The sequence below is a fragment of the Verrucomicrobiota bacterium genome (genome assembly GCA_039027815.1).
Classification (GTDB): domain Bacteria; phylum Verrucomicrobiota; class Verrucomicrobiia; order Verrucomicrobiales; family JBCCJK01; genus JBCCJK01.
Genome location: JBCCJK010000002.1, coordinates 1 through 56,599 on the forward strand (window position 1 = coordinate 1; position 56,599 = coordinate 56,599).

53 protein-coding genes and 1 tRNA gene (1 of these 54 cut by a window edge) are annotated in these 56,599 nt (G+C 61.6%); 37 read left to right on the top strand and 17 right to left on the bottom strand.

Going from position 1 to position 56,599, the window contains the following annotated elements:
* Positions 1-247: 247 nt before the first annotated feature.
* Together trxA and AAF555_01205 are read right to left on the bottom strand one after the other, a co-directional pair.
* Complete coding sequence (trxA, locus tag AAF555_01200; GenBank protein ID MEM6910173.1) at positions 248-577, bottom strand: thioredoxin; 330 nt, start codon at positions 575-577, stop codon at positions 248-250.
* A gap of 242 nt (positions 578-819) precedes the next feature.
* Entirely contained in the window at positions 820-1,368 is a 549-nt protein-coding gene (locus tag AAF555_01205) for a hypothetical protein (GenBank protein ID MEM6910174.1), read from the bottom strand.
* A gap of 147 nt (positions 1,369-1,515) precedes the next feature.
* Here AAF555_01205 and AAF555_01210 point away from each other — a divergent pair, with 147 nt between their 5' ends.
* Positions 1,516-2,652, top strand: coding sequence for a M20/M25/M40 family metallo-hydrolase (locus AAF555_01210; protein ID MEM6910175.1), 1,137 nt, complete (start codon positions 1,516-1,518; stop codon positions 2,650-2,652).
* On the top strand, positions 2,652-2,948 hold the full coding sequence (locus AAF555_01215) for a hypothetical protein (GenBank protein MEM6910176.1): 297 nt from the start codon (positions 2,652-2,654) through the stop codon (positions 2,946-2,948). Before AAF555_01210 ends, AAF555_01215 begins: the two co-directional genes overlap by 1 nt.
* Before the next feature lie 10 nt (positions 2,949-2,958).
* Here the strand turns inward: AAF555_01215 and AAF555_01220 are convergent, their stop codons facing one another.
* Complete coding sequence (locus tag AAF555_01220; GenBank protein MEM6910177.1) at positions 2,959-3,951, bottom strand: N-acetylmuramoyl-L-alanine amidase; 993 nt, start codon at positions 3,949-3,951, stop codon at positions 2,959-2,961.
* A gap of 49 nt (positions 3,952-4,000) precedes the next feature.
* Here AAF555_01220 and AAF555_01225 point away from each other — a divergent pair, with 49 nt between their 5' ends.
* Both AAF555_01225 and AAF555_01230 read left to right on the top strand, forming a co-directional pair.
* Positions 4,001-6,769, top strand: a complete 2,769-nt coding sequence (locus AAF555_01225; protein MEM6910178.1) for a valine--tRNA ligase — start codon at positions 4,001-4,003, stop codon at positions 6,767-6,769.
* 22 nt (positions 6,770-6,791) lie between these two features.
* Positions 6,792-7,802 (top strand): hypothetical protein, encoded by a 1,011-nt coding sequence (locus tag AAF555_01230; GenBank protein ID MEM6910179.1) that lies wholly within the window; start codon positions 6,792-6,794, stop codon positions 7,800-7,802.
* A gap of 19 nt (positions 7,803-7,821) precedes the next feature.
* On the opposite strand, the gene dtd is transcribed toward AAF555_01230, so the two are convergent.
* From dtd to AAF555_01245, 3 genes are all read right to left on the bottom strand, one after another.
* The gene (gene dtd, locus AAF555_01235) at positions 7,822-8,274 is read right to left on the bottom strand and encodes a D-aminoacyl-tRNA deacylase (GenBank protein MEM6910180.1); all 453 of its coding nucleotides are present in this window, start codon (positions 8,272-8,274) and stop codon (positions 7,822-7,824) included.
* A gap of 11 nt (positions 8,275-8,285) precedes the next feature.
* A tRNA-Cys gene (locus AAF555_01240) sits at positions 8,286-8,359 on the bottom strand.
* Positions 8,360-8,431: 72 nt separating this feature from the next.
* Positions 8,432-9,157 (bottom strand): hypothetical protein, encoded by a 726-nt coding sequence (locus AAF555_01245; GenBank protein MEM6910181.1) that lies wholly within the window; start codon positions 9,155-9,157, stop codon positions 8,432-8,434.
* Between the two features lie 93 nt (positions 9,158-9,250).
* Between AAF555_01245 and hemL the strand changes: the two genes are divergently transcribed.
* Complete coding sequence (hemL, locus tag AAF555_01250) at positions 9,251-10,549, top strand: glutamate-1-semialdehyde 2,1-aminomutase (protein MEM6910182.1); 1,299 nt, start codon at positions 9,251-9,253, stop codon at positions 10,547-10,549.
* A gap of 105 nt (positions 10,550-10,654) precedes the next feature.
* Here the strand turns inward: hemL and AAF555_01255 are convergent, their stop codons facing one another.
* From AAF555_01255 to nadC, 3 genes are all read right to left on the bottom strand, one after another.
* Positions 10,655-11,392, bottom strand: coding sequence for a HAMP domain-containing sensor histidine kinase (locus AAF555_01255; GenBank protein MEM6910183.1), 738 nt, complete (start codon positions 11,390-11,392; stop codon positions 10,655-10,657).
* 120 nt (positions 11,393-11,512) lie between these two features.
* On the bottom strand, positions 11,513-12,289 hold the full coding sequence (locus tag AAF555_01260) for a biotin--[acetyl-CoA-carboxylase] ligase (GenBank protein MEM6910184.1): 777 nt from the start codon (positions 12,287-12,289) through the stop codon (positions 11,513-11,515).
* Positions 12,286-13,128, bottom strand: a complete 843-nt coding sequence (gene nadC, locus AAF555_01265) for a carboxylating nicotinate-nucleotide diphosphorylase (protein MEM6910185.1) — start codon at positions 13,126-13,128, stop codon at positions 12,286-12,288. The genes AAF555_01260 and nadC overlap by 4 nt, the downstream gene beginning before the upstream one ends.
* A gap of 57 nt (positions 13,129-13,185) precedes the next feature.
* Here nadC and AAF555_01270 point away from each other — a divergent pair, with 57 nt between their 5' ends.
* The 19 genes from AAF555_01270 (at position 13,186) to fabF (ending at position 30,725) form a co-directional block, all read left to right on the top strand.
* A complete protein-coding gene (locus tag AAF555_01270) occupies positions 13,186-15,411 on the top strand; it encodes a transglycosylase domain-containing protein (GenBank protein ID MEM6910186.1) in 2,226 nt (741 codons plus the stop codon).
* Between the two features lie 127 nt (positions 15,412-15,538).
* Complete coding sequence (locus tag AAF555_01275; GenBank protein ID MEM6910187.1) at positions 15,539-15,790, top strand: type II toxin-antitoxin system prevent-host-death family antitoxin; 252 nt, start codon at positions 15,539-15,541, stop codon at positions 15,788-15,790.
* A 5-nt stretch (positions 15,791-15,795) separates the two neighbouring features.
* The gene (locus AAF555_01280; protein ID MEM6910188.1) at positions 15,796-16,173 is read left to right on the top strand and encodes a type II toxin-antitoxin system VapC family toxin; all 378 of its coding nucleotides are present in this window, start codon (positions 15,796-15,798) and stop codon (positions 16,171-16,173) included.
* Positions 16,174-16,326: 153 nt separating this feature from the next.
* On the top strand, positions 16,327-16,947 hold the full coding sequence (locus AAF555_01285) for a redox-sensing transcriptional repressor Rex (protein ID MEM6910189.1): 621 nt from the start codon (positions 16,327-16,329) through the stop codon (positions 16,945-16,947).
* A gap of 14 nt (positions 16,948-16,961) precedes the next feature.
* Positions 16,962-17,822, top strand: coding sequence for a DNA glycosylase (locus AAF555_01290; GenBank protein MEM6910190.1), 861 nt, complete (start codon positions 16,962-16,964; stop codon positions 17,820-17,822).
* A gap of 321 nt (positions 17,823-18,143) precedes the next feature.
* On the top strand, positions 18,144-19,235 hold the full coding sequence (locus AAF555_01295; protein MEM6910191.1) for a hypothetical protein: 1,092 nt from the start codon (positions 18,144-18,146) through the stop codon (positions 19,233-19,235).
* Positions 19,235-19,948: a MotA/TolQ/ExbB proton channel family protein gene (locus AAF555_01300; protein ID MEM6910192.1), complete on the top strand. Its 714-nt coding sequence runs from the start codon at positions 19,235-19,237 to the stop codon at positions 19,946-19,948. The genes AAF555_01295 and AAF555_01300 overlap by 1 nt, the downstream gene beginning before the upstream one ends.
* A complete protein-coding gene (locus AAF555_01305; protein ID MEM6910193.1) occupies positions 19,945-20,367 on the top strand; it encodes a biopolymer transporter ExbD in 423 nt (140 codons plus the stop codon). Before AAF555_01300 ends, AAF555_01305 begins: the two co-directional genes overlap by 4 nt.
* Positions 20,364-20,915 (top strand): peptide deformylase, encoded by a 552-nt coding sequence (gene def / locus AAF555_01310; protein ID MEM6910194.1) that lies wholly within the window; start codon positions 20,364-20,366, stop codon positions 20,913-20,915. The genes AAF555_01305 and def overlap by 4 nt, the downstream gene beginning before the upstream one ends.
* A 115-nt stretch (positions 20,916-21,030) precedes the next feature.
* A complete protein-coding gene (locus AAF555_01315; GenBank protein MEM6910195.1) occupies positions 21,031-22,437 on the top strand; it encodes a Gfo/Idh/MocA family oxidoreductase in 1,407 nt (468 codons plus the stop codon).
* A 115-nt stretch (positions 22,438-22,552) separates the two neighbouring features.
* The gene (locus AAF555_01320; GenBank protein ID MEM6910196.1) at positions 22,553-23,419 is read left to right on the top strand and encodes a TIM barrel protein; all 867 of its coding nucleotides are present in this window, start codon (positions 22,553-22,555) and stop codon (positions 23,417-23,419) included.
* A 653-nt stretch (positions 23,420-24,072) separates the two neighbouring features.
* Positions 24,073-25,953, top strand: coding sequence for a hypothetical protein (locus tag AAF555_01325; protein MEM6910197.1), 1,881 nt, complete (start codon positions 24,073-24,075; stop codon positions 25,951-25,953).
* A gap of 71 nt (positions 25,954-26,024) precedes the next feature.
* Positions 26,025-26,660 carry a GTPase domain-containing protein gene (locus AAF555_01330; protein MEM6910198.1) on the top strand — a complete coding sequence of 212 codons (636 nt, stop codon included), beginning with the start codon at positions 26,025-26,027 and terminating at the stop codon, positions 26,658-26,660.
* 21 nt (positions 26,661-26,681) lie between these two features.
* Entirely contained in the window at positions 26,682-27,173 is a 492-nt protein-coding gene (locus tag AAF555_01335) for a hypothetical protein (GenBank protein ID MEM6910199.1), read from the top strand.
* Between the two features lie 88 nt (positions 27,174-27,261).
* Complete coding sequence (locus AAF555_01340) at positions 27,262-27,951, top strand: MotA/TolQ/ExbB proton channel family protein (GenBank protein ID MEM6910200.1); 690 nt, start codon at positions 27,262-27,264, stop codon at positions 27,949-27,951.
* Positions 27,948-28,382 carry a biopolymer transporter ExbD gene (locus tag AAF555_01345; GenBank protein ID MEM6910201.1) on the top strand — a complete coding sequence of 145 codons (435 nt, stop codon included), beginning with the start codon at positions 27,948-27,950 and terminating at the stop codon, positions 28,380-28,382. The genes AAF555_01340 and AAF555_01345 overlap by 4 nt, the downstream gene beginning before the upstream one ends.
* Positions 28,379-29,110 carry a hypothetical protein gene (locus tag AAF555_01350; protein ID MEM6910202.1) on the top strand — a complete coding sequence of 244 codons (732 nt, stop codon included), beginning with the start codon at positions 28,379-28,381 and terminating at the stop codon, positions 29,108-29,110. The genes AAF555_01345 and AAF555_01350 overlap by 4 nt, the downstream gene beginning before the upstream one ends.
* Positions 29,111-29,116: 6 nt before the next feature.
* Entirely contained in the window at positions 29,117-29,356 is a 240-nt protein-coding gene (locus AAF555_01355) for a hypothetical protein (protein MEM6910203.1), read from the top strand.
* An 85-nt stretch (positions 29,357-29,441) separates the two neighbouring features.
* Positions 29,442-30,725, top strand: a complete 1,284-nt coding sequence (gene fabF, locus AAF555_01360; protein MEM6910204.1) for a beta-ketoacyl-ACP synthase II — start codon at positions 29,442-29,444, stop codon at positions 30,723-30,725.
* 26 nt (positions 30,726-30,751) lie between these two features.
* Here fabF and AAF555_01365 read toward each other — a convergent pair whose 3' ends face one another.
* Positions 30,752-31,180 carry a peptide chain release factor-like protein gene (locus tag AAF555_01365; protein MEM6910205.1) on the bottom strand — a complete coding sequence of 143 codons (429 nt, stop codon included), beginning with the start codon at positions 31,178-31,180 and terminating at the stop codon, positions 30,752-30,754.
* Between the two features lie 50 nt (positions 31,181-31,230).
* Between AAF555_01365 and glmM the strand changes: the two genes are divergently transcribed.
* Positions 31,231-32,589, top strand: coding sequence for a phosphoglucosamine mutase (glmM, locus tag AAF555_01370; protein MEM6910206.1), 1,359 nt, complete (start codon positions 31,231-31,233; stop codon positions 32,587-32,589).
* 54 nt (positions 32,590-32,643) lie between these two features.
* Here glmM and AAF555_01375 read toward each other — a convergent pair whose 3' ends face one another.
* The gene (locus tag AAF555_01375; protein ID MEM6910207.1) at positions 32,644-32,973 is read right to left on the bottom strand and encodes a YegP family protein; all 330 of its coding nucleotides are present in this window, start codon (positions 32,971-32,973) and stop codon (positions 32,644-32,646) included.
* A gap of 67 nt (positions 32,974-33,040) precedes the next feature.
* Positions 33,041-33,433 (bottom strand): DUF2780 domain-containing protein, encoded by a 393-nt coding sequence (locus tag AAF555_01380; protein MEM6910208.1) that lies wholly within the window; start codon positions 33,431-33,433, stop codon positions 33,041-33,043.
* A 157-nt stretch (positions 33,434-33,590) separates the two neighbouring features.
* Between AAF555_01380 and AAF555_01385 the strand changes: the two genes are divergently transcribed.
* Positions 33,591-34,493, top strand: coding sequence for a hypothetical protein (locus AAF555_01385; protein ID MEM6910209.1), 903 nt, complete (start codon positions 33,591-33,593; stop codon positions 34,491-34,493).
* A 53-nt stretch (positions 34,494-34,546) separates the two neighbouring features.
* Here the strand turns inward: AAF555_01385 and AAF555_01390 are convergent, their stop codons facing one another.
* From AAF555_01390 to gpmI, 4 genes are all read right to left on the bottom strand, one after another.
* Positions 34,547-34,978: a YlbF family regulator gene (locus tag AAF555_01390; protein ID MEM6910210.1), complete on the bottom strand. Its 432-nt coding sequence runs from the start codon at positions 34,976-34,978 to the stop codon at positions 34,547-34,549.
* 427 nt (positions 34,979-35,405) lie between these two features.
* Positions 35,406-35,870: an RNA-binding protein gene (locus AAF555_01395; GenBank protein ID MEM6910211.1), complete on the bottom strand. Its 465-nt coding sequence runs from the start codon at positions 35,868-35,870 to the stop codon at positions 35,406-35,408.
* Between the two features lie 223 nt (positions 35,871-36,093).
* Positions 36,094-36,522 (bottom strand): secondary thiamine-phosphate synthase enzyme YjbQ, encoded by a 429-nt coding sequence (locus tag AAF555_01400; GenBank protein ID MEM6910212.1) that lies wholly within the window; start codon positions 36,520-36,522, stop codon positions 36,094-36,096.
* The gene (gene gpmI / locus AAF555_01405) at positions 36,519-38,072 is read right to left on the bottom strand and encodes a 2,3-bisphosphoglycerate-independent phosphoglycerate mutase (protein MEM6910213.1); all 1,554 of its coding nucleotides are present in this window, start codon (positions 38,070-38,072) and stop codon (positions 36,519-36,521) included. Before gpmI ends, AAF555_01400 begins: the two co-directional genes overlap by 4 nt.
* Before the next feature lie 177 nt (positions 38,073-38,249).
* Between gpmI and AAF555_01410 the strand changes: the two genes are divergently transcribed.
* From AAF555_01410 to AAF555_01440, 7 genes are all read left to right on the top strand, one after another.
* Positions 38,250-40,346 carry a M3 family metallopeptidase gene (locus AAF555_01410; protein MEM6910214.1) on the top strand — a complete coding sequence of 699 codons (2,097 nt, stop codon included), beginning with the start codon at positions 38,250-38,252 and terminating at the stop codon, positions 40,344-40,346.
* An 11-nt stretch (positions 40,347-40,357) separates the two neighbouring features.
* Positions 40,358-41,980: a peptide ABC transporter substrate-binding protein gene (locus AAF555_01415; GenBank protein ID MEM6910215.1), complete on the top strand. Its 1,623-nt coding sequence runs from the start codon at positions 40,358-40,360 to the stop codon at positions 41,978-41,980.
* Position 41,981: 1 nt separating this feature from the next.
* On the top strand, positions 41,982-42,905 hold the full coding sequence (locus tag AAF555_01420) for an ABC transporter permease (protein MEM6910216.1): 924 nt from the start codon (positions 41,982-41,984) through the stop codon (positions 42,903-42,905).
* The gene (locus AAF555_01425) at positions 42,905-43,852 is read left to right on the top strand and encodes an ABC transporter permease (GenBank protein MEM6910217.1); all 948 of its coding nucleotides are present in this window, start codon (positions 42,905-42,907) and stop codon (positions 43,850-43,852) included. Before AAF555_01420 ends, AAF555_01425 begins: the two co-directional genes overlap by 1 nt.
* Before the next feature lie 112 nt (positions 43,853-43,964).
* A complete protein-coding gene (locus AAF555_01430) occupies positions 43,965-44,945 on the top strand; it encodes an ABC transporter ATP-binding protein (GenBank protein MEM6910218.1) in 981 nt (326 codons plus the stop codon).
* 8 nt (positions 44,946-44,953) lie between these two features.
* On the top strand, positions 44,954-45,748 hold the full coding sequence (locus tag AAF555_01435; GenBank protein ID MEM6910219.1) for an ATP-binding cassette domain-containing protein: 795 nt from the start codon (positions 44,954-44,956) through the stop codon (positions 45,746-45,748).
* Between the two features lie 94 nt (positions 45,749-45,842).
* Positions 45,843-46,349 carry an FHA domain-containing protein gene (locus tag AAF555_01440; protein MEM6910220.1) on the top strand — a complete coding sequence of 169 codons (507 nt, stop codon included), beginning with the start codon at positions 45,843-45,845 and terminating at the stop codon, positions 46,347-46,349.
* A 43-nt stretch (positions 46,350-46,392) separates the two neighbouring features.
* Here the strand turns inward: AAF555_01440 and AAF555_01445 are convergent, their stop codons facing one another.
* Positions 46,393-48,468, bottom strand: coding sequence for a thioredoxin domain-containing protein (locus tag AAF555_01445; GenBank protein MEM6910221.1), 2,076 nt, complete (start codon positions 48,466-48,468; stop codon positions 46,393-46,395).
* A 125-nt stretch (positions 48,469-48,593) separates the two neighbouring features.
* Between AAF555_01445 and AAF555_01450 the strand changes: the two genes are divergently transcribed.
* The 4 genes in view from AAF555_01450 to AAF555_01465 are tightly spaced (at most 55 nt apart) and all read left to right on the top strand, a layout consistent with a single transcriptional unit that may run on beyond the window.
* Positions 48,594-50,150 (top strand): glucose-6-phosphate isomerase, encoded by a 1,557-nt coding sequence (locus tag AAF555_01450; GenBank protein MEM6910222.1) that lies wholly within the window; start codon positions 48,594-48,596, stop codon positions 50,148-50,150.
* A 13-nt stretch (positions 50,151-50,163) separates the two neighbouring features.
* Complete coding sequence (glnD, locus tag AAF555_01455) at positions 50,164-52,956, top strand: [protein-PII] uridylyltransferase (GenBank protein MEM6910223.1); 2,793 nt, start codon at positions 50,164-50,166, stop codon at positions 52,954-52,956.
* Positions 52,957-53,011: 55 nt separating this feature from the next.
* Positions 53,012-55,570 carry an FtsX-like permease family protein gene (locus tag AAF555_01460; GenBank protein ID MEM6910224.1) on the top strand — a complete coding sequence of 853 codons (2,559 nt, stop codon included), beginning with the start codon at positions 53,012-53,014 and terminating at the stop codon, positions 55,568-55,570.
* Positions 55,567-56,599, top strand: the 5' portion of a protein-coding gene (locus tag AAF555_01465; GenBank protein ID MEM6910225.1) for a lipocalin-like domain-containing protein. It continues 59 nt past the right edge of the window; only the first 1,033 of its 1,092 coding nucleotides appear in the window; its start codon is at positions 55,567-55,569; its stop codon lies beyond the right edge, outside the window. Before AAF555_01460 ends, AAF555_01465 begins: the two co-directional genes overlap by 4 nt.

Sequence of the window (56,599 nt, forward strand, 5' to 3'; positions counted from 1 at the left end):
GGGGAAGGAAGAGCCGGTGTCTTTCGAGCCAGCGCTGCGTTGCTCCTCGGTTACGGTGCCTGCACCGCGCCCTCGTCGCGCCTTGGTCTGGCCCGAAATCCACTCGGCCATTCTACCAGCCAATTCTGCAGCTTGGTATAACCCGCCCGAGAAGCAGAACGGCCCATCTCCCGAAGTGCGGGATGGGCCGGGAGAGGGCTTTCTGAGACGGTTGGGTAGGCCTTGGTCCGAGGCAGCGGCTCGATGCTTAGACCAGCGCGTCGAGTCGCTTGGTGATTTCTTCCTTGGGGACGACACCGGTGATTTGGTCTTTGACCTCACCGCCCTTGAAAAAAAGGAGCATGGGGATGGAGCGCACGCTGTATTCGGCGGCCAGTTCGCGGTTGTCGTCCACGTTCAGTTTCACCACTTTGACGGTGTCTTTTTTTTCTTCGGCGATTTCGTCAAGCACGGGGGAGAGCATGCGGCAGGGTCCGCACCACTCGGCCCAGAAATCGACGACCACTGGAAGCGAAGCTTCTTTCACTTCGCTGGCGAAATTTTCCTGGGTGGCGGTGACGGTGAGTTCGGTAGACATGTGGGTGAGTTACGTTGGGTTGGCAAAAGAAACGCCCGGTGGAACCCGGGCGGTTTCAGATTTGTGGGAGACGGAGAGGTCTGGTCTTATTCCCACCAACGGTTTGGAGCAACTTCTGAGGAACTTACCCGAGGGAAGTCCAGAGCTGGATGGCCAAAACGGCGATGGCGAGGATGAGGAGAATTGCTGGAAGAGCCATGGGGAGGGGGAAGTAAGAAGTAGGAATGAAGAAGGAAGAGGTTTCAACTGCCTGCGGCCAGATAATTGACGACTTCGAGGCCGAGAACGGCGGCCGAGAGGCAAAAGACGATGACCGCCGCCACCAGGTAGGCGGCGCCTTCGGTTTCTTCTTCGTCCTCCTCGTCCGCGAAGCTGGCGGTGGCGGCCGCGGCGGCGGGCGCTTTGCCGAGGGGCTGGGTTTGGTCAAGCCGTTTGGTGGCCTGAGGAAGGGGGGCACCGGGCTGGGCCGGGGCGGCCGCTCCGGTCTTGAGGGCTACGGTGCGGGGGGCGCCGGCTCCCGCGGCCGGCTTGCGCAAGGGGATGGTCGGTGCTCCGCCAACTTTGGGAGGCCCGGCCACCGGCTTCGGCGCGGCGGGTGCGGGGGGAGGGCTCGGGGGGACGACGCCCGTGTCCTTGCTCAGCGGGGTGGGTGCCGGAGGAGGAGTGGGGGCGCTGGGGGGGGCGGGAGCGGAAGGCGTTTGGTTCGCTTTCAGGGTGATGCGAACCGTTTCTTTTTTCAGCGGAACGGAGGAAGTCTGTTCGCTGGGTGGATTTTTGTCCTGATCACTCATGGGGAAGGGGGCTGGGGCGGGGAAGGAATTTCCACGACCTCGGCCGGTAGTGTAGGGCGCTGCTCTTCGTCGTGTCAATGGGAGAATCGAGAGGCGATGGATTCGATTGGCCCTGGCCTCCCGGGCCGTTCGCGATAGGCTCGGTCCATGGAATCCTCCTTCCCCGGCGACTGCGTCCGCCTCCTGCAAGAGTTGGTCCGAATCCCGAGCGTCAATCCCGAGGATCACCCGGGGACGGAGCGGACGGGAGAAGAGGCTCTGGCCCAACAACTTGCGCTTTGGTTGGGCGCTTGGGAGGTGGAGTGGCGGGTGGAAGAGGTGCTGCCAGGGCGCCCCAATTTCTTAGCCCGGTTTCCGACGGCCCGCCCTCCCCGCCAGCGAGTGGCGCTCGCTCCCCATCTGGACACGGTCGGGGTGGGGGGCATGACGGTGCCGCCTTTTGCGGGGGAGCTGCGGGACGGCAAGGTTTGGGGGCGAGGGGCGAGCGATACCAAGGGTTGCCTGGCGGCCATGCTGTGGGCGCTTTTTTTGGAGAAGGAGGGGCTGCGTAAGAAGTCGACGGAGGTTTGGTTGACCGCTTTCATGGGGGAGGAGAGCCGGCAGCCGGGCTCCCGCGATTTCGCCAAGCGCTACCCGGACTTCGATTTTGCGCTGGTGGGTGAGCCGACCGAGTGCCAGGTAGTGCGGCGTCATTTGGGCTGTTTCTGGGGGGCGATTTCCTTTACCGGTCGCGCGGCGCACGCCTCCGAGCCTTCCCGCGGAGTCAATGCCATCCTGAAAGCGGCTGAGGGCGCGCTTCGCTTGGAGAGGGAGTTCGGTCCGAGCCTGGCCCGCTTTGCCGATCCTGTTTTGGGTCGACCTCGCTTGAACGTGGCGCTGATCGAGGGCGGGAAGCGACCCAACATTGTGCCGGATCGCTGCGAGCTGGTCATCGATCTCCGAACCACGCCCGCGCTTCATCGCGAGGGCGCCGAGCGCCTGCTTCGCGAGTGGATGGAGTCGGTGGGAATCGACTTCGAGCGGATCGAGGAGCGCACCTTGGCCCCTCCTTTGGCGGTGGAGGATTCGAATCCCTGGGTGGAAACGCTGGCAGGTTTGGGGGCTGAGCTGACGCACGCTCCTTGGTTCTGCGATGCGGCCCATTTGGCGGAGGCCGGGATTCCCAGCGTGGCGGCTGGGCCGGGCTCGATCGCCCAAGCGCATACCGTGGACGAGTTTTTGGCGGTAGAGGATTTGGAGGCGGGCGTAGTCTTCTATCGACGCTTTCTCCAAGCGCTCGATTGATGAAAGACGAGGAGCTGCCCCAGACCTTTCACTGCCCGGCCTGTGGTCGGGAGGTGCCGATCGGGCCACAAGGTTGCCCACATTGTTCCAGTCCGAGGAAGTCCCGCTCTCGGAAAGGTTGGCAGCAGCCCAGCTCCCTGGATGGCTTGAATCTGCCGCAGGAGGATTTCGATTACGAAGACTTCGTCCGCCGGGAGTTCGGTGAGGGGAAGAAGCCCAGCCTGGGCCTTCATCCGGTTTGGCTTTGGACGGGGCTGATTCTGTTGGGGATTTGGATCTTTTGGAGTCTTCGCTAGGTGCCGGGCTTCAGCGTGAGGTGATGGCGGCGCGAAAGTTGAGGACCCCTTGGGCGATGGCCGCGGCCAGTTGCGCGCGGTAGGCGCTGGTGTGGACTTTTTTGGCTTCGGCTTGGTTGGTCAGAAACCCGGCTTCGAAGAGGATGCCGGGGATTTCGACATTGCGGATGACCGAGAAGCGGGCGCGCTTGATCCCGCGGTCTTCGGCCTGGGTCCGGCGGGTGGCCTGGCTGTGGATGGCGGTGGCGAGGGCGATGTTTTCGGAGTCGCGCTGGTTGCCTTTGTGTTTTTTGAGGTCGAGCCGCCCGGTGTTGGTGGAGGAGGCGCCCTGGGGCGCGAGCGCAAAGGTTTCAATCCCGCGGGCCGCTTTCCGGCTGGAGGCATTGTGGTGGATGCTTAGGAAGATGGCGTTGTCCTGTTGGTTGGCATATTCGGCGCGCCCTTCGAGGTCGATGAAGATGTCTTTGGTTCGGGTGTAGAGGACTTTGAAGCCGAGCCGTTGCAGTTCTTTTCCCACCGCCAGGGAGAGGCTGAGGTTGTAGTCTTTTTCCAAGCCGTAGTAGCCGATGGCGCCTTTGTCTTTTCCGCCGTGGCCGGGGTCGATGATGACGGTGTTGAAGGGGGTGGCCGTGCGGATGAGATTGGGCCGTAAGACGGGGTTGATGAGCTTGAGGAGGTCGAGCTTCGAGAGGAGAACCTTCCCTTGGTGGAGTTGGAGGGCGTCGTTCAGGATGAAGCGGACGCCATTGATGTAGAGGTCTTTGGATTCGAGTTGGCCCTGGATGAGAATCGACTGGGAGCGAAAGACCACTTCCTGGCCCGCGAGGCCGTATTTGGGGAAGCCGTAGAAGCGGGCCACGTTTTTGCCGCTCACGAACTCGCGCTTGTCTTTTTGGATGATCTTCCACTCGAAGTCCTGGGCCTGGCTCGGGGGGAGGACCGAGAGGAGGGCCAGAGCGATGGCCAGGGGCAGGCCGAGCTGGGGGGAAGACAGGCGAGACATCGCGAGGCGGAGTGGGACGGAAACCTTGTCAGCGAAATTCATTTCCGCAATGCCGCTTGCCGCCCCGCCCAAGGAGCGCTCCTCGGGGGAACGCCTGCTTTACAAAAAGGGGGCACGCGGCAAGTATCCGCGCATGTCGGAACTGTCGAAGGCCTACGCGCCCGTCGAGGTGGAGCGGAAGTGGTATGCGCGCTGGTTGGAGGCGGGTTGTTTCCGGGGGGAGGAGTCGGCCGAGGAGGAAGGCTTTTCCATCGTGATCCCCCCGCCGAATGTGACGGGCATTCTCCACATGGGGCATGTGCTCAACAACACCATCCAGGATATCTTGGCCCGCCGGGCGCGGCAGGAGGGCAAGGCGGTCTTGTGGCTGCCGGGGACCGACCACGCCGGCATCGCCACCCAGACGCGGGTCGAGAAGGAGCTCCGTAAGACGGAGAAGGTGACCCGCCGGGACTTGGGGCGAGAGAAGTTTCTCGAGCGAGTCTGGGCTTGGAAGGAGGAGTATGGCGGCATCATCATCCAGCAGCTCAAGCGCCTGGGCTGCTCTTGTGATTGGGAGCGGGAGCGCTTCACCATGGACGAGGACTACAGCCGGTGGGTGGCCAAGGTCTTCACCGATCTCTTTGAGCAAGGGCTGATTTACCGGGGGAAGCGGATGGTGAATTGGTGCCCGGTCTCGCTGACGGCGCTTTCCGATGAGGAGGTGATCATGAAGCCGCAGCGCTCCCAGCTCTACACCATGAAGTATGAGGTGGTGGGACAGCCGGGCCGGTTCCTGGAAATCGCAACCACTCGGCCGGAGACCCTCATGGGGGATGTGGCGGTGGCGGTTCATCCAGAGGACGAGCGCTACGCTTCGCTCATCGGCCAGAAGGTGCGGCGGCCTTTTCCGGCGGCCGAGATCCCCGTCATCGGCGACGAGTATGTGGACCAGGAGTTCGGCACGGGCGCGCTCAAGATCACCCCGGCGCACGATCCGGCCGACTTTGACATTGGCACTCGGCACGATTTGGAGATCATCGATGTCTTGCACCCGGACGGAAAGATCCATTGTCCTGAGGTGCCGGAGCTGGATGGCTTGGACCGCTTTGCGGCCCGCAAAAAGGCGGCCGAGATGCTGGAGGAGCGGGACGCTCTCCTGCGGGTGGAGGAATATGACAACAATGTGGGGTTTTCAGAGCGGGCCGATGTGCCGATTGAGCCTCGGCTCTCCATGCAGTGGTTCTTAAGATATCCCTGCGTGGAGGAGTCGGCCGAGGCGGTGGCCAGCGGAGCGATCGCCTTTCGCCCGGCCCGGTGGGCGAAAACCTTTGCCCACTGGATGGAGAACATTCAGGACTGGTGCATCAGCCGTCAGCTTTGGTGGGGGCATCAGATCCCGGTTTGGTATCGGGCGGACCAGGCGGCCGCGCTGCGGGAGGCGGAGTCGCTCGATCTCAAGGATTTGGAAGCCGGGGTCATTCATGTGGGCATCGACCCTCCCGAGAACGAGGGCGAGTGGGTCCGGGATGAAGATGTGCTCGATACTTGGTTTAGCTCTTGGCTGTGGCCCTTTGCCACCATGGCGAGGGTCGACCAGGAGAACGAGACCTTGAAGAAGTTTTACCCCACGAGCGATCTGGTGACGGGTCCGGACATTCTCTTTTTCTGGGTCGCCCGCATGATTATGGCGGGCTTTCGCTTTCGGGGAGAGAAGCCCTTCGCCAATGTGTTTTTCACCTCGCTCATCCGCGACCAAAAAGGTCGCAAATTGAGCAAGAGCCTCGGCAATAGCCCCGATCCACTTTTGTTGATGGAGGAGTATGGTTCGGATGGGTTGCGCTTTGGGCTGATGCGGATCGCCCCGGTCGGGACGGATGTCCGCTACGATGAGAAGCAGATCGAGGAGGGCCGGAACTTTGCCAACAAGCTTTGGAATGCTTGCCGGTATCGCCAAATGCAAGGGGACGGACTGATGGCGGACCGTTTGGATGCAGCTCTCTGCCCGATCTACGGGCTGGATGTCCTCGCGAAATTGGACGCCATGGAGCAGGCGGTGGCCGCCGCCTACCAGGAATATCGCTTCAATGAGATCGCGGCCCAGCTCTATGAGTTTTTCTGGAGTGAGTTCTGTGACTGGTATCTGGAATCGATCAAGGAGGACTTGCGAGGGGCCGGGGAAGCGGCTCGTCGGGAACAGGCTTTGGCCGTGATCGACACCGTCTTGCCGCGCTTTCTCATGCAACTGCACCCGTTCATGCCCCACGTGACGGAAGAATTATGGCTTTTGCTTGGTTTCGGTCAGGAGGGCGAGTTTCTGATGCGGCGTTGCCTGCCTCAGAAGGAGAAGGCGGCGGCGGCGCTGGGAGAAAGGGGGGCGCAAGCGCGGGTCGCCAAAATCTATGGAGCCGTGCGGCAGGCCCGCCATCTCAAGGCGGAGTACCATTTGGCCAGCAATCGGGAGGTGCGGTTTGTCCTCAAGACGGAGGAGGATTGGATCGCGGGGGAGTCGGCGGTTCTGGCCTCGCTCGCCCAGTCTCAGGCGGTGGTGGTCGACCCGACCTACCAAGCGGAGCGAGGAACGCCGGTCGCGGTCACCGATTTGGGAGAGCTTTTTCTTCCCTTGGAGGGGCTCGTGGATCTGGAAGCGGAGCGGGAACGGCTCTCCAAGGAACTCAAGAAAACCGAGATCGAGGTCAAGAAGTGCCAGGGCAAACTGGGCAATGCCAGCTTCGTGGACCGAGCGCCGGCCGAGGTGGTGGAGCAAGAGCGCGCCCGGTTGGCGGATTGGGAGGACAAGCGCCAGCGCTTGCAGGAACAGCTGGCCTCGTTAGGCTAGGCGCTCCCAGCCTTCCCCCACTTTGCCCCCCGACCCCCATTCGCTTTCCGAATCCGAACGCCAGCTTTTGGCGCGCGCTGGTCTGGAGAGGGATTCGTCTTGGGAGGAGAAGTCGGCTGAAGAGCTGGAGGCCCTTTTGCAAAACGCCCTCCAGGAAGGAGAGGAGCTGCCTAGTCGCGAGAAGATTGATTCCTGGCGGGAGGAGGTTTCTGCTGAGTCCCAGGAAGCGAGCGGGGCGGCTCCAGCTGAGCCGAGGCCCGAGGAGGATGAGGAACTGCTCGAGGTTTTGCGACATGCGCCCAGGGCGCAATTCATCGCCTTGGCGGAGGAGTCCCCCCTGGAGCTGGAGAAGATTTCTGAGGTGATTTACCTCGATCATCTCGATGAGGACCGGGAGGTCTTCGTGGAGCGGGAGGTGGTGGATTTCGATATCTCCAGCTTTGAGCGCGGCCAGCGAGCCTCCGAGAGCCACTTGCCTTTCAATCGAAAGGATGAACGGGCGGTGGGCTTGGATCTTTCCCGGGTCAAGCGCATGGACGAGGTGCAAAAAGAGAGTGCGCCCCTGCCGGCCCTCGAGCACCGCGGACCGGTCCCCGGCAAGGCGGAGTCGGCCCCCATCGCTGCCAAGCACAAGATCGAAAGCGAGAGCGAGTCAGAAAAGCGCATCCGGGGCGTGGCGCTCTTGCATCCCATGAAGGTCTGGTTTGGGGGGGTCTTCACGTTGGCGAGCCAGGTCCTCTTGGTGGCCGCCCTAGCGCTCACGCCGATGCTCTTTCAAGGCCCGGAGTGGGGCTGGACCGTTTGGGTTTCGGCCGCCTTGTTTCTCTGCGCGCTGCTGTATCTGATTTTGGCGGTCCCGGTTAAGTGTCGGGTTTGTCGCCAGCCTTTGTATGTGCCCAAGAGGATTCCAAAAGATCGCCAAGCGGCCAAGTTGCCCTTGATGGGCTACGTGGGTGGTTTGGCCGTTCATTCGGTTTTCACTCTCCGATGCCGCTGTCCCTACTGCGGGACGATTCTGAGTTTGAAGGACTGATTTCTTTTCCAGCTTGGGATCATTCCCTGGCTTTGGAGTCGATCCAGATGGTGACGGGGCCGTCATTGACCAGAGAGACCTCCATGGCTGCCCCGAATTGGCCGGAGGCGGGGGCTCGCCCTGTTTCCTTCTCCCAAGTTTTCAGAAATTGGTGATAGAGGGGAAGGGCTTGCGCCGGAGCGGCCGCGCGGAGGAAGGAGGGGCGATGGCCCTTTTTGGTGCTGGCGTGGAGGGTGAATTGGCTCACGATGAGAGCCTGTCCTTGGACTTCGTGGAGTGAGGCATTCATTTTGCCTTGCGCGTCGGCGAAGAGCCGCATGCGAGCGGCTTTCCTGACGAGCCATTCGATGTCTTCTTCGGTGTCGGCCTCTTCGATTCCCAGGAGGAGGAGCAGACCTTGGGAGATTTGCCCGATGAGCCGTCCGTCGACCTCGACCTTGGCCTGAGAGACCCGCTGAAGTAGCACACGCATGGGTGGGAAGGTGGAGGCGAGGGCGGGAATCGAACCCGCGATAGAGCTTTTGCAGAGCCCGGCCTTACCACTTGGCTACCTCGCCGCTCCCCCGAGAGGGCCACGAAACTATCGGCCTGGGCGTTTCTGTCAAGATGGCTTCCTGCGGGCCTGGCCGCTAGGGGCGGAAGGGAAACTCCACTGGGAGGGGGACGATTTTGAGCTGCCCCCGGTCCTTGGTGTCTTCGCTTTCCTCCTGGATTTCCGCGGCGGCCCCGTTTTCGAAGGCCACGGAAAGGAACCCAGTTTCCACCTTGTCGTAGCCAATGACCTGACGGTAAGCGGCGCCGGTGTAGGGGTCGGTCACGTAGCCGTAGACCGGGATTTTTTCGTAGGTGATCCATTCCAGGCGCTCGGAGCGACCCTGGGCGTCGAGCGTGCTGGCTCGGCGGGTGGGGCTGCCGAGCGCTTCCATACATTCGGCGGGCGTCATCCCGAGCGCCACTTCCTGATTGGCGATGAGTTCACGGACCAGCTTGCGTCGTTCGGCCAGCTTGGCCAGGTTTTGCACGTCTTCCGCGCTCAAGCCGCTGGCGGTTTTTTGCCCGATCCATCCGGCCACTTGTCCATGAGTGGCTTGCCCGCGGATGCGGAAGCCGAATTGGTCGAAGGCCAGGAGTTCGACTTCTTGCGGGGCTTCGAGCGTGCCGAGACGTCGCTGCGCTTTGCGGGTGTAAAAGATGGGGGCTGGCTCATCCAGGGTCAGCTTGACGCTTTCTCCCTCGGGAAGGAATTCCTCTAAGAGGATGACTTCTTCATCCCGCAGGAGGCGACTTTCCCCCCACACGAGCGCGGGCAGGGATAGCCAAAGCAGGGCGAGGGCGAGAAATCCAATCTTGTTCATGAGTGGGGTCTGGGTAGAGGGTGGCCTTTCTAGGACGGAAGGGCTTGCGAAACCATTCGTCCCTTTCCCGAACGTAACGGTTTTCGTTTCTTGATGCAATCATCCAACACGGCCGGCCCGCTCTCCCAGAAACTCTACCAGCATGCCGAGAGGGTCATTCCTGGAGGAGTCAATTCGCCGGTCCGGGCGTTTCGCAACGTCGATGGCACGCCCTTTTTCGTGCAGCGGGCCAAGGGGCCTCTGCTTTGGGACGTGGATGGGCGCGAGCTGATCGATTACGTCGGCACTTGGGGGCCGGCCATCCTGGGGCATGCCCCTTTGCCGGTCATCGAGGCCGTCCACCAGGCGGCCAAGGACGGAGTCAGCTTTGGCATTCCTCATCCGGCCGAGGTGGAGATGGCGCGCTTGATTTGCGATTGGGTTCCCAGCGTGGAGAAGGTCCGGCTGGTCAACAGTGGCACCGAGGCCACCATGTCCGCCATCCGCTTGGCGCGGGGCTTCACGGGGCGGGAGCGCATTCTGAAGTTCGAGGGCTGCTACCACGGCCATGTCGATTCGCTGCTGGTTTCGGCGGGAAGCGGGGCCTTGACCTTTGGGAAGCCCGACAGCGCCGGGGTGCCGCGGTCTTTCGCGGAACTCACGCTGACGGTTCCTTTCAATGAGCCCGGGGCGGTCGAGCAGGTCTTTCAGGAGTGGGGCCCGGAAATCGCGGCCATCATCGTGGAGCCTTTCCCAGCCAATGCCGGACTCATCCCGCCGCGAGAGGGCTTTCTCGAGTTTCTTCGCGAGATCACCCGCCGCTATGACTCGCTTCTGATTTTCGACGAGGTCATGACCGGCTTCCGCGTGGCAAAGGGGGGGGTGCAAGAACGAATGGGCCTGAGGCCCGATTTGACGGCCCTGGGCAAGGTCATCGGCGGCGGCTTGCCGGTGGGGGCTTTGGGGGGTCGCGCCGAGATCATGAATCACTTGGCGCCCGATGGTCCCGTCTACCAGGCGGGCACGCTTTCGGGCAATCCTTTGGCAGTGGCGGCTGGGCTGGCCCAATTGCGCGAGTTGGACCGACGCCATGCCTACCAGCGCTTGGAGGAGCTGGGGGCGATGCTGGAGGAGGCGGTCCGCTCAGGCTTGGCGGCCGCGGGACGCTCTTACACCTTCCATCGACTTGGCTCCATGTTCTGTCTCTTTTTCACCGAAGAGCCGGTCCTGAATTTGGAATCAGCCCAGAAAGCCGACCAGGCCGCCTTCCAAAAGTTCTTCAAGTCGTGTTTGGAGAAGGGAGTCTACTTTGCCCCCTCTCCTTTTGAAACCGGCTTCATTTCGCTGGCCCACGGGGACATGGAGATGACCAAGACGGCGGAAGTGGTGAGAGAGGCCTTGGCTCAGTTGTAGCCGGTCTTTTGGAGGACGTTTTGGCGGGTTGGGGAGAGGCGGGTCGAGCCGGAAACGGTCCGCAATCCACTCGGCCATTCTACCAGCCAATTCTGCAGCTTAGTATTAGGCCACGGGCACGCTCATCCAGAGGGTGGTCATTTGCTCGTCGCTTTTGATGCGGATGCGGGCGCCGAGTTGGGTCAAGAGCATGGCGGCGATGGTCAGGCCGAGGCCGAAGTGGGTGCTGTCTTTGCTGCTGAAGAAGGGGGTGAAGATGATTTCCAACTTTTCCTTGGGAATGAGTTCACCGGTGTTGCGGATGATGATGTCGACCCAGCCCTGGCCGCCTGGTCCGCCCTGCGCCGGTCCGACCACGTCGAGAGCGGCTTCGCCATCGGGCCCGGCCGCTTCGGCCGCGTTTCGCATGGTTTCAAGGAGGGCGTCTTTCAGCCGGGAGGGATCGGTCTGGATGTCGGGGAGGCCCTCCGAGACATTGACCTGCACGTGGATGCCGGCTTGTTCAAACGGGAAGATGAGGTCGGCGCGCATGCCTGCCACGTAGTCGGCCGTTTTCACGATTTGCGGCTGGACCCGCGTGCAGCCCCCCGCCGAGAGGATGCGTTCGCCCAGGCTGGCGGCCGAGGTGGAGGCGGTTTTGATGTGATCGAGGTTCTCTACCAGAGAGGGGTCCAGATGGTCGGTCATTTTCATGAGGCTGGAGAAGCCGTCGATGACCGCGATTTGGTTGTTCAGCTTGTGGGTCGTGCCTCGGAGAAGCTTGTTGTAGAAATCACGGTTGGAGGCGTCTCCTTCGAGGTCGAAGAGCTGGATTTCCTTGTATTCTTCCGGGGATCCAATCATGGCGGAGTGGGGGTCAGGCCCGCTTGAAGTAGAGGGCGTTCGGCCAGCTTGCCAAGGGAAACCTTCGGGCTCCCTCTCTCACTCTGAGGGTGGGGGCCAACGAGATGGGGCAGCTTGCTTTCAAAAATAAGTGGAAGGCAGAGGGCGGACTTCGTGGGCTTGGAGGATCGGGTGCAGGGTGCCGTTTTCCTCCAAGAGCAGTTCGCCCTGGGGGCCCAGGCCGCGAACGAGGCCCCGGCGAGGGCCGCTGCTGGTCTGGAGTTCCACGAGTCGATCCAGTAAGCAGCTCTGCGCGCTGGCGGTGGCCAGGATGGTCTGGGCCGGGCGGTCCAGCCATTGGAAAAGGTGGTGCAAGAGCTGCCCGGCCAGCCATTCGCGGGGATGGGTTTCCTGGGCGAGCGTGGGCGCTTCCCGGAGAACGGAGGTGGCGCTCTCGCGAAGTTCTTCTGGGAAGTCTTCTTTCTGGGAAAGGACATTGAGCCCGATGCCGATCACGACGAGGCCGGATTGCAGGTCCGATTCTAAGAGGATGCCGGCGATTTTGCGGTCTTCCACCAGCACGTCGTTCGGCCATTTGAGGCAGGCTTGGATGCGGGTTTCTTGGCGCAGGAGTTCGGCCACCGCCACCCCGACAGCTTGCGTCAAGAGGCTCCAGCTTTCCGCGGAGGTGGGGGGCGCCAGCGCGAGGGAAAAGAGCAGGCTGTGACCGGCCGGGGAGAACCAACGGTTTCCGCGACGACCGCGACCGGCGCTTTGGTGATCGGCAAAGAGAGCCAGCGGAGGTCCCTGCCACTCGGCCCGGGCCTGCCGATTGGTGGAATCGGTTTGCGAGACGCAGCGGAGGCGGAGGTCCGGGGGGAGTGAGTCCGCGAAGGCTCGGATGAGGTCAGGGCTCACAGGGGATGGAGTTCCAAGCTGAGGTCCAGCGCGCGGGCCGAATGAGTGAGCGCACCGATCGAGATGAAGTCGACGCCGGTTTCCGCCTTGGCTCGGAGTGTCTCTTCGGTGATGCCGCCACTGGCCTCCAGTTTGACGCGCCCTTGGGTGAGTTGGACGGCTTGGCGGAGGGTGTCGGGTTCCATGTTGTCAAGCAGGATGACGTCCACTCCCTCCAGCTGAAGAAACCGCTCCAATTGTTCCAAGGTATCGACCTCCAGCTCGATCGGGATCCCGGGATGGCGTTCCCGCAGTCGGTGAATGCCTTGCTGCAAGTCCCCGTCCTGAGAGAGAAAGACCAGATGATTGTCTTTCACCATGACCCCATCGTAGAGACCCATACGATGATTGATTCCGCCGCCGGCCACCACGGCTGCCTTTTCCAGGAGGCGCCAGCCGGGAGTGGTTTTGCGGGTGTCCAAAAGCTGGACCGGGAGGCCGGCCACGAGCTGGCGATAGCGTCGGGTGAGACTGGCGATGCCGGAGAGACGTTGCAGGAAGTTGAGCGCGGTCCGCTCGGCCGTCAGGAGGGGGGCGGTCCGGCCCTCGGCCGCCAAGACGATTTGACCGGGCCGGAGAGAGGTGCCGTCTTCGGCTTTTTCGGCGATTTCCAACTCGGGTTCGAGACGTCGCAAAACGGCCAAGGCCACTTCCATGCCGGCCAGCACGCCTGTTCCCCGCGAAACAATTCGGCAGCCCGAGCGCGCCTCCTGCGGGACGAAGGCTTCCGTGGTGAGATCGCCATTGCCAAGGTCCTCGGCGAGGGCGAGGTCGAGGAGTCGTTCCACGGCGGCGTCCATGAGCGCGTCATCCTTCCTGTCGCTTGAAATCGCTGCAACCGCCTTTTTCCTTCCTCCATGCCTCCTCGCAAGAAACACGTCAGCCGCTTGAGAAAGGGTTCGACCAATCGCCGACGGCCCGCCCGCCCGGGCCGCCGGAAAGGGGGTCGGAAAAAGAGGGAGAGTTTCTGGCGGCGGGTCACCCTCATGCTGGGCGTGGTGAGCTTGGTCGGCGTCATCCTTCTCTCGGCCGGGCTGGCCTATTACCAAGCCAAAGCAGCCAACTTCGATCTGGCGCAGCTGAGCCAGATGCCCCAGCGCTCGAATGTCTACGATCGGCACAATCGGGTCATGGGCCGCCTCCACGGAGAGAACCGGGTGGTGATCGGGCTCGATCAAGTTTCCGAGAATTTTCTGGAAGCGCTCTTGGCTCGCGAGGATGAGCATTTCTACCGGCACCAGGGCGTGGATTACCTGGGCGTGGTCCGGGCAGCCATTCGCAACTTCCAAGACGCGGAGTTCACCCAAGGCGCCAGCACCATTACGATGCAGTTGGCCCGCAATGCCTTTCAGCTGACCGAGACCTCGCTCCACCGGAAAGCGGTCGAGGTCTTTCTGGCCCGTCGGATCGAGAGCGAGCTGAGCAAGGAAGAGATTCTCGCGCAGTATATCAATCGGATTTACTTCGGCTCCGGGTTCTACGGGATCGAGCGGGCCAGCCAAGCCTACTTTGAGAAGCCGGCTCGGTCCCTCTCGCTGACCGAAGGCGCCATGCTGGCTGGTCTCATCCGCAGTCCCACGACCTTCTCTCCCTTCAACGACCTCGAGGCGGCCCACGCCGAGATGCGGCGAACCATCAATCGGATGCAAGACGCCGGACTGGTCTCAGCCGAGGAGGCGGAAGCGGCCAAAGCGGTGCGGGTGCATGTGCGGCCGCCCAGCCGACGCGTCTTCCTGGACTCCTACGCCATGGATGCGGTGCGTCGGGATCTCGACCTCTTGCTGGACGATGAGCAGGCCGACCTCGGTGGACTTGAAATCTTCACCGACATCGACCTCGACTTGCAGTTGGCGGCCGAGGAGGCCTTGGAAGAGCAGCTCCTCGGAATCGAGCAAGGGGAAGGCTACCCGCACCAGAGGAAGGCAGAGTACGACTTCGAGGCCAGCGGCCAGGCCCCCGCCTACATGCAGGGAGCAGTCGTCATCATCGACAACGCCACCGGTGGGCTCCTGGCCATTGTGGGGGGGCGCGACATCACCGAAAGCAAGTTCAATCGAGCGCTGCACGCCCGCCGCCAAGTGGGCTCCATCTTCAAGCCCTTCGTCTACCTGGCCGCCTTCGAGCGGGGCCTGCATCCGGAGACGCTCATCAGCGACCAGCCGATCGGTCGCGGAGAAATCCCTTACCTCGACAAGCACTGGAGCCCGAAGAATTCCGATGGCAAATACCTCGGCTGGCAACCGGCGCGGGTCGGCTTGGTGCGCTCGCGCAACACGATGAGTGTGCGGGTCGGCGAGTGGGCGGGCTTGGGTTACGTCAAAGAGTTGGCGGCCAGCCTCGGCCTGCGGAGTCGAGACCTCCCCGACTCGCCCGTGACCTACATCGGCACCTTCGAAGGCAATCTCCGGGACCTGACCGGCGCCTACACCATCTTCCCCAACCAAGGCGTCCGACTTCGCCCCTACGTCATCAATCAAATCAAAAACTCGGAAGGCAAAACCATCTACCGCTCCGGCACCATCACCCGCCGGGTCACCAGCCCGGGAGCGGCCGTCCTGGCTTCCCAGACGCTCGAGCGAGTGATGGACGGCGGCACGGGAGCGGCCGCCCGGACCCGGCACGGCTTCCAGGCACCGGCCGGGGGCAAGACGGGCACCACGGACGACTTCCGGGATGCCTGGTTCCTGGGCTACACCAGCAGCCTGACTTGCGGGGTCTGGGTCGGCTTGGACGAGCCCAAGCGAACGGTCTGGAAGGGCTACGGGAGCCGACTTTCCCTGCCGGTTTGGACCGCCGTCATGAAGCGGGCGGAGGAGTTGAAATACGCGGCCCAGGATTTCCGCTACCAAGCGCCGATGACGCGGGTCACGCTCTGTCGCTTCAGTGGCTTGCGGGCGACCTCGATCTGCCGCGACCAAGGCCACGCCCATGTCCTCAATCTGCCCCAAGGCCGCGCCCCGCGCGGCTACTGCCCCATCCACCGCAAGGTGGAAGTGCGCCAGGTGGCCCCGCCCCCCCGCCCCAGCCCTCCGAAGAGGGAGGAGGAACGGCGTTGGTTCCCGATTTTTGGGGGCAAGCGGTGATCCATGGTCTGCCCCAAAATTCACTCGGCCATTCTACCAGCCAATTCTGTAGCTTGGTATTCGGTCCGGACCAGCGGAAGTCGGCAATCTCATTTGACTCTAGTCACGATCGGAGTCACTTTGGTGGATGTTGGTTTCCAAGGGTAAGCTGAAAGCGAAGATGCTGGAGTATTTTCGTCAGGTGGAGCAGACAGGGGAGCCTTTGATCGTGACGGATCGGGGACGAGAGGTGCTGGAGGTGCGACCGATTGGAAGGTCGGCTCGGGTGGAGGAGGTGTTGGCGACTTACCGTGCTGGCGGGGGTAGGGGGACGGCGGGAGTCGCTGAGGCGATTTTGCTGGAGCCTTTAAAGACGGAGTGGGAGGAAGTGGGCGAGTAATGGTGGTGGATTCTCATGCTTTGCTCTGGTGGTTGGAGGGGGATGCCCGTTTGAGCCCGCAGGCCAAGGCGCTGTTGGAGAGTGGACAGAGGGTGATTGTCTCTGCGGTCAGTCTGTGGGAGCTGCGGATGAAGGAGCGGCGAGGGCTGATTGAACCGATGAGGCCTGTGCGGGAGTGGCTTCCTCTCTTGGGGCAGCTGGAGCTTTGGCGGGTGGAGGCGGTGGACGGAGAAACGTGGTCGCAGGTGGCGGATCTGGAATGGGAGCATCGCGATCCTGCTGACCGCATGATCGCGGTGACGGCTTTGCGGCACGGGGTGGCGGTCTTGACGAAAGATCGGAGGTTCCATGAGGAGGGTTCTCCGGTGGAGGCAGTTTGGTGACTGGGGAAGAGGGGCCACGCCGTCCTGGAGAGTCCCTCCCGCTTGGGTTTCTTCCCCGCTAGCGGGAGAGAAAACCCGGGATTTGTGATTTTTCACGAGTGCGGTGTTGACCTCGCTTGGCCATTTGTGATTTACTTTGGGACTTTTCACAAAATGGCGGCGCAAGATATTCCTAAGAAAGCGATTTACCGGCTTTCTATTTACCAGCGCTGTCTGGCACGACTGCTTCAGAATGAGATGGCGACGGTTTCTTCGGAGGCGCTTGCCAAGGCGGCTGGGGTGAAGTCGACCCAGCTTCGCAAGGATTTGGCGTATTTCGGTCAGTTTGGGACGCGGGGCTTGGGCTACAATGTGGAGATGCTCCACGATATGCTTCACGATGTGCTGGGGCGGGCGCGATTGCTGCCGGTGATTTTGGCGGGGGTCGGCAATCTGGGTGCGGCTTTGCTCCATTACCGCGGGTTCAATAAGGAGGGCTTTGAGATTTTGGCGGCTTTCGATGCCGATCCCCATCGGCCGGATTTGGCCGGGGAGGAGATTCCCATTTTGGCGCATACGGAGATGCCCCGCTTCATTCGCAAGAACGAGGTCAAGATGGCGATCTTGACGGTGCCCGGCGAGCAGTCCCAGCAGGTGGTCAATGAGATGGTGGAGGCGGGGGTGCAGGCCATTTTGAACTTTTCGCCTACGGTGCTGCAGGTGCCCGATGAGGTGGCGGTCAATTCGGTCGATCTGGCGGTCGAGCTGGAGAATTTGAGTTACTTCATCCGGTGAGCCGGAGGCCAGGCTTGGAGGCCCTTCCCTTGGGTCCCGGCGAGCTGGATTTGGCGGCCACCCTCGATTCGGGCCAGACCTTTCACTGGCAGGCTTCGGGGAAGGGCTTTGCGGGGGCCTTGGGGGAGGAGGGGCTTTTTCTGGAGCAGCCTTCGCCGCGGGAGTTGTGGTGCAGTCGCGGGGCGGTCGAGCGGGTGCGGCGCTACTTCGCGCTCGATCTTTCGCTGAAGGAGGTCCGGCGGGGCTTTCCCTTGGCGGAGGATCCCATTGTGCGGGAGGCGATGGCGCTTTTTCCGGGTTTGCGCATTCTGCGTCAGCCGCTGTGGGAGTGCCTGGCGAGTTTTCTGATGTCGGCTCTCAAGCAGGTGGTCCATATCCGCCAGTGCTCGCTGCGGCTGCGCCAGGAGTTGGGGCGCCCGCTCGGTTCGGGCGTGTGGGCTTTTCCCTCCCCCGAGCGGGTGGCGGAGGCAGGCGAAGGCAAGCTGCGGGAATGGGGTTTGGGCTATCGCGCCAAGAGCGTGGCCCTGGCCGCTGAGAAGCTGGTGGCGGAGCCGGGCTGGCTCGAGAGCCTGGAGGCCTGGCCGACCGAGGAGGCGCGTCGGGCACTTTGCGCGGAGTGCCACGGGGTGGGCGAGAAGATTGCGGATTGCCTGCTGCTCTTTGGCTACGGGCGGAGCGAGGTCTTTCCAGTGGATGTTTGGACCGAGCGGGTGCTGCGAGAGCTGGAGGGCGGGAAGCGGCGGAAGTGGCCGATGCCGAAGCTGCGCGATTGGGCGCGGAGGGAGCTGGGGCCGCATGCGGGTTGGCTGCAGCAGTTCCTTTTTCATTGGGCGCGGACGACGCGGATGGCCGGGGCAGGGGAGCGGCCAGGCTGATTCACGATTTTCAGAAGGAGCTGGCAGAGGGGAGGAAGCTTGGTGCCTGGAAAGAGAGGCCTTATACCAAGCTCCAGAATTCACTGGAAGAATGGAGGGGAGGTGTTGTGGGGAAGAGGCGCTGAAGCGCGGGGAAGGGAGAGCCGGTGTCTTTCGAGCCAGCCCTGCGTTGCTCCTCGGTTACGGTGCCTGCAACGTGCCCTCGTCGCGCCTTGGTCTGGCCCGAAATCCACTCGGCCATTCTACCAGCCAATTCTCCAGCTTGGTATGAGGGGCAGATGGGGCGTTGCGCGTCGCTTCTCCAAGACGTTACGTTGCCCTGTGGATTCCCCGCCCCGCCAAACGGCCTTGGTCCTGCCGCTCCTGATCGCCATTTTGCTGCATCTGGGCTTGCTGGCTGCCATGGCTTTTTTGGCGAGCCGCGGCGGGGGGGGGGAGCCGGGGGAGACGGCTAGCCGTTCGCCAGCGGTCGATCTTTTGGTGACGGTGGAGGAAGAGGAGGAAGTTCTCCCGGAGCCTTCGGAGCTGCGCCCCCCCGAGGCGGTCATTCAGCCGGACGATGTCGAGGCGCTGGAGGAGGCGCCCGAGACCCATTTGGAAGCCGATCGGAATGCGGTGGCGGCCAGCATGGATCCGGCCCTCCAGGGGGAGGAGGCGTTGCCTGCGGTGGCCGGGGACCGGGGACCGGTGCCGCATTTGCGCGATCAAGAGTTCAGCGATGGGGAGGGAGAGGTGGTGGAACGGGAGCAAGGGGGGGCGCTGGCCCTTTTCGAACCCCAGGAGCAGCGGGTGAGGAACGTGCCCGCGCCCGCTTCCTCGCCCGAGGAGACGCCCTTGGCCTTGCCGGAAATCGAGACTTTGGAAAACGAGCCTTTGGCCTCGGCTGATTCCCAGGAGGTGGAGGAGCCCGCCTTGCGCGAGTCGGAAGGTCTCCCGGAGCAGGAGGGCGAGAAGCCGCTCCGGGAGGCCTCGGCGGAGTCGAGTGTCACGCCCGTTTTTCAAAAGGTGTCACCCTCTTCGGCGGAGAGCACCTTTCAGAATTTCCAGCGGAAGATGGAGATCCGGGGGCAGTTGGCCGAATTTGGCCGCCCCGCCCTTAATACCAAGGACACGCCGCTCGGGCGTTACAGCAAGGCAGTCTACGACGCGATTGCCAGAGAGTGGCATCCGCGGGTCCGTTCCCGCCTGGATTTCGGGACCTCGGGCTTTTTGGCCGTGACTTTCACGATTCAGCCAGACGGGAGGGTGACCGGCCTGCGCAAGGTCAAGCAAACGGTCAATGCCATTATGACAGACATCACTTTCGAGGCCATTTTGCGGGCGGAGGTGCCGCCGATTCCCGAGGAAGTGCTTGCGTGGCTGGAGGGGGAGCCGATGGAGGTGCCTTCCTTCCGATTCCACTTTCTGATGTGATGATGCCAAGCCCTTTCTTTCTGGCCGCCGATGGCGGGAGCGGGTCGAATTTTTTCTACCTTCTGGAGACCGGCAGTTGGTTCATGTGGCTGCTGCTGGCTTGTTCGGTGGTCTCGGTGACGCTGATTGTGCATCGCTTCCTGGCGCTCCAGGCGGACCGGGTGGTGCCGGAGGCGCTTTTGCTGGCCCTTCGTCGGGCTGAAGAAAAGGAGGGGGGCGGTTACAGGGAGGCGGTGGCCTTGGCCATCGAAGGCCATCCCTCCACCTTGTCTCGCATTCTCCGGCCTCTTTTGCGTTCCGAGCAGCAAGGTCCGGAGGAGGCGCAGGCCGCTCTCGAATCGCGGGCTCGGGAAGAGGTGGTTTTCTTGCAGTGGGGGCTTTCTGCTTTGGAGGTGGTCACGACGATCGGGCCTCTGCTCGGTCTTTTGGGAACGGTTTCCGGCTTGGTGGGGGTGTTCGGGGGTCTCGAGGGTTCGGCGCTCACTGAAAGTGGAGCAGAAGACCGCATTGCGGCCGGCATCGCCGAGGCGCTTTTGACGACCATTGCCGGGCTGGCGGTGGCGGTGCCTTCGGTGATTTTTCACACCCATTTCACGACTCGGGTGGAGCGGTTGGCGGCTCGGATGGAGGTGGTGGCGGTCCAGGTGCTGCATCGCCTGCTGGCCCCCGATCAGGAAGCCATTCTTCAAGAAACCAGCCGCAAGCAGGGATGAGCTTTTACCAAAAACGCCGCGCGCGCCCGACCATTCCGATCGTGTCGTTGATCGACATTCTCACGATTCTTCTGATTTTCTTCATCGTGACGATGACCTGGAAGGAGGAAATCGCGCTCGTGCAACTGGAGTTGCCCCAGTCTTCAGGGGGCAGCGGGCCAGTGGCGACGGCCGGCGGGCGCTTGCTGATGGCCTTGACGGCGGAGGGGGAGATCCTCTTTCAGGGAGAGACCTTGGCCATCGCGGAGCTGCCGGCTCGCTTGGAATCGTTGGCCGGGCGCGAGGTGCAGGTCGAACTCAAAGCGGACAAGCAGGTGACCTTGGAGACGCTCGTTTTGCTGGAGGAAACCTTGCGGGCGGCGGGAATCGACGTGAAAGACCTGGGCACCCGGGTGGAATTGCCCGGAGCGGGCTCATGATTTTACCCATCGTCTACTACGGGAAGCCGGTCCTGCGAGAGAAGGGAGCGCGGGTCGAGGAGGTGACGGAGGAGATTCGCAGGCTGGCTGCGGACATGCTCGAGACGATGCGGGACGCGGACGGCATCGGCCTGGCGGCCCAGCAAATCGGTCAGGCGATCCAACTGGCCATCGTCGACGTCAGCCACGATCCCGAGTGCTTCACGGTTTTCCGGGTGGATGGCGAGGAGGCGAGCTTGGAAGACTGGATGCCGCTCACCTTTCTCAATCCGGAAATCGAGGGAGGGAAACTCCGGGAAAGCGAAAACGAGGGCTGCCTCAGCTTTCCAGAAATCCAGGGAGGGGTCCGGCGCCCCACCACCATTCGCGCTCAGCTGACCTTGCTGGACGGGCGGGTCATCCAAGTGGAAGCGGATGGCCTGCTGGCGCGAGCCATCCAGCACGAGACCGATCATTTGAACGGGATTCTTTTCATCGACCGTATGAGCAGCGCCACCAAGGTCAAGCTGCGGCGGCGGATCAAGGAGCTGAAGCGAGAAAACTCTTGAAGCCCCGGCTCCATTTCAGGCGTCTTTTTTGAATGAGGAAGCGCCTCGCATGCGTTACTAACAGACGCGCTGGGAATATGGTTTCCCCCCACCCCTAATTGACACGACGAGAAACATGAACATCACGAGACGGAAATTTGTCGCGACAGCGGCCACCGCCGCCTTTGGTTTTCCCGCGATTGTGCGAGGCCAAGGCTTGAATGAGAAATTGCAGGTCGCTTTTGTGGCGACGGGCGGAAAAGCCAACACCCACACCAAGGAGTGCCACAAACTGGGTCTGCAATGTGTGGCTTTCGCTGATGTCGACACTCGGGTCTGGGACGGCGTGCTCAAGAAAAAGGGTTGGGAAGGAGCCGCCGGCTACACGGACTGGCGGGAGATGTTCACCAAGCATCGCGACGACATCGACGTGGTCTTCGTGACGACTCCCGATCACAACCACTTCTCACCCACCATGACGGCCCTCTCGATGGGCATTCACTGTTACACCGAGAAGCCTCTCACTTGGTCGGTCCGCGAAGCCCAGCTCTTGACCAAGGCTTATGAAGCCAAAAAAGACGTGGTGACCCAGATGGGCAATCACGGGCACGCCAAACACGGATGGCGCATCGCCTATGAATACGTCAAAGGCGGCGCGGTGGGAGACGTCCTGGAATTCCATACCTGGACCAACCGCCCCGTTTGGCCTCAAGGGGGCAGCCGACCGACCGGCAGCTCTCCCGTGCCCGACTACTTGAACTGGGACGCCTGGATTGGCTCCGCCCCCACCCGGCCCTTTGTGGCTCCCGAAGAGGGCGCCGAGCCAGCCAAAGATGGGCGGGTGCGTGGCCCCTACCATCCCTTCAACTGGCGGGGAATCGTCGACTTCGGAGCGGGTGCCTTGGGTGACATGGCTTGCCACACCACCGACGGTATCTACGCCATCATGAACCCCGGCTACGCGGAAACCGCCGAGCCGCTCAAAATGACAGGCGCGGTCCAAGACCAGTATCCCGCCGGCATGGTGGTGAAGAGCACCTACCGCGCGACCGCCGACCGCCCCGGCTTCGCTACTTTCTGGTACGAGGGCAAGGATGAAAAAGGGCGACCCTTCCAGCCGGAAACGCCTGAAGAACTGAAGATCGACAACGTCAAGCTGCCGCGGACGGGCAATCTCATCATCGGCACCAAGGGCAAGATGCTGGTGCAAGGTGACTACTGGAATAGCCCCCGGGTCATTCCCAACACCCGGCGGCAGGAGTTTGGTCGCCCCCCGGAATTGCTGGAACGCTCTCCCGGCCACCACGTGGAATTCATTATGGCGTGCAAGGGCGAGAAGCCTCGTGAGTTCAGCCAATCCAATTTCTCGTACGCCGGCCCTATGACGGCCAATATTCAGCTCGGCAATCTTTGTGCGCGAGCCGGGAAAAAGCTCGTTTTGAACGAAGCGGGCGAAATTGTAAACGATCCGGCAATCAATGCCATGGCTTGGCGTGAGCCCCGTGCTGGTTGGGGGCCCCTTGAAAGTGTCTCCGTCGCCTAAGAAAGATGTGAACGTCACCTCTGGCCACCGAAGCCAGACCAGGCGGGCTTTTGCTCCGCGGGGTCGGTTCGGAAGCGGAGGTCGGCCCACCCCCATCCCCACCATGAACAAGAAGATGAAACAACTCTCCCTGGTGAGCGCACTGGCGCTCTTGCTGGCAGGACCGGCTCTTTCAGAGGTCAGTGGCCCCTACCAAATCGGCCTCTCCATGTATTCACTGCGGCAGCTCTTCAAGTCGGGAGAGCTGCACGCCCATGACTACCCAGACTTCGCCAAAGACACCTTTGGCATCACCAAAATCGATGTCTGGGAAGGCGGTTTTCCCGAGGGCTGGAAGAAAGACCCTGAATTTCTGCCCGGCTTGAAAAATCGCGCGGACGCCGCCGGATCGGAGATTTTCTTGGTCATGGCTGGGATCGTGAACGCCACCCCCGCAGGCGACGAGGCCCTCCGAAAAAACGGGCTGAAGTTCAAACGCTTTGTGGATCAGGCCGTGACCTTGGGAGCGCCCTTCGTGCGGGTCTTCGTGAAAGCGGACAACGAAGTCGATGAAGCCGAGGCCATTCGGCGGGCGGTGGTGGCGTTAACCGGATTGACGGAGTATGCCCAGTCCAAGGACGTGACCATCGTCATCGAACCGACTTCTGGCAGCCGCAAAGGCTCGGGCGCTTTTTTGGCAGCGCTCGCGAAAACCATGGATCACAGCCACTGCAAGCTCATGCCTGACTTCGGGAAAATGATCAAAAGTGACATCTACCAAGGCACGCAAGACATGATGCCTTACACCGTCTCGGTCTCTGCCAAAGGGCACGATTTCAAAGACGACGGGAGCCAGAAGGACTTCGATTACCCGCGGCTCATGAAGTTGATCCGGGATGCCGGTTTCACGGGCATTGTCTCCATCGAATATGAGGGCAAGAACTTGGGGCCCGTCGAAGGGGTCAAGGCCATGAAGAAACTTCTTGAGGCCGGGAATCTCTAATCCTACCAGCCAATTCTACCGCTTGGTATCAGGTCTCGCTTCGGCAGGGAGGGCCAGCCCGAGCGGCACTCCCCAAAAAAAGAACCTTTCTGAAAAAGAGCCCACCCTCCACGGTGGGCTCTTTCTTTGTGAACCCATTTTGCGAGGGAGCGGGCCACTCGGGTCCAGACTGAGCGAGCCCGCCAGGCCATCAGAAATCGCCCCGAAGGTTCCTCAATCGGCACCGGCCCTCCTCGTGGCTTCATACCAACCTCCAGAATACACTGGAAGAATGGAGGGGAGGTGGTGTGGGGAAGAGGCGCTGAAGCGCGGGGAAGGGAGAGCCGGAGTCTTTCGAGCCAGCCCTGCGTTGCTTCTCGGTTACGGTGCCTGCACCGCGCCCTCGTCGCGCCTTGGTCTGGCCCGAAATCCACTCGGCCATTCTACCAGCCAATTCTGCAGCTTGGTATAAGGGGGCCCCTCAGAATGAAGCCATTTCCTCATGGTCAGGCGGGATGGCTTCTGTTAAAATTTTCCTAGGGGACTGGCAGTTACTTTAGTTTTCTTAAAATTATAAATATGTTTGACATAAACAATAAAATTTCTATAATTAAAGGCAAATTATCGAATTGATCCATCGCTTCTCCGTCTGACCACTACTCCTTGCTCTCACCATGGCCTTTTCTTTCCGCAAAATGATTTCCAGCGATGGCGCTTCATCGCCCACTCCGCCGCTCAATCTCAATGATCGCGATGGCTCCTCGCAGTCGCCCGGTCATGTCAATCTCTCGAACGGCAGTCCCTTCGCCGCCTCCGCCCCGGCCGCCCCGTCGCCGCCAACCGCGCTCGGGCCGCTCGGTGCCTCCCGGCCGCTCAGCCAGATCATCGCTCATCTGCCGAAAGAGTTCCTTCGCCAAGGAGTCACGCCTCCCGAAGTGGCCATCCCGCTCGTCGCCAACCCTCCGGGCGCTCCCTTTGCCAAGACGGCGGTTCGGCTCTCGGAAGTCTACCAGCGTTGTTCCAGCATTTTTGCCCGCCCGGTTTCGCCTGAGACCGATCAAGAAATCCCACTGCCTGCGGTCGGGGCTCAGGAAAACGTGGGTTCTCCCAGCGGGAGCAGCCCTTTCCAAAAAGTAGACTCCTCGCCGCCCGCCGCGGCTCCTTCTCCTTTCTCCACTGTTTCCCCTTCCCCCTCGCCGGCCACTCCCAGCCCTTTTTCCAAAGTGGAGGCCGCGCCCGCCCCACCTGCCCAGCCCCAGCTGGGTCGCAAGCCGGCCGTTCCGACCGGTCCCATCCAAGGCGGTATTCCCGGCTTCCGTCCCCTCGCTCCAGAGGCTTCCGGGGCGGGCGAAAAATCGGCGGAAAATGGTGCGCTCAAAAAACCAGAGACCAATCCTTTCGCTCAATTCGGCAAGCAAGCGGGGGCGTCTCCTGAGGGGCCGAAAGAGCCAGCGCCCGCCGCCTCGCCCTTCAGCAAGGCGCCTACCCCACCCGCTTCGGCCGCCGCTCCGGCTGGCTCCCCTTTCGGGATGGCCCAGCCGCCCACCCCAGCCGGTCCTCCTGCCCTACCGGAGAACACGCCTCCTGGAAGCGAGGGAGCCACCCTCCAGCTCGGTTTGAGCGAAATCCTCTCTGGGCCTGGTGGCAAGGCTTTGGGCATCTCCTCGGCCAACGTGCCGGAAGCGCTGCGGGTGGCCTTGCCTCTCGAGCGCGTCTCCAGCCAGCTTTCGAGTGGTCGGGTGGCCGTTCGCCTTTCTGAAATTGTGGCTGGTCTCCCGGCCGACCAGCGGGCGCTCTTCGCCGGACAGGACGAAAGCCAGGAAGTCCAACTGCCTCTCATGGAAGTCTTCCGGGAGCTGCCCGACGACGTGCTGGACCAGCCATCGGCTGCGCCCAAGCCGCCTGCGGACGCGCCCCCTTCTCCTTTCTCCACCCCCTTCAGCTCGGGTGCCCAAGCCGAGCAAAGAGGCTCTCCCTTCATGAAAGCGCCCGGGAGTCCTGCTGCGTCCGCGCCTAGCCCGCCCGCCCCGGCGGCCGCTCCCGCCCTGCCCGCGATCACTCCTTTTGGGGGCAACAGCCCGGCCCCGAAAGCGACCCCGGCCCCCGCGCCGAGCGCTCCCCAGCCGGCCGCTCCCGCGGCTCTTTCCGCCCCGGTGGCCCCCACGCCACCGGTCGGCACCAGCTTCGACGATGACGATTACACCCAGCTCGAGCTGCGGGCCATCTTCGGGCTGACGGAGCCTGCGGATCGCGCCAAGATTCTCGCCCTGGTGGCCGAGCTGCCCGGGGTCAAGAAAGCGCTCGCGCTCGATGGGCAGTCGGAGGGCGATGACTTCGCCGCCTCCGCCAAGGCCACCTTGGAGCAGTTGAGCGCGCTGACTCGCAAGCTGGGCATCGACGACGCCAGCACCTTTGCCATCCAGACTTCCAATGGGCTCTTGAGCTTCTTCACTTACGGCAATGTCACCTTGGCCATCCTGCATGATGGTGCCAAGTTTGCGCCGGGCGTGCGCGAGAAGCTCATCATTTGCACTCGAGAGCTGGCCGCTTTTTGAAGCGGATCGTCTCTCGATTGCTCGGGCTCCTCTCTCGCCCTCTCCCTGCCTGAACTCCATCCTCTCTCTCCATGGCTGTCATCAACGAAGACCGGCGCGAAGCCGTCTTGAAACTCGTCTACTGCGGAACGGCTCTCGGCGGCAAAACCAGCAATCTCAATCATATCCACGGAGCTCTCCCGAGCGACAAGCGGGGGGATATGGTCTCGCTGGCAACCGCCGCCGACCGCACTCTTTTCTTTGATTTTCTCCCGGTCAATGCGGTCGAGATCTGCGGCTACCAAGTGAAGTTTCAGCTCTACACCGTCCCCGGGCAGATCGTCTACAACGCCACCCGCCAGCTGGTGCTGAAGGGGGTGGATGGGATCGTCTTCGTGGCCGACTCGGATGAGCGTCGCTTGGAAGAGAACGCGGAATCCCTCCGTTTCACTGAACAAAACCTGAAGGACAATGGCGTGGAGCCAACCCAGCTCCCGACCGTTCTCCAATACAACAAACGCGATCTCCCAAACGCCGCCCCCATTGAAAACCTGCGTTATCTCCTCAACCGAGGCCTGGTCCCGCGTCCCGAGTTCGAATCGGTCGCGACCGAGGGTCACCAAGTCTTCTCCACCATGGACGCCCTGACCCAACTCGTCCTCCAACGCTTCGAATCCTTCGTGACCCAAGAGGGAGCCAAGTCCGGCAGCAAGGTGGCGGCCAGCTAAGACCTCGAAAAGCCTCCCACCATGGAATCCGAGCACATGTTATTGGATGAGACGGCCCTGGCCCGCTTGGACCATGTCTTTGGCAATTTTCTGCAACAATCCCGCTGCCAATGGATCATGCTGGTGGACCAGACCGGGGCCATGCTCCGTCTCCGGAGCATGGCGGAAGCGCCGCCCGAAGTGGTGGGGCCGCTGGCGGCGGCTGCCGGGAGTGCCATGGCTCAGTTGTCCCAATGGTCCGGGCATGGAGCCGAGCCTTTCATCACGAGCGCGGTTGGCAGCAAGGGACTGTGTCTCTGGCCCTTCATGACCCGGCTCTTTTTGGCCTGCGGCTACGATCAGCAGAGTGCTCCGGCCCACCTTCGCGAATGCGCCGAGCGGTTTTCGCCTGTCTTTCTCGGCGCCATGTTGGGGACCGAAGGCGGGGAGGGCGCGGCTCCCGGGCTGGCTCAGTTCCCCTACCCAGCCCCGCCGGAGGGAGGCCAGCCGGATCGGTCGTTTCCGCAGGTCTGATCGCTTCTCGCTGAGCAGGTTGTGGGAGAAACTTTCCCCTTTTCCCTGAGGCCAGGTTGTTGTAAATAACCTTCGCATCGCGCCCGCGATGCTCTCTCGACTCATGCTGGAGCTGATTCAGAAAGGAGGCCCGCTCATGTGGCTGTTGCTTGGCTGCAGCATCGTGGTCTTCGCCATCGGTTTGGAGCGTCTCTTCGTCTACCGGAGCGCTTCCCTGCATCTCTCCCCCCTTCTTCAAGGCTTGGCGGTCCTGATCCGTCGCAAGAATTTTGCGGAAGCCTTGCGGGAATCCGCGGCCACGCCCGGGCCGATCGCCCGCGTCATCCACGCAGGGCTCCTTCGCCACGATTTGCCCCGGGGGGAACTGCGAGAGGTGGTGCGGGAGGCGGGGCAACTGGAGGTGCCGCGCTTGGAGCGCTTTTTGCCCATTCTCTTTTCCATCGCGATGGTGGCTCCGCTCATTGGTTTGCTCGGCACCCTCATCGGTCTCATCGACACCTGGATCAGCGTGAGTGAGGGGGCGGGCTTTGTCACGCCCGCCCGGCTTTCCCGAGGGGTGTATGAAAGTCTGGTCACCTCGGCCGCGGGCTTGACGGTGGCGCTTCCGGCTTACCTGACCTTTGCCTACCTCGCGAGCAAGGCGCGGGATTTGCGGCACGATATGGAGCGAGCGGGGATTGAGATTGTGAATTTGATCGACGATGCCCGCCGGGATGGGGAAATCGTGGAGTTTCGTCGGGAGACTCCTAAGAAGCGTCAAGAGCGGGCCGGCTCATGAAATTGGAAAGCACGCTGCCCCAGCAAGCGTGGACGCTGCATCTCTCGCCGGTGACCGATGTCGTCCTCACGCTCCTGATTTTCTTTCTCCTGCTCTCGAACTTGATCCAGCCCAGTGGGGTGGAGCTGTCGGCTCCTCAGACGCGCTTTCACTTTGATCCGACGGGCTTTGCCGAGGCCCGCTTGCTCTCGGTCACGGCCGCGGTGGAGGAGCCGGTCGTCTATCTCGACAATCGACGACTGAGCCTGCCCGAGTTCCAAGCCGAGCTGGATAAGATGCTCATGAAGGAGGGAGAGGACTTGCCCAGCTTTGTCATCAAAGCGGATGCCAGCGCTTCCCATGGAGTGGTCTTCCAAATCGCGGAGGCGATCCAACTGCGAGGCATGCGGGCCGCTCTCCTGAATTTGGGAGAGGGGTCCCCACCGCCATGAAAACGGACGAAGCGAAAGGCCCGGGCCTCCTCTTTTCTTGGCAGGGCAAAGTGGGGCGCTGGTGGGGCGCGTTGGCCTGTCTCGCGCTCTCGGCGCTCGTCCATCTGGTCCTGCTGCTGCTTTTTGTGAGCAAGCCCGCCACAGGCACGGTCGAGGAGCATGTGGGCGGCGAACTGGAAATCATCTCGGTCAGCACCCCGCTTGGTCGAGAGCTCCTCGCCACCATGGAGCATCGGGATCTCAGCTTCTTCTCCCCCGAGCCCGAAGCCCTGCCGGAGACCCCTTTCACGGCGGCCCCGGTTCCAGAATACCTAGCGCATCGCCTGCGGGCCTTGGAATCGCCTCCAGAGCGGGAAGAACGGGCCCTCCCGACTGTTTCCGAATGGGGGCGGGTCTACTTTCCGGAGCAGGGTGCGGCGATGGCGGCGCCTGGAGCGCCCGCTGAGCCGAGCCACCTGACGCCTCCGGTGCAAGTTTCTGGCCCCCTGGCCCAACGAGCGCTGCGGCATCTCCCCGTCCCCGAGGAGAGCGCTTGGCTGCGAGCGCTCGCGGGAGAGGTGGTGCGGGCGCGGGTGGAGGTCGATGCCGAAGGCCGCGTCCGGGGGCTCCTCTTGGACGCCACTCCCAACTCGGAGATCGATCCTGGACTCCAGGCCTTCTTGCGCTCCCTGCGCTTCGCTCCCCAGCCGGGGCAGACCCGGCTTTCCGGGTGGATTCAAATCAACTGAGGCCCCATGATTCAGGTCACCGTCCCCTTGCTGCTCTCCCTCTTTGCCCTGGTGGGGGTCTCCCTCTTGCTCTTGGCTTGGCTGCGGAGTGAGCGGGATCGAGGGAGGTTCGAGCAGACGGAAGCGCCCCACCGCATTCGCTGCCAGGTCTGCGGGCACGAGTTCTCGGCCAAGCCCAGCAGCCGACCCATCGCTTGCCCAGCCTGCGGAAGACGGAACGAGCGGACCTTCCAGCGCGTTCCTTGAGCCAGAGTGGGAGGGGGAGGCAGCGGGAGGCGGGGCCGGGAGGGTCAAAAGTTCCCGCTTGAGCTTTCCGCCACCCCCTGCTCTCATGCTCCCTCCTGATTTCCCTCTCATGAACAGCGAACGAAGAGTGGTCATTACCGGCGTGGGCGTGGTTTCGCCGATTGGCAATGACACCGAGACCTTTCTCCAGAATTCCGTGGCCGGAAAAAGCGGGATCCGTGCGATCCAGGCCTTTGACCCGAGCGAGCTGCCGGTGCGGATCGCGGGCGAGGTTCTCGATTTCAACCCCAAGGCCTACTTCAAATCGCCCAAGGATGTCCGCCGGGCGGATCGCTTCACCCAGCTCGGGCTCGCCGCTTCCAAAATGGCCTACGAGCAAGCCGGCTTTGACATCGAGACCCCACCCGAGAACGCCGATCGCATCGCGACCATGGTCAGCAGTGGGATTGGCGGTCTCCAGATCATGACGATTCAGCATGAAATCCTCATGAACAAGGGCGCGCCCCGCGTCTCCCCCTTTGTCATTCCCATGATGATCGCCAATATCACGAGCGGAATTGTTTCCATGGAGTATGGGCTGCGCGGTCCCAACATGTCGATCGTGACGGCCTGTGCCACCGCCAATCACAATATCGGAGAAGCCTGGCGGATCATCAAATTCGGTGATGCGGACGCTGCTTTGGCGGGCGGTTCCGAGGCGGCTATCGTGCGCCTCGGGGTGGTGGGCTTTGCCAACATGAAGGCCCTCAGCACCCGGAATGACGATCCGGCCGCCGCCTCTCGACCCTTCGATACAGGTCGGGATGGCTTCGTGATGGGCGAAGGTGCGGGCGTGGTCATGATTGAAGAGCTGGAGCACGCCAAAAAACGCGGGGCGGAAATTTTGGCCGAGATCACGGGCTACGGGATTTCCGCGGACGCCTACCACATCACCTCGCCCCACCCGGAGGGCGAAGGGGCCAGCCGCTGCATGGAAATGGCCCTCGGCCACGCCCAACTCAATCCCGAGGACGTCGACTATGTGAACGCCCACGGCACCTCCACCCCCTTGGGAGACATCTGCGAAACCAAGGCCATCAAGCAGACCTTCGGGGAACACGCCAAGTCTGGGCTGAAAGTCTCTTCCACCAAGTCGATGACGGGCCACCTCTTGGGAGCGGCCGGCGGCGTCGAACTGGCCGCTTGCGTGGGCGCCATTCGGGACGGAGTTATTCCCCCCACGATCAATCTGGAAGACCAGGATCCCGAGTGCGATTTGGATTATGTGGCCAACGAGGCCCGCGAAACGCCGGTCAAGGCCGCCCTGAGCAATAGTTTCGGTTTCGGGGGTCACAATGCCTCCATCCTAGTCGAGAAATTCGAGGGATAGAGAGGGAGCCGCCCCCTTATGACAGCTCACCAGTCTAGTTTTCCTCGGAGGCGCTTTTTGTCTCCGTGGCGGCGTTTTTGCTCGATGTTTTTTTTCTTCTGGCTGGCGGAGGGACGGCGTTTTTGAGCCCGGATTTTGGAACGACGGGCCAGTCGGTTCTGCCGGGCCGCGCGGGCTTGGGCTTCCAAGTGGTCGCAGAGGAGCTGGCGGGCTTCCTCTCGATTGGCGCTCAGGGAGCGACTGCTCTGGCACTTGATCTCCCAGCCGCTAGGAAGGTGTCGGAGCTGCACACAGGAGGAGGTTTTGTTGATCTTTTGGCCGCCGGCTCCCGAGCCCTTGATGAAACGCTCCTCGAGCTGGTCTTCCTCAATGCCGAGGGCACGCAGGCGAGCTTCCGAGTCCATCGCTAGAACCAATCGCAAATGCCCCGCTTGGCAAGCCTTGGCAGTTGCCACCGCGGCCCGTCCCGTCTAGGAAGGCTGCCCAAGCCAACTTCCTCGGATCTTTGAGTCAAAACCCAGCCCCCACCCTCTTCGGCACCGACGGTATTCGTGGGCCAGCCCACGAATACCCGCTCGACCTAGCCACCGTGCGCAAAGCCGGGCAGGCCTTTGCCAAGCTCCTTCGGGAGGGGGGAGAAGAAGGGCCCACCGTTCTGCTCGGTCGGGACACACGGGAGTCCGGCCCGGCGCTCACGCAGGCCTTGGCCGAGGGCTTGCAGGCGGCCGGCGCCCAGGTCATTTCCGCGGGCGTGCTGCCCACCCCAGCGGTCGCCATGGGGGTCCCGCACCAGTCCCTCTCGGGGGGGATCATGGTGACCGCTTCCCACAATCCGTTTGCGGACAACGGGCTCAAGTTCTTTGGAGCCGATGGCTTCAAGCTTCCGGACGAAGGCGAAGCAGCCCTGGAAGCTCTCCTGCACGATCCGGCCTTTGTGGAAGAGCGGGCCGGAGGAAAAGAACTTCCTGATCCGGGCATTCGGGATCATTTTGTGGAACAGTCCGTGGCAGCGGTGGGGGGTGCAGGGGCCTTGGAGGGCTTGCGGATGGTGCTGGACCTGGCTCACGGTGCCTCGGTCCCAGTGGCGGAGGCCATTTTTACGAAAGCGGGCGCGGAGGTCAGCGTGGGGCAGGCCTCTCCTACGGGGCGGAATATCAACCAAGCTTGTGGGGCCATGCATCCGGAGTGGATGGCCGAGGCCGTGCTGGCGGAAGGGGCTGATTTGGGGGTGGCCTTGGATGGGGATGCCGATCGGGCCCTCTTCGCGGACGCTTCCGGGGCCCTCGTGAGCGGCGACCGGATTTTGGGCTTGGCGGCCCTCGCGCTCAAGAAAGCGGGCCAGTTGAAACAGAACGCCCTGGCGGTGACCGTCATGAGCAATCTCGGGCTGCACGCGGCCATGAAGGCGGCGGGAATCGCGGTCGAAGTGACGCCGGTGGGGGATCGGCACGTGGTCGAGCGCATGCGGGCCCGAGACCTCGTCCTGGGGGGCGAAAACAGCGGGCACGTCATCTTCCTGGACCAAGCCACCACGGGCGACGGGATTGCGACCGCGCTTCGCTTGGCGGTTCTCATGAAGGAAAGCGGGCAAAGCTTGGCCGAGCTCGCTGCTTTCATGGAAGAGTTTCCCCAGTGCAATCTGGCGTTGGAGGTCGCCCGGAAAACGCCCTTGGAGCAGGTCCCTGCCTTGCTGGCCGCCATCCAGCAAGCGGAAAAGGACCTTGCGCCAGACGGGCGCGTCCTGGTCCGCTATTCGGGCACCGAAGCCAAGATCCGGCTCTTGACCGAACATGCCAGCCGGGAGCGGGCCCGGGCCGCCCTCGAACGGCTGGAAAGGGCCGTGGCCGAAACCATCGGTGCCTAATACCAATTCTGCAGCTTGGTATAAGAAAGAATCCTCAGGGTGGGGAAGCGGAGTTCAGCTTTCCACTTCCTTGACCTCTCCGGCAGCCGCGTTTTTGGCGACGGAAGCCAGGCCGTTCTTCAGCCCGGAGTCAGATTTGTATTGCTGGCTGGTGCCGACGATTTGCCCATTGGTCGATTTCAAGGTGAAATACTTTTTCCCGTTGCTGGCTTCCTTGACTTCAAAGCGGTCCTCCACCTGAGCGTTCTTTTTCACCGACTCGATGCCGTTGAGGCAGCCGGCTTTGTCTTTGTAGGCTTGGCCGGAAAGAATGATTTCGCCGTTTTTGGCTTTCAAGCGGAAATGAAATTTGCCGGTCTTGGGGCTTTTGAATACTTCGAACATCGGTGGTTGGGTTGGGTTAGAAGCTTCTGGTGTAACAAGTTCTGGCCGAAAAGACCATCCCAAAGTGTCATTTTTTGCTGAGCGATTCCAGAATCGCTGTCAGATGACCGGCGCCCTTGTCTTCCAAGAACTTTCCCAGGATGGAGCCAAACTGGGGAATGACTCCGGGGTCGATCTGAAGCTGTTTGAAGAGTCCGGCCAGCATGGCCAGATTCCCGAGACCTTTTCCCCCTCCCAACCCGCCCAGGAGACCACCCAGTTTCCCCATGGCCCCGCCATCGCTGGGAGCCTTCTTCAAAAAACCGGCCACCGCGTCTCCGCCCAAAAGATCCTGCAACTTCCCAAAATCCTGTTGCGAGGCTTTCGTCTTGATGAGGTTCAAAATGGCTCCCAGGCCCCCTTCGGCCTGCTCTTGGCCGAGGCCTGTTTCCTTCATGAGTTGACCGATCAATTCGTGCATCCAAGAGCCTGTCTTCGTGCGAAGCCAGCGTCAATCAAGAAAGGCGCCTGCTACCAGAAGAATCGCCAAGCAGCCAAAGATTCCCATTGGTGCTGGCGGGCAGGTGGGCCAAGCTGGACTCTTCTCTAGAAGGAGACCGACCCGCTCCTTACCCATTATGTCACTCCAATTCTTTGATCTTCCGACGGCCCCCGTGGGTTGCGCTCCTCTCACGCTGACTCGTCCCCTTTCCGAGTGTTTGGTGGGAGGGAAGTCCCTGCGGGCGGCTTGCGAGAGCCAAGCAGCCGGCTTGCAGGGAGGAGGGCCGCTTTTTTGGCCATCCACTTCTTGGATCGCACGAAAGGATTTGGAGGCGCTTTGGCAGCAGCCGAACGAGGCGGCCGTTTTGCGGGACGCCTTGGGCGAGGCCTTGGCTTGGCGAGGAGGTTCTCAGGGGGGACCGACCGAGAACGGGGTGGCTCTTTTGGCGTCGGCCGGGTCCTTCTCCCTTCGTTACTCCTGGGATTTGCTCGCTTTGCACGAGGCGCTCCTGGGAGCGGAGTCGAGCGGAGGGCGCATCCAAGGAGAGGTCTCTCCCCAGGCCGTGGTGGAGGGCAGCTTGCATCTGGGCAAGGGATCGCGGCTCCTCCCGGGGGTCTACCTTGAGGGCACCGTGGTTATTGGCGAAGGCTGCAAGATTGGGCCAAATTGTTACCTCCGCGGCCCCACCTCCATCGGCGATGGCTGCCACATCGGCAACGCGGTCGAGATCAAAAATTCCATCCTCTACCCCGATACCAGCGTGGGACACCTCAGCTATGTGGGGGATAGCATCATCGGGGCGGGAGTGAACTTGGGAGCCGGCACCATCACCTCCAATTACCGCCATGATGGAGGCTCTCATCGCTCCGAGATTGCGGGGGAATTGATCGATACGGGACGCCGAAAATTTGGCTGCATCCTCGGGGACGGCGTTCACACCGGAATTCACACTTCCCTCTATCCCGGGCGCAAGCTTTGGCCGCAGGTCACGACGCTCCCCGGTGAGGTCGTCCATCGGGACAAAAGGGGAGACGCTTGAGGAGGGGGAGGGCCTCTTCCCCGCCCCGCCTCAGGTCAGGCGGCAGCTTGGGTCTAGTTGCAACCGCAGCCGCCTCCTCCGCCTCCCCCACAGCAGCCGCCCTCCGGTTCGGCCAGCTCTTCTTCGGTGGGAAGACGACCCATCTCGAGTGTCATGCCGACTTGGCGCGAGATCTTTTTTTGGAGTTGGTGCAGGGCTTCCTGGGATTCGAGAAAGGCGGATGCGATTTCGTTATTCAGGAGGGTGTCGCGCGCGGCTTCGAATTGAGCCACTTCCTGATCGGTTAGCTGCACGCCCGATTGCTGCCGATGTCGCAGGTCTTCGCCCAATTCCTTGACGCTCTCGTACATCAGGCGAGCAGCTTGGTCGTTTTCAAAGCGTTCGATGTTCTCACGGAGCGCTTTCAGTTCGGGGTCCGCGAGAAGCGCTTCACAAAGTTCGGTGGCTTTCGCGAAGACGAGTGGTTCTTCAGTTAGGGTAGGCATGGTATAACATTAGGTGGAAAGTGGCTACGGGTCAATGAGGGGCCCGGATTCCTGGAGCGGGCGACTAATACCAACCTCCAGAATTCACAGGTAGAATGGAGGGAAGGAGGTATGGGGAAGAGGCGCTGAAGCGCGGGGAAGGAAGAGCCGGTGTTTTTCGAGCCAGCGCTGCGTTGCTCCTCGGTTACGGTGCCTGCACCGCGCCCTCGTCGCGCCTTGGTCTGGCCCGAAATCCACTCGGCCATTCTACCAGCCAATTCTGCAGCTTGGTATAAAGGCACTGGCAGCCGGACGGACGAGCCCCGTTCCCCTGCCCGGGGCGCAGTCAGCCAGGGGTCGCAGGCCGCAAGAAAAAGCCCTGTCTCACGGCGGCTAGGACCGCGCAAGACAGAGCTAGAAAGTCTTTCCTTAGAGAGAGGCGAGCGATTCAGAAATCCGGCTCGTCTCCGTAGCCGAAGTCGCGCTTGCGATCGCGCCGCGGGCCGCCCTTTTTGTGGCCGCCTCCGCCTTTTTTGCCGTAGCCACCGCCACCACCACTGGGTCCATCATCGCCCCAATCCCGGCCCCCGCCGCCATGGTCTCGGCGACCGCCCCCACCGCCACCTTTTTTGTAGCCACCGCCCCCACCCCCTTGAAAGCGAGGTTTCGGTTCACGCGGGCGGGCTTCATTCACTCGCAGAGGGCGTCCGCTGAAATCAGCCCCATCCATTTCTTCAATGGCCCGTTGGGCGCCTTCAGCTTCTTCCATGGAGACAAAGGCGAAGCCTTTGGATCGTCCGGTGTCGTGATCGACGATGATTTTCACTCGTGCCACGCTCCCAAACTCCGCAAAAGCGGCTTCGACGTCGGCCTCGCTGGCGTCATAGGGCAGGTTGCCCACATAGATGTCCATTTCTTGATTCGGTATTCTCTAGGTGCGTCGCTGGGGTCATCGGAAGGAAGAAGCGAATCAACGAGGCGGAACTTCACTTTTTCCCAAACCAGTCACGGGAGAGTGACTCGTTTCCATCTTTCGCTGAATGGATCGGATCGACGAGCCACCCTTCGGTAAGATTCGCCCGAGTATGCGGGGTTCCGCCAGGGAAGTCAATGCTCATCGTCGCTCGAGGCCGGTCTCATGAAGTCCCCAGCACGCTGACCACCAGTTGCCGGGTATGAGGGACCGCCCGGTGCTCGAAGAGAAAGAGGCCCTGCCAAGTGCCGAGCGCCAAGCGGCCGTCCAGAAGCGGGATGTTTTTGTCGACGTCGGTGAGACACATGCGGATGTGGGAGGGCATGTCGTCGGGTCCCTCCAGAGTGTGCTGAAAGTAGCTTTCGTTTTCCGGGACCAGGCGATCAAAGTAGGCGTGGAGATCGGCCCTCGCGGTGGGGTCGGCATTCTCCATGATGACGAGGCTGCAACTGGTGTGGCGCACGAAGACGGTCACGACCCCCGACCGCGCGCCGCTTTCTTGCGCGATGGCGGCCACGTGCTCGGTGATTTCGTAGGTGCCCTTGCCGCGAGTCGAGACACGGAAGCCGCCGCTGTGCGCGATCTGGCTCACGAGGACTTCCGGGTGAGAAGCGACTTGCCGGTCATCCGATCTGGTTTTTCCAGACCGAGCAAGAAGAGAAGAGTCGGGGCGATGTCTGCCAGGATGCCCTCACGAAGCTCATATTCGGCATGATCGGCTCCCACGTAGAGCAGATGCACGAGGTTGGTGGTGTGAGCAGTGTGGGGCGAGCCGTCGCTTTTTTGATTCATCTGTTCGCAGTTCCCATGGTCGGCGCTGATGACCAGGCGTCCGCCGAGGGCCAGGGTTTTCTCGACCACTTGCTGCACCCCCCAATCGATTTTTTCGACCGCTTGGACGGCCGCCGAGATGTCGCCGGTGTGACCCACCATGTCGGGGTTGGCGAAGTTGAGGATGACGAGGTCGTAGTCGGCCAGCTGGCGGGTGATGGTTTCGGTGACTTGGTCAGCCGACATTTCCGGCTGGAGATCGTAAGTCGCCACTTTCGGGGAGGGGATGATCTCCCGCTCTTCCCCGGGAAAGGCCACTTCCTTCCCTCCGTTGAAGAAATAGGTCACGTGGGGATATTTCTCGGTTTCGGCAATGCGAAGTTGCTTCAGTCCGGCCCGACCGACCACTTCGCCCAAGACGTCTTTCAGCTCGACCGGGGGGAAGACCACCGGCACGCCGTAGGTTTCGTCATATTCGGTCAAGGTGAGGTAGTGGGTTTTCGGTCGGCCCCCGCGCTCAAAGCCCACGAAGTCCTCCTGGAGAAAGGCCTGGGAGAGTTGGCGGGCGCGGTCCGCGCGGAAATTAAAAAACAAGATGACATCGCCGTCGCGCACCCGCTCTTCCTCGACGTGGCCGAAGACCATGGCAGGCAGGAACTCGTCCGTTTTGTTGAGTTGGCTGTAGCATTGCTCGACGGCTTCGGAAGCCAGCATTTCCCGCGGCTCGCCCTGGCCATGAACGATGGCGTCCCAAGCCACTTGGGTCCGGTCCCAACGATTGTCCCGGTCCATCGCGAAGTAGCGACCCACCACCGTGGAGATGCGAGCTTTGGCTTCCGCCAGGGCGAGTTCGCAGTCGTGCAAGTAGTCCTTGCCCCGGGTGGGGGAGGTATCGCGGCCGTCGGTGATGGCGTGGACCATGATGTCCTTCACCCCCGCTTGGTGGGCCGCCTGCGCGAGGGCCACCAGGTGGTTTTGATGGCTGTGAACGCCGCCATCGGAGACGAGCCCGATGAGATGCAGTCGAGTGGACTTGGCTTGGGTGAAAGCCTCGGTCAGCGCCGCGTTCGAGCCGAGTTCTTGCTCGTCGATGGCTTTGTTGATGCGGGTGAAATCTTGATACACGATCCGACCGGCCCCTAGATTGAGATGGCCGACCTCGGAATTGCCCATTTGCCCCTCGGGCAGGCCCACGTCCAGCCCACTCGCGCTCAGGCAATGGAGGGGGTAGGTTTGGTAGAGGTGATCGTGGAAAGGGGTTTGGGCGAGGAGGGTGGCATCGCCATTTTCCTCGGCCTTCTCGAGGCCATCGGGGTTGATGCCCCAGCCATCACGGATGATGAAGACCACGGGTTGTTTCGGTGCAGACATAGAGAAGAAGCGTGGGGATGGGTGGTGGGAGAGTTGCGGGCGCAAGGGTGGCGCGCGCCGGGAGTGGGGTCAATGAGCTTCCCGTGAATTTGCAGTCGCTTCGCTCCGTCCGAGAAAAAAACCGACACGGGATTCGCTTTTTCCCGCGTTCTTAGGATGATGGAAGCCCCGATCCCCATGTCCCTCCTGCTCCGCTTTCTTTTCCTTTGCCCCCTGGCTGTCATTCAGGCTGGTCTGCCGACCCTGAGCGAATTCGAGGAACAGGCGGAAGAGTTTGGCGTTCGTCTCTCCCTCCCGGAGTTTCCCGCGGACGAGGAGGGAGTGGCTGCGCGGATCGATGAGGTCATCGCGGGCTACACCGCGGTCGGCGATGAGATCGCGGCGCTCGCCGATGGGGAGCGAACCTTTGAAAACACAGTGGGTGCCCTCGATGGCTTGGAAGCGCTTTCCTGGAATCGGCTTTCTGCGGTCAACATTCTGGAAAACGCCAGCCCGGAGGCCGCCCTGCGCGAGGTGGCCCAGCGGGAGTTGCTCCGCTTCGAAGAGTTCGCCGTTTCCTTCGGCTACCGAGAAGACATCTATCGATCCGTGCGAGCCTACGCGGAGACCGAGCCCGTCCTCGAACTAGATCAAAAGAGACTGCTGAACGAAGTGCTGGTGGGCTACCGGCAGCAGGGTTTTGAATTGAGGCCGGAGAAGCGGGCCCAAGTCGAGGCGCTCAAAAAAGAGCTGAGCCGTGCCACCAACGATTTCAGTCGCAATATCCGCGAGAGCAGCGCCACCGTCATCTTGACCGCCGAAGAGCTGCGGGGCGTCCCGGAGAATCTCCTGGCCAAGCTGAAGACAGGCCAGGACGAATACACGGTCCAGGCGCAAATCGCCTGGCAGCTCTTGGGCGTTTTGCAGAATGCCCGCTCGGAGGAGGTGCGTCGAGAAGTCTATGTGGCCAGGTCGACCCACGCCATGGAGCTGAACGTGCCCGTGCTCACGGAAATGGTCCTTTTGCGAACACGCATCGCCAATCTTTTGGGCTACCCGACTTGGGCCGACTACAAAACGGAGTCCCGCATGGCCGGGAGCGAACAAGTGGTGCGGGAATTTCTCTCGGAGCTGAACGAAGGGCTGGCTCCCAAATTTGAGGAGGAGTTGGCTGTCCTTCGCCAACTAAAAGTCCGCGAGACCGGGCAGGCGGACGCGCAGGTCGAGATGTGGGACGTGCCCTACTTCCGCAATGTCTTGCAAAACCAGCAGTTCCAGATCGATCAAGAGGCCTTGCGGGCCTACTTCCCCTATGAGCCGACTCTCGAGGGAATGTTTGCGGTCTATGAGGAGATTTTCGGCCTCGAGATCCGGCAAATGGAGAACCCCAACCCTTGGCACCCCGAGGTCACCCTCTACGGGGTGATCGATAGCGAGACCGGCAAGCCCATGGGCTTGTTTTACCTCGACATGTTCCCCCGGGAGGGGAAATACAATCATTTCGCTCAATTTGGCATCATTGGCGGAAAGTTGGGTGCGGATGGAATCTACCAGCGGCCGACTGTGGCCCTCATCTGCAATTTCCCGCCACCCTCCTCAGACGAACCCTCCCTTTTGAGCTTCGACAATGTGGAAACGCTCTTCCACGAATTTGGGCACGTCATGCACTCGGTGCTGACCGAAGCCCGCTATGCCAGCCATGCCTGCACGAGTGTCCCGCGAGATTTTGTGGAGATGCCTTCGCAGGTCTTGGAATACTGGGTGACTGACAAAGCCACGCTCGACACCTTTGCCGCCGATTACCGGGACTCCTCCCAGAAGATCCCGGAGGAAGTCTTGGAGAATTTGCAGGCCGCGGAGTTGGCGACCGTGGGCATCCACTATCGTCGACAGATCAACTACGCGCTCGTCGATCTCCTTTTGCACACCTACGCCGCCCCCGAGCAAGTGACCGATGTGGCCCTGGTGGGAAACAGAGTGGCCGAGAATGTCTACCTCCCACCGCCTGAGGGAACGGCCTACGTGGCGGGCTTTGGCCACCTGACGCATTATGACGCGGGCTACTATGGCTATGCCTGGGCCGATGTCATCAGCGCTGATTTGGCCGATTACTTTGAGTCCTCCGAAAAGGGCTTTCTCAATCCAGAGCTGGGGCGGAGGCTGCGACATGAAATTCTCGCCAAAGGAGACTCTCGATCGCCCAGGGACTCCATCCGGGCCTTTCTCGGGAGGGACTACTCCATCACGCCCTTTCTGAAGAAAATCGGAGTGGAAGCCCCCACCGAAGCCCCCTAAGCCTTTCTCCTATGTGCCGCCCAGCCGCTCTCGCCCTCTCCTTTGTCGTGCTCGGCTTGGGGAGCGCTGGCTGTGTCGATCCAGATGCCAATGCGGACGCCGCGGCGGACGCCGGCATCCTCATCATGGGCAATGGGGAGGAGCCCAAAGGCCTCGACCCGCACCTGGTCTCCGGGGTTCTCGAAAGCAATATCATCCGGGCCTTGTTCGAAGGCCTCTGCGTGGAGCATCCTTCGGAAAACGGGGTTTCCCTGCCCGGGGCGGCGCAAAGCTGGGAAGCCAATGAGGACTTCACCGAATGGACCTTCCACTTGCAGCCGGACGGGAAGTGGTCGGATGGAAAGGCGGTCACGACCGATGACTTCCTCTTCGCTTATGAAAGGATCTTGAGCGAGGAGCTGGCGGCCAAATACTCCGGCATGCTCTTCTTTCTGGAAAACGGCGAAGCCTTCCACAAAGGGGAAATCACGGATTTTTCCGAGGTCGGGGTGAGCGCTTCGGGGCCGCATACCCTCCATTTCAAGTTGCGGGGTCCCACGCCCTTTCTGCCGGAACTGACCAAACACTACACCTGGTATCCGGTGCCTCGGCACGCGGTGCTGGCGCACGGGTCCATGACGGATCGTTTCACGCAGTGGACCGATCCCGAGAACTTGGTTTCGAACGGTCCTTTCAAGCTGAAGGAATGGGTTTTCAATCGCTACATCGTAGCCGAGAAGAGCCCGACCTATTGGGACGCCGACGTAGTCAAGCTGAACGAGATTCGCTACCTCCCCATCAAAAACGTCTACACCGAGGCCCGGATGTTTTTCGATAACCAACTGCACGTCAGCTACACCTTGGCCTCGGAGTTGATTGCCCATGCCAAAGAGAACTATGCCGAAAACTTGCGACAAGAAACCTACCTCGGGACCTACTTCATCCGCTGCAATGTGGACCATGGTCCGCTCCGGGACGTGCGGGTTCGCCAGGCCCTTGGGATGGCGATCGATCGCCCAGCTCTCATCGAGAATGTGCTCAAAGGCGGCCAAAAGCCGGCTTTGGGGATGGTGCCGCCTTTTGGGGATTACCAATCGCCTGAAACCGTTGTCGGCCAATATGATCCTGAGCTGGCCAAGCAACTGATGGCCGAAGCGGGCTATCCCGGTGGCAAAGGCTTTCCTGACATCAGTCTCCTCATCACGGATAGCGAGACTTCCAAGGTGCTCTCGGAGGCCCTGCAAGCCATGTGGGAACAGACGCTTGGAATTCGCATCACCATCCGGCAGATGGAATGGGCCACCTACCTCAATGCCATGCAGAGACTGGATTATGACCTGGGCGTGGGCGGTTGGATCGGAGACTACCTCGACCCGACAACCTTCTTGGAAATGTGGATCAAGGACGGGGGCAACAACAACACCAGCTGGAGCAGCGTGGAGTATGAAACCTTGTTGCGGGAGGCCGAGCAGATGGCGGATCCGGCGGAACGCTTTGCCACCTTGCAAAGGGCGGAAACCCTCTTTCTCAATGACTGGCCCACCCTTCCCATCTTTTGGTATACCAGGAATTACCTGCTGCATCCCAGGCTAGAGGGGTGGCATCCCCTCTTGTTGGACAATCATCCCTTCAAGTTCCTCCACTTCTCCCCCTGACATGCTGCGGTATCTCGTCTCACGTCTGCTACAGGGGCTGCTCGTGATTTTTTGCCTGTATACCATCACCTTTTTTCTGGTGCGGGCCGTTCCGGGGGATCCTTTCACGGATGAGAAGGCCATGAGTGAGCAGAATATCGAGCGACAGAAGGCCTACTGGGGTCTCGATCAGCCGCTCCCGATTCAGTACCTACGCTCCCTTAAAAAAACCTTCCTGGAATTCGATTTCGGCCCTTCCATGAAAAAGGAGGGGCGACTTGTCATCGACATCATTGGCCAATCCTTTCCCGTCTCGTTTGTGCTCGGTTTCGGGTCGCTCGGTTTTGCTTTGCTGCTGGGAATTCCTTCCGGGATCCTTTCGGCGCTCAAGCGAAACTCGCCCGCCGATTATGCTTCCATGGGGGTGGCCCTGATCGGGATTTGCGTGCCGTCTTTCGTGATTGGCCCGGTGCTGGTGATCTTGGTGGCGGCCCAGGTCGCTTGGTTGAACGTGGCCGGTTGGGATTCGCCGACCGATTGGATCCTACCGTCCTTCACGCTCGGGTTTTCGACCGCGGCCTACATCGCGCGGCTGACGCGCGGGGGCATGTTGGACGTGCTCAATCAGGACTACATCCGAACGGCTTATGCCAAGGGCGTGCCGCCTTTGCGCGTCATCTTGCTCCATGCGCTGCGCGGTGGGGTCACTCCGGCCGTGGCCTTCATCGGCCCCGCCTTCGCGGCCCTCATCAGTGGATCGTTCATTGTGGAGACCATCTTTTTCGTGCCCGGCATGGGGCAGCACTTTCTGAATGCCGCGACCGGCCGGGACTACACGCTCATGCAGGGGCTGGTCATGTTTTACGGCTTCTTGATCGTCTTGGCCAATCTGAGCGCAGACATCCTGCAAGCCGCTCTCAACCCACGCGTTCGTTTGACTGACTGATGGCTTCGCTCGACTCACCCACAGGCGCGAAAGGGGTCTCGCTTACAGCGGATGCCCTGCGTCGATTGCTGGCCAATCGAATGGCGGTCGCGAGCTTGGTCATTTTGGGGCTCATGTTTTTCCTCTGTTTCGTAGGGGCGTGGTTTTGCCCCGATCCGGACCAGCAAGACCTTGGCAATAAGTTTTCAGGTCCGAGTGGAGCCCATTGGCTGGGGACCGATCATCTGGGGCGGGATTTCTTATCCCGCATTCTCTTTGGAGGGCAGATTTCTCTTTTAGTGGGGCTGATCGCCGCCACCATCTCGCTTTTGATCGGCGTCGTTTATGGCGGCCTCTCCGGGTATCTCGGCGGGAAGGTGGATTCGCTCCTGATGCGGATTGTGGATATCCTTTATGCCCTGCCTTTCCTTCTCATTGTGATCCTTTTGAAGGTGGTGCTGGATGAGAATGTGGTGGAGGTCGTGAAGTATCTCACCGAAGAATGGAAGTGGGACAAAGAACAAGTCACTCGATTCGCCAACATTGTGCCGCTCTTCGTGGCGATTGGCATTTTGGGCTGGTTGACCATGGCGCGGATCACGCGGGCCCAGGTCCTGGCGATGCGAGATCTGGAGTTTGTGGAGGCCGCCCGCTCTTTGGGGCTTTCTCATGCCATCATCCTCTTCCGGCACATTCTGCCCAACATTTTAGGGCCCATCATCATTTACACCACTTTGACCATCCCCAGCTTCATTCTCTATGAGGCTTCGCTTTCTTATCTCGGCCTCGGGGTGGCCGCGCCCGATAGTTCTTGGGGCATTCTCTTGGACGACGGGGCCAATTACATGGAGACCAATCTGCAATTGCTCCTGCTGCCGGGAATCGCCTTCAGCATCACGCTCTTCGCCCTGAATTTCCTGGGAGATGGACTCCGGGATGCGCTGGACGTCAAATCTTCCAAGGACTGAAGTGCCAAGCATGACTTTCACCTAATGAATGAGGACTTGCCAGACCAGCGGAGTGGCCTTTTTCGCGATCCATCCTGAGTGAGCCCTCTCCCTTCACCCCAATGACTTTTCGATGCTTCTCGACGTCCAAGATCTGACCGTCCGCTTTTACACCCGGGATGGGGTGGTCCATGCCGTGGAGGGCGTTTCCTTTGAGCTCGATCAAGGGCAAACCATGGGGATCGTGGGTGAGTCCGGGTCGGGAAAATCGGTTTCCTGCTACGCCCTGCTGGGACTCCTCCCCTTGCCTCCGGGCAAGATCGAACGCGGCCAAGCCCTCTTTGATGGCAGGGACCTCTTGCGGCTGCCCCAGGCTGAACTGCAGGCGGTTCGCGGCTCGCGCATCTCCATGATCTTTCAGGATCCGATGACCTCGCTGAACCCCTACCTGAAAATTTCCACTCAGTTGATGGAGCCTCTTCTCTTGCATGAGAAGGTGGAGAAGGCCGAGGCGCTCGAGCGGGCGATCCAGTCCCTGGAGGAAGTCGGCGTGAGGGACGCAGCCAAGCGCATTCACAGTTATCCGCACGAGTTCTCAGGTGGGATGCGGCAGCGGGTCATGATTGCCATGGCCTTGATCACCCGACCGGAAATTCTCATTGCGGACGAGCCGACGACGGCGCTCGACGTGACGGTCCAGAAGCAGGTTTTGGATTTGATTAAGGAGCGACAAGAAAAGCTCGGCACGGCCGTCATCTTTGTGACGCATGACCTGGCTGTGGTCTCGCAAGTCTGCGATCGCGTCAATGTCATGTATGCCGGGCGCATCGTGGAAAGCGCCCCCACCCGGAGGCTTTTTCAAAAGCCGAGGCACGCCTACACGCGCGCCTTGCAAAGATCGATTCCAGGGATGCAATCGAAGGGCGAGGCGCTGTATAGCATTCCGGGGACCCCGCCCAGCTTGACGGAGCCGCCCGCGGGGTGCGCTTTTGCCCCTCGTAACGAGTTGGGGATTCGTTCCCAATGTTGTGAGGAGGGGGCTCCTGCTATGAAAGAAATGGGGCCTGGCCACTTGGTGCAGGATTGCCCCGGCTGCTTAGCGAACTCGGACTGACGATAGAGATGCCTTTGTTAGAACTAGATGCGGTTACCAAGACCTTCACCAAGCGGTCCGGCTTGCTCGGTCGGAGCGTCGAGCAAGTGGAAGCGGTGAAAGAGGTGTCCCTGGCGGTCGAGAGGGGGGAGATCCTGGGCTTGGTGGGGGAATCGGGTTGTGGCAAGTCCACCTTGTCCCGCTGCGTGATGCAGCTGTTGCCGGTGACCTCGGGAAGGATTGTCTTGGAGGGCCAGGAGTTGACGGCGCTTTCCCAATGGCAGGTTCGTCCCTTGCGCTTGAATTTTCAGATGGTCTTCCAGGATCCCTATGCCTCACTCAATCCTCGCATGACCATCTTTTCGACTTTGGCCGAGGCCGTGCGGCAACGTCATCCGAGGGCGCAAGAGAGCGATTTGGAAAAGAGGATCGGGAAGCTCATGGAGACGGTCGGCTTGAGTGCCAAGGCGCTTCGGAAGTATCCGCATGAGTTTTCTGGCGGACAGCGACAGCGAATTGCGATCGCCCGCGCCTTGGCCCCTGAGCCTCGGCTCATCATCGCGGATGAGCCGGTCTCGGCGCTCGATGTCTCGATCCAATCGCAGATTCTCAATCTCTTGAAACGGCTCAATCGAGAGTTCGATCTTACGATGATTTTCATCTCGCACGATCTTTCGGTGGTTCACTACCTGGCCGACCGCATCGCGGTCATGCAGCTGGGCCAAATTGTGGAAGAAGGGGATGCGGAGGCGGTCTTCCAAAGTCCCCAGCACGATTACACCCGGACCCTGCTTTCGGCCATTCCCCTGCTGAGCCCGAACTGAGGTCGGGGGAGCCGGAGAAAAGTCGGGGAGTTTTGCGACGTAAGGGTAAGGCCGGTCCGAGTTGCTGTCTGGCACCACCCACCCCCCCTCAATCATGGAAGGCGTTCAAAAAATCGTTCTGCAACTGCCCGAAGGCACCTCTCTCAAATTCGGCTTGGAGATGGACCGAGTCCGGATCGGACGGGCTCCCGACAATGATGTGGTCTTAGACGATGGGTCCATTTCCAATCACCACGCGGAATTGGTGGTTTCGGAAAGTGGCTGTGTTTTGAAGGATCTTCATTCCACCAACGGCATTTCCAAGGGCGGACTGGAGCAGGCGGAAATTTTGCTTCAGGATCTCGATATCGTGAAAATCGGTTCGGTGAGAATGCAGCTGCTGGCGCCGGGGAGCGAAGCGACTCTTTTTGACCAGCCCGATACCGACCCGCCTTTGCAACCGATGGCGGTGGTGGAGCAGGCGGAGCCTGAGGAGGAAAAAGAGGCGGGGGGCAGTTCGCTGGTGACCACTTTGACCTCGATTTTGGTGGTGATCGCGCTGGCCATCGGGGTGGCCTTGGCCCTCCTCTATTTCATTGATCGCTCTCAGAAGGGAGGGTGACTTCAGAAGAAGGCCAAGGTGGCACCTCCCGGGCGAGGGATGGTTAGGGCTGGGCGGCGCGCTGGCTGAGATTTTGGGCGAGCTGGGCAGGGTCGCTGGTCGGAAGAAGGCATTGCCTGCCTTGGCAGACAAAGGCGGTCGGCCGGGTGGCTTGGTGGGCCAAGGTGGCGGTGAAGGGGTCGACCGGACCTTCGGTTCCCAGGACGAGCCGGGCCGGGCCGGGAGCGGCCAAACTGGCCCGGAGAAGGGCTCGGGTTTGGCTGGCCTGGGGGTCGCCCACCAGGACGATGCGGGTGAAGCCAGTTTGCATTTCGCTCAAGCCCAGGAGCATGGAGGGCAGCGCATGGGGGCTTCGCTCGAGGGTGTCTGCGAAATAGGCGAGGGTGTTTTCGGCCAGTTCACGGTAGCGGTTCTGGCCAGTGATTTCGGCCAAGCGGAGGAGGCTGCGGAGGGCGACTGAGTTTTCTGCGGGTGTGGCGCCGTCCCAGTCCGGCTTCATGCGGACGAAGAGGTCTTCCTGCTCGGGCGCTTGAAAAAACCCGCCTGCCTTCGGGTCATGAAAGCGAGCGATCATGGATTCGCTGATCTCGATGGCCCAGGCCAGAGTGCCCGCTTCCAAGGTGCTTTGATAGTGCCAGAGGAGCCCTTCCAAGAGAAAGGCGTAGTCTTCCAGAAGTTGGGCCCTATCCCGGTGGCCCTCGTGCCAGCGATGAGAGAGGCGTTTTGACCGGCTGTCCCAGAGGGCCTTTCGTAGGAAGGCGAGATTTTCCCGTGCGGCTTGGGCGTAGCGTTCCTCCTGCAAAAGCAGGCCGGCGCGGGCGCAAGCGCCCAACATAAGGCCGTTCCAGGAGGTGAGGATTTTGTCATCCAGCCCGGGGCGAATCCGTTGGCTGCGAGCTTCCAGGAGCTGGGCTCGGATTTGCGGGAGGGTTTCTTGTTCATCCGGGGTCAGTTGGCGGAAGGGGATGGCCTGGTGGAGGACGTTTTGGTTGAGGAGCGGTTGGGGGTCGCTGTGGTCGAGGAAATTGCCTGAGGGGGTCAGCCCATAGTGGCGGGTGGCGAGGTCGAGGAGCTGGTCATCGCCCAGGAGTTCGGCGATCTCGGCCAGCGTCCAGGTGTAGAACTTTCCTTCTTTGCCTTCACTATCGGCATCTTCGGCGGAGAAGAAGCCCCCTTGGGCGTGAGTCATGTCCCGGAGGAGGTAGTCGAGGGTGTCCCGCGCTGTCTGGGCGAAGCTCTCTTCCCCGGTCAGCCCCCAGAGATCGAGGTAGAGATGGACGAGCTGGGCGTTGTCGTAGAGCATTTTTTCAAAGTGAGGGACGAGCCATTCGCGGTCGACCGCGTAGCGGGCGAAGCCGCCGCCCAGTTGGTCGAAGATCCCGCCCTCCTGCATGCGGCGAGCGGTCGTGATGACTTGCTCAAGGGCGGCTTCCTCCCCTTGCAGCCAGCCCTGGTGCAAAAGAAAGAGCGGGTGGGAGGGCCGGGGAAACTTGGGGGCCCGGCCCCAGCCGCCTTGTTCGCGATCGTAGCCGCGTTGGAGCTCTTCCAAGGCCCGCGGGAGGAGATGGCTGGCCAGTTCGGGGTCCGGGGAGGGTGGGTCGGCGGCCAGGGCGTGGCGCAGTTGCTGGGCCGTCTGGGCGCCGTGCTGACGCACTTTGGCCCGCTCGTGGGTCCAGGTGTGGTGGAGGCTTTCCAAGACCATGGTGAAGCTGGCGCGGCCGTGGGCAGGCTGGGGCGGGAAGTAGGTCCCTCCGTAGAAGGGCTCGAGTTCCGGGGTGAGGAAGAGATGGAGAGGCCAGCCGCCGCCTTCGCTGGACAGGGCTTGGTAGGCGGCCATGTAGATTTGGTCCACATCGGGGCGCTCTTCGCGGTCCACCTTGATCGACACGAAGTGCTGATTGAGAAGGGCGGCGATGGCTTCGCTCTCGAAGGATTCGCGCTCCATGACATGACACCAGTGGCAGGTGGAGTAGCCGATGCTGAGGAGGATGGGCCGATCCAGTTCCCGGGCGCGAGCGAAGGCCGCTTCCCCCCAGGGATACCAGTCCACCGGATTGTGGAGGTGCTGGCGGAGGTAGGGGGAGGCTTCCCCGGCGAGGTGATTGGGCGGGTGGGGCATGGGGGTGGATCGAAGTGGCTATCGGCGGGACGGAGCTAGCCCATTCATACGACCAATGAACGATTTAGGCAGATTTCTGGCAATCGAAGACTGGCCAAGCGAAATGTTCGATCGTAGGGCGAGGGATGAGTTCCTGGAACCGTTACCTCGATTGTTTGGTCCGCTACGAAGACCTCGGCTTTTCTCTCGACTACTCCCGCATGAGCTTCGGGGAGGATTTCTTCCATGCCATGGCTCCGGCTTGCGAGCGGGCCTTTTCTGATATGACGAAGTTGGAGGCGGGAGAGATCGCCAATCCAGACGAGGGGCGCATGGTGGGCCACTATTGGCTGCGTCGTCCGGACTTGGCTCCCAGCGAGCTGGCGGCCGAGATCGAAGCCGATTTGGCCAATGTGAAGGCCTTCGCGGCTGCCGTGCACCAGGGGGAAGTGGCGACCCCTGCCGGCCAGAAGTTCACGCGGGTCCTGCTGGTGGGGATCGGGGGTTCCGCGCTCGGCCCGCAGTTGGTCACCGAAGCCTTGACCGGCCATGACGCGGCGCTTTCGATTTCCTTTTTCGACAACACCGATCCCGACGGGTTTGATAAGATCCTGGCGGCCATTGGGAGCGAGTTGGCTACCACCTTGACGGTCGTGATTTCGAAATCGGGCGGCACCAAGGAGACCCGCAACGGCATGCTGGAAGCGGAAGCGGCCTACCAAAGGGCGGGCCTCGACTTTCCGAAATACGCGGCTGCCGTCACGGGAACGGGCAGCCAGCTCGATCAGCACGCTCAGTCTCAAGGCTGGATCAAGCGCTTTCCCATGGCGGACTGGGTCGGAGGCCGGACCTCGGTCATGAGTGTGGTGGGCTTGGTCCCAGCGGCCCTCCAAGGGGTGGACCTGGATGCCTTTCTCGCGGGGGCCGCGGCCATGGATGCCAAGACGCGGACCCTGCCCACTCAAGAAAATGCCGCTATGATTTTGGCGCTCATGTGGTTCTACGCCGGGGGAGGGCGAGGGGCCAAGGACATGGTCGTCCTGCCCTACAAGGACCGCCTGGTGCTCTTTTCGAAATACCTCCAGCAACTGGTGATGGAGTCCTTGGGCAAGGAGCACGATCTCGATGGCAAGCTCGTTCATCAGGGAATCGCGGTCTACGGGAACAAGGGTTCGACCGACCAGCATGCCTATGTCCAACAGCTCCGGGATGGAGTGAACAATTTCTTTGCGACCTTCATCGAGGTCCGCGAGGCCCGGAGTGGCGAGTCCATGGAGGTCGATCCCGGAGCGACCAGCGGCGATTACTTGCAAGGATTCCTCCGCGGGACCCGCTCGGCCCTCAGTGGCAGTGGTCGCGAGAACCTGACCTTGAGTATCCCACAGGTGGATGCCGCCAACCTGGGGCTTTTGATCGCTCTCTTCGAACGGGCGGTCAGCTTCTACGCCAGTTTGGTCAACATCAATGCCTACCACCAACCGGGAGTGGAGGCGGGCAAGAAGGCCGCCACGCAATTCCTGGATCTGCTCGGCCGGGTCAAGGGCGCCCTTCGGGCGGAGGCCTGCCCAGCGGAGACGGTGGCGGAGGCTTTGGGGGCCGAGACCGAAGATGTCTACCACTGCCTGACTCACTTGGCTGCCAATGGGGTGGCGGTGCGGCAGGCAGGAGCGGGACCAGCGGAAGACAGCTTTTCGCTCGCCTAACGCTCTTGGGTTGATGTCCCCAGACCGGGAAAAAGGCAATCGAGCGAAAGTCCAGGCCCACGCCAGTGAGCAGCTTCTCCCAGCCAAGAAGCGGAGCCGCTCGCGCACGGAGCTGATCCGCGTTTACAAGCGGTTCCTCAAGCTGGAGGAATACCGCATCCGGATGGCTCACAAGGCGGGCGAGGGAGGGATCGAGATCTGCCAGCGACGCTCCTCCTTGCTCGATGTGGTCTTGGTGAATCTCTTCGAGACGGCGCTTTTGGAGGAGAATGGGGGCAAACGCCAAGTGGCCCACATCGCCATGGTGGCCACCGGAGGCTACGGCCGGGGTCTTCTCAATCCCTCCAGTGACATCGATCTCCACTTCATCGTGGGCTCCGCCTCGCTCCCCAAAAGCACTCAGGACTTCATCGAAGAGATTCTCTACATGCTTTGGGACGTGGGCTTCAAGGTGGGGCATGCCACCCGCACGCTCAAGCAGACTCTACAGCAAGCCAGTGCAGATAACCAGACCAAGTCTTCTCTCATCGAGGCGCGCTTTCTTTGGGGCAAGCAAGCGCTCTTTGACTCCCTGCAAGCAAGCTTTCGCAAGAGCTGCATCGACCGCAAGGAGGCCGACTACTTGAAAATCCGCGTGGACGATATCCGGACCCGTCGCAAGAAATGGTTCAATACGGTCTTCTTGCAGGAACCCAATGTGAAGCAGAGTGCCGGGGGCCTGCGCGATTACCAAAACATGATCTGGATCACCTGGGTCAAGCGCAACACGCTCGATCTTCAGGTCTTGGTGGAGGAGGGCTATCTGGCCGAGCGGAGTTTCAATGAATTGCAGCGGGCCTATGACTTCCTTCTGCGAGTGCGCAATGAGCTGCATTATGAGTATGGGCGGGGCAATGACCTCTTGACCCTCCAAATGCAGGGCGTGGTCGCCAAGAATTTCGCCTACCCTCAGCACACCATCCTCCGGAAGATTGAGGCTTTTATGCGGGATTACTACACCCACACGCGGGCCTTACTTCATCATGTGAACGCGGTCTTGGATGCCTTCCAAATCGAGGTGGAGGAGGAAGAGCGGGAAGGTTTTCGCGGGCTCTTCTCCCTCAAAAACGCTCGGGAAGAACACTTTGATGGGTTCTTCTCCCGCGAGAGCCGGATCTTCCCAGAGCACGATGAGATCTTCTTTCAGGACCCCGGGCGCATCATGCGGGTCTTCCAGCACACCCAGCTCCGCTACCTGCGCTTCTCGCCCGAGCTGGTGCAGCTCTTCACGGCGCAGCTGCTGAAGGTCGATCAGGAATTCCGCTACCACGCCGACCACCGGGCCGTTTTTGAATCGATCCTGAGCCGCAAAGGCGAGGTCGGTCCGACGCTTCGCCGGATGCATCGGCTGGACTTTCTCGGTCGCTACCTCCCCGAGTTTGGAAAGCTGACCTGCCTGGTGCAGCACGAGTTCTTCCACCGCTACACCGCGGACGAGCACACCCTCCGCTGCATTGATGAAATGGATGGCCTGCTCGACACCGATCACCAAAGCCTCGGGCTCTTGCAAAAGCTCTTCCGCGACTTCCCCGAGCCCTTCATCCTCTACCTCGCCCTCATCCTGCACGACACGGGCCGGGCCGAGAACGTGCGGCGGCACGAGGACGGCAGCGCCATGCTAGCCAGCCAAGTGGCCAAGCGCTTGCAGATCAAGTCGGATCGACGTCGCCTGCTCATGTTCCTGGTGGATCACCATCTGACCTTTTGGAGAACGGCCACCACCAAGAACATCGACGACCCGGAAGTGGTCATCGAGTTCGCTAAGATCACACGCAGCCAACTCCATCTCGATGCGCTCCTCATTTTCACCTACGCTGATTCGAAAGGGACGAATGAGGAAGCCTGGTCCTCTTGGAAAGAGAGCTTGATGCTGCGGCTCTATCGTCACACGACCGGCTACTTCGAGGACCAGCAGGCTTTTCACAGTCGCTTCAGCCGGCCCTTGGCCGAGGTCCGCAAGGAGGTGGACCGCCTTTTGCCGGAGACCTTCGCGGCCGAGACCAAGGCGCATTTCGCCTACATGCCGGAGCACTACTTTTACCGCCCGGATTCGGAGGCCATCGCCCGCCACATCCGCATGGTGAAAGAGCATCGGGACCTCCTCGAGTCGAGCGGAGAGGCTTGCGTCACGCCCTCCATCACTTGGGTCGAACACCCGAACCGGGGAACGAGTGAGCTGCTGGTTTGCTCGGAGGAGAGGGAGCTGCTCCTGGCGAGCATCGCTGCGGCTTTGGCTGCCCAGAACCTGACGGTCATGCGGGCGGACATTTTCACCCGAGTGGATGGACTGGTGCTCGATATCTTCCACGTCCGCACCACCAACTTTGAGCCGGTCCGCTCAAAGCGAATCCTCCGCCAGTTCGAGGCGGATCTCGCGAAAACCTGCCAGCCGACCGAATCGCTTTTCGGTGACCTCTTGCAGCGAGCTTCCGGGCATGTCCGGACACGTAAGGTGGGCCTGGTCGGCTTTCCCCAGCGGGTCTACGTGCAGACAAACGACCCGAAGGTCACCACGGTGGAAGTCCAGGCGCAGGACCGGATTGGACTGCTTTTCGATCTCTTCTTTACCCTGCGGACTTTGGATCTGGAAGTGGTCCAGGCGCGGATTCACACTGAAAAAGGGGCGGCTCTCGATAGCTTCTCCATTTTGGACGAACGGCACGAGCCCCTCAAGGACGCGGTCAAGCTGCAAGCGGTCCAGTCGGCGCTCGAAGACGCCATCGGGATCGAACATGAGGCGGCTCATCAATCGCCGCCCCTTTCCTGAGCGCGGCGCACCGGAAGGAGGGTTCCAGGCTGCCCCGGGGTGCGTAGTTTTTCCGGTGCTCTGGAGTCTTTTCCAACTGCTGATCCTGCGTCGCCTCCGGGATCGTCCCCTGGTCAGTGTTCTCACCGTGGTGAGCATCGCGCTGGGAGTGGCGGTCTTCCTGGCCATCCGCATCACCAACACCAGCGCGACGGCGGCCTTTCAATCGACGCTCGACGTGGTGAGCGGTCGCAGCCACCTAGTGGTCTCCGCCCGGACGGAGGACTTGGATGAAGACTTCTTCCCCCAGGTGGCCCAGGTCGAGGGCATCGCGGCCGCCACTCCCTTGGTGGAAGGCTATGCCGTGCTTCCCGAGCACCCCGGGGAGTACCTCCATCTCTTCGGGGTGGATCTGTTCACGAACGCCCCCTTCCTCCCGCCTCAGACCGAAGAGGGCTTTACCGGGGAGTTCGACACCGAAGCCTTTCTTTCCCAGGCGGCCACCGTCTCGCTGAGTGAGGCGATGAGGGAACGCTGCGGCTTGGTCGAAGGGGAGGCCGTCTTGCTGGAAATCGATGGCCGACGGGTTGAAGTCCAGGTCAGCGCGATGGGCTCCGAGGCCTTTTTGGGCAGTGGCCAATCCAGTCACCAAGCCATCATGGACATTGGGTGGGCCCAAGAACTCTTGGGCCGGGTGGGAGGGCTTTCCTCTGTCCAAGTCCGGCTGGAAAATCCCCGGGAGATCGACCTCATGATCGAGCGCCTCCGCGGTCAACTGGGCCAGGCCAATCTGGCCATCGCGCCGCCCGAAGCCCGCAGTCGCCAGGTCGGGAACATGCTTTCGGGCTTCCAGCTCAACCTGACCGCGCTCAGCTTGATCGCCCTCTTGGTGGGGGTGTTCCTGGTCTACAGCACTTCGGTGGCGTCGGTGGTGCAACGTCGACCCGAGATCGGCACGCTGAAAAGCCTCGGCGCCAGCCCGGCTCAGATTCGAGGCCTCTTTCTGGGCGAGGCTCTCTGCTTCGGAGCGCTCGGGATCGTTTTGGGCAGTCTGGGCGGAATTCTCCTGGCGCGGGCGCTCACGAGTGCGGTGGGAGAGACCATCAGCGCGCACTACTTGCTCCTCACGATCGAGAACTTGGCTCTGGCGCCGACGGACTTCGTCTGGGGCGCGCTGGCGGGCTTGACGGCCTGCGTGGTGGGCAGCCTCGCGCCGGCCGCAGAGGCGGCCCGGGTCGATCCGGTCCAGGCCTTGCATCCCGGTCGACTGCAAGAGCGCCAGCTTGGACGGGTGGCGGGTATGGCCCTTTGGGGCTTGCTTCTCATTGGCTTGGCCGGGCTGCTGAGTTGGCTGGCGCTGGAAACGGGTCCGCCTTGGTTAAGCTTCCTGGCTTGTCTCAGCCTGACCTTTGGCTGTGCCCTGCCTTGCCCCTGGGTGGCAGATCGTTTGGGCAAGGGGATTCTCCGCAGCTCGCTCGTCTTCCCGGTCTCCCTTCAGCTCGGGTTTCAGACCTTCCAGCGTTCGCTTCATCGGAGCGGGGTCACCATCGCGGCCCTCATGACGGCCCTTGCCATGACGACGGGCGTCACGTTGATGATCGCCAGCTTCCGCGACACCGTGGGCACCTGGATCGGCCAGAGCATGCACGCCGACCTCTACCTGACGCCCGCTGCCAACGAAGTGCTCGGGCTGCAATCCCTCTTCCCCACCACGCTCTACCAGAAACTCCAGCAGGCCGAGTGGGTCGAGAAAACGGAGACCGTCCGCGAGGTCCCGCTGACCTTGGTCGATGGCGAGGCCACCACGCTGCGGGTCATCGATGCCCGGGATGGCAACCGCTATCGCTTTCTCGGAGGCGACCACTTGCAGAAGTTCCAAGCGGCCCAGGAGGAGGGGGCAGTCATGGTCTCAGAGGCCTACGCGAGGCGCTTTCAGGTTGGCGAAGGCGATTCGATTTGGCTCCCCACGCCGCAGGGGGAGAGGGAGTTCCAGATCGCGGGCGTTTACTTCGACTACTCGGATGACCGGGGTCGCATCGTGCTCTGGCGGGAGCACTTCCGCTCGCTCTGGCAAGAGGATCGTTTTCACTCCCTGTCCCTGACCTTGCGCGGCCCTCTCCCGCCGGAGCGGGCGATCGAGAAGATCCGGGAGTTGGCGGCGGGAGAGGGGGCGCTCCAGATCTACTCCAATCGAACGCTCCGGGAGCGGGTCTTTGAAATCTTCGACCAGACCTTTGCCATCACGTATGCGCTGCGGGGGGTCGCGCTCGTGGTGGCGGTCTTGGGGATCGTGCTGACGCTGACCACGCTTATCCGAGAGCGGGCGCGAGAGGTCTCCGTCCTGCGCTCCCTCGGCGGCAGCCCCTGGCAGGTGCAAGCGCTCCATTGGACGGAGGCGGGTTGCATCGGACTGGTCAGCAGTCTGGTGGGGGTGGGGTGCGGTTTTGGGCTGGCGCTCATTCTGACCTGGGTCGTCAACCGGGCCTTCTTCGGCTGGACCATCCAGTTTGCCCCCAATCTGACCGACCTCTTGCTGACACCGCTCGCGGCCACGTTGGCGGCCATCGTGGCCAGCCTCCTCCCGGCCAAGGCCGCCGCCAGCCAACCCATCGCCTCCTCCCTCCGAACCGAATGAAATTCTGGCTGCTCCTCCTTCTGAGCCAGGCCCCCCTGGGGGCCCTCGCGACCGAATGGCCCGAATGGCAAAAGGCCCTGCCCGGTTGGGAATACCAATTCCCGGCGGACCACTACGCCCACGACGCCTTCAAGACGGAGTGGTGGTATTTCACGGGCCACCTCGCGACCGAGGAAGGGCGCCCCTACGGTTTTCAGATCACCTTTTTTCGCCAAGGGCTGCGACCGCCCGGTTCGGTGGCGGTGGCCTCCCGCTTTGTGCGGGATCATTTCCAGTTTGGACACTTCGCCTTGAGTGATCTGCGGGCGCGAGCGTTCTGGTACACGCAGGAGATCGATCGAGGGGCCTTCGGCGGCTCGGGTGTGGGCCGGCCCGGTTCAACCCAGCTCGTTTTTCTGAAGGACTGGGAGCTTCATCTGACCGAGGACGGCGGCTTTCACGTTATCGCGGAGAGCGAGGGACGGCGGCTGGAGCTGACTCTGCGTCCGACGCGAGGGCCGATTTTCAACGGCCAGAATGGAGTCAGCCAAAAAGCGGTCGGTCTCGGCAATGCCACCCATTATTACACCTTTCCGCGACTCCAAGCCACGGGCACGCTGGTGGCGAAGCCGGGTCGGAAAGCGGAGTCTGTCTCGGGCGAAGTTTGGCTGGATCGAGAGTGGGGCTCGAACCAACTGGCCAGCAACCAAGTGGGCTGGGATTGGTTCTCCCTCCAATTCGCCAATGGCGATAGCCTGATGCTCTACCAGCTGCGGCAGTCCGATGGGAGCGCCGACCCCATGTCGAGCGGGACCTGGATTCCCCGCGAGGGGGAGCCAATCCACCTCAAGAAAAACGACTTCGATTTGCTCCCGCGCCGGACCTGGAAAAGCCCCCGGACCGAAGGGGAGTATCCCATCGATTGGACCCTGCGGGTGCCCAGCCAAGGGGTGGATCTGGAAGTGAAAGCGGTCTTTCCGGCACAGGAACTCGTCTTGGAGCCGATCGGCTACTGGGAGGGCGTGGTGAAGGCCAAGGGAAGCCATGAGG

Coding starts and splice junctions, on each gene's coding strand:
- trxA (MEM6910173.1), bottom strand. CDS start 577: ATGTCTACCGAACTCACCGTCACCGCCACCCAGGAAAATTTCGCCAGC.
- AAF555_01205 (MEM6910174.1), bottom strand. CDS start 1,368: ATGAGTGATCAGGACAAAAATCCACCCAGCGAACAGACTTCCTCCGTT.
- AAF555_01210 (MEM6910175.1), top strand. CDS start 1,516: ATGGAATCCTCCTTCCCCGGCGACTGCGTCCGCCTCCTGCAAGAGTTG.
- AAF555_01215 (MEM6910176.1), top strand. CDS start 2,652: ATGAAAGACGAGGAGCTGCCCCAGACCTTTCACTGCCCGGCCTGTGGT.
- AAF555_01220 (MEM6910177.1), bottom strand. CDS start 3,951: ATGTCTCGCCTGTCTTCCCCCCAGCTCGGCCTGCCCCTGGCCATCGCT.
- AAF555_01225 (MEM6910178.1), top strand. CDS start 4,001: ATGCCGCTTGCCGCCCCGCCCAAGGAGCGCTCCTCGGGGGAACGCCTG.
- dtd (MEM6910180.1), bottom strand. CDS start 8,274: ATGCGTGTGCTACTTCAGCGGGTCTCTCAGGCCAAGGTCGAGGTCGAC.
- AAF555_01245 (MEM6910181.1), bottom strand. CDS start 9,157: ATGAACAAGATTGGATTTCTCGCCCTCGCCCTGCTTTGGCTATCCCTG.
- hemL (MEM6910182.1), top strand. CDS start 9,251: ATGCAATCATCCAACACGGCCGGCCCGCTCTCCCAGAAACTCTACCAG.
- AAF555_01255 (MEM6910183.1), bottom strand. CDS start 11,392: ATGATTGGATCCCCGGAAGAATACAAGGAAATCCAGCTCTTCGACCTC.
- nadC (MEM6910185.1), bottom strand. CDS start 13,128: ATGGACGCCGCCGTGGAACGACTCCTCGACCTCGCCCTCGCCGAGGAC.
- AAF555_01270 (MEM6910186.1), top strand. CDS start 13,186: ATGCCTCCTCGCAAGAAACACGTCAGCCGCTTGAGAAAGGGTTCGACC.
- AAF555_01275 (MEM6910187.1), top strand. CDS start 15,539: ATGTTGGTTTCCAAGGGTAAGCTGAAAGCGAAGATGCTGGAGTATTTT.
- AAF555_01285 (MEM6910189.1), top strand. CDS start 16,327: ATGGCGGCGCAAGATATTCCTAAGAAAGCGATTTACCGGCTTTCTATT.
- AAF555_01300 (MEM6910192.1), top strand. CDS start 19,235: ATGATGCCAAGCCCTTTCTTTCTGGCCGCCGATGGCGGGAGCGGGTCG.
- AAF555_01305 (MEM6910193.1), top strand. CDS start 19,945: ATGAGCTTTTACCAAAAACGCCGCGCGCGCCCGACCATTCCGATCGTG.
- def (MEM6910194.1), top strand. CDS start 20,364: ATGATTTTACCCATCGTCTACTACGGGAAGCCGGTCCTGCGAGAGAAG.
- AAF555_01315 (MEM6910195.1), top strand. CDS start 21,031: ATGAACATCACGAGACGGAAATTTGTCGCGACAGCGGCCACCGCCGCC.
- AAF555_01320 (MEM6910196.1), top strand. CDS start 22,553: ATGAAACAACTCTCCCTGGTGAGCGCACTGGCGCTCTTGCTGGCAGGA.
- AAF555_01325 (MEM6910197.1), top strand. CDS start 24,073: ATGGCCTTTTCTTTCCGCAAAATGATTTCCAGCGATGGCGCTTCATCG.
- AAF555_01330 (MEM6910198.1), top strand. CDS start 26,025: ATGGCTGTCATCAACGAAGACCGGCGCGAAGCCGTCTTGAAACTCGTC.
- AAF555_01335 (MEM6910199.1), top strand. CDS start 26,682: ATGGAATCCGAGCACATGTTATTGGATGAGACGGCCCTGGCCCGCTTG.
- AAF555_01340 (MEM6910200.1), top strand. CDS start 27,262: ATGCTCTCTCGACTCATGCTGGAGCTGATTCAGAAAGGAGGCCCGCTC.
- AAF555_01345 (MEM6910201.1), top strand. CDS start 27,948: ATGAAATTGGAAAGCACGCTGCCCCAGCAAGCGTGGACGCTGCATCTC.
- AAF555_01350 (MEM6910202.1), top strand. CDS start 28,379: ATGAAAACGGACGAAGCGAAAGGCCCGGGCCTCCTCTTTTCTTGGCAG.
- AAF555_01355 (MEM6910203.1), top strand. CDS start 29,117: ATGATTCAGGTCACCGTCCCCTTGCTGCTCTCCCTCTTTGCCCTGGTG.
- fabF (MEM6910204.1), top strand. CDS start 29,442: ATGCTCCCTCCTGATTTCCCTCTCATGAACAGCGAACGAAGAGTGGTC.
- AAF555_01375 (MEM6910207.1), bottom strand. CDS start 32,973: ATGTTCGAAGTATTCAAAAGCCCCAAGACCGGCAAATTTCATTTCCGC.
- AAF555_01380 (MEM6910208.1), bottom strand. CDS start 33,433: ATGCACGAATTGATCGGTCAACTCATGAAGGAAACAGGCCTCGGCCAA.
- AAF555_01385 (MEM6910209.1), top strand. CDS start 33,591: ATGTCACTCCAATTCTTTGATCTTCCGACGGCCCCCGTGGGTTGCGCT.
- AAF555_01390 (MEM6910210.1), bottom strand. CDS start 34,978: ATGCCTACCCTAACTGAAGAACCACTCGTCTTCGCGAAAGCCACCGAA.
- AAF555_01395 (MEM6910211.1), bottom strand. CDS start 35,870: ATGGACATCTATGTGGGCAACCTGCCCTATGACGCCAGCGAGGCCGAC.
- gpmI (MEM6910213.1), bottom strand. CDS start 38,072: ATGTCTGCACCGAAACAACCCGTGGTCTTCATCATCCGTGATGGCTGG.
- AAF555_01410 (MEM6910214.1), top strand. CDS start 38,250: ATGTCCCTCCTGCTCCGCTTTCTTTTCCTTTGCCCCCTGGCTGTCATT.
- AAF555_01415 (MEM6910215.1), top strand. CDS start 40,358: ATGTGCCGCCCAGCCGCTCTCGCCCTCTCCTTTGTCGTGCTCGGCTTG.
- AAF555_01420 (MEM6910216.1), top strand. CDS start 41,982: ATGCTGCGGTATCTCGTCTCACGTCTGCTACAGGGGCTGCTCGTGATT.
- AAF555_01425 (MEM6910217.1), top strand. CDS start 42,905: ATGGCTTCGCTCGACTCACCCACAGGCGCGAAAGGGGTCTCGCTTACA.
- AAF555_01430 (MEM6910218.1), top strand. CDS start 43,965: ATGCTTCTCGACGTCCAAGATCTGACCGTCCGCTTTTACACCCGGGAT.
- AAF555_01435 (MEM6910219.1), top strand. CDS start 44,954: ATGCCTTTGTTAGAACTAGATGCGGTTACCAAGACCTTCACCAAGCGG.
- AAF555_01440 (MEM6910220.1), top strand. CDS start 45,843: ATGGAAGGCGTTCAAAAAATCGTTCTGCAACTGCCCGAAGGCACCTCT.
- AAF555_01445 (MEM6910221.1), bottom strand. CDS start 48,468: ATGCCCCACCCGCCCAATCACCTCGCCGGGGAAGCCTCCCCCTACCTC.
- AAF555_01450 (MEM6910222.1), top strand. CDS start 48,594: ATGAGTTCCTGGAACCGTTACCTCGATTGTTTGGTCCGCTACGAAGAC.
- glnD (MEM6910223.1), top strand. CDS start 50,164: ATGTCCCCAGACCGGGAAAAAGGCAATCGAGCGAAAGTCCAGGCCCAC.